Here is a 57,671-nt window from a genome sequence, read left to right as displayed (position 1 = left end):
TTTTTAATTTCCTATGTAACATATCATTCAATGGCAGCTGATACACATTTCGGAGGAGAAGGGATCATCCGTCCGATTTATTTCTTTATTTTGATTACACATATTGTGCTCTCAGCTATTATTGTACCGCTTGCACTGATTACACTATTTAGAGGCGCACAGATGCAGGTCGAGCGTCACCGTAAAATTGCCCGCTGGACGATGCCGCTTTGGCTCTATGTTAGTCTCACTGGCGTCATTGTCTATATCATGATTTCTCCATATTACAGCTAACGTATGTCCAACTGGACATACGTTCTTTTATTTACAAGATGAAGTGCTTTGGATAGAATGGAAATTGGATATCCGACTAGCACGGTATCTTCCCATCTATAGATTCACATCATTTCTGGCCGTTTGCTCGTTTGGAGATCAACAATTGGACGAAACGGGGGTTATATGATGACTGAACAATTGCAGTATAAACCGGGGCTTGAAGACATTGTGGCAAGCGAAACGTCCATATCATACTTAGATGTGGAGCAAGAGGAAATTGTGATTCGCGGGTACGACCTCATTGAGCTGGCACAAAACAAGACATATTTAGAAACAGCCTATCTGCTTATTTATGGAAGATTACCAGATCAGATGGAATATCACCAATTTCAGCAAGGTATATCCTCACAAACGAGCTTACATCCAACCATTCAAACTATATTAACGAAGCTGCCAAAAACCACTCATCCTATGGATGCGATGAGAACGTGTTTATCTGCTCTTGCAGGGTATGATGACGCATTACATGATCGATCTGAAGCGTGCCAAGAAAGGCGTGCAGTTCGATTACTAGGACAGCTGCCGGCCATTGTTGCTGGAAGCTATTATATTCTCACAAAAGACGCCGCTATTTCTCCAGATCAGACCAAATCCTACACTGAAAACTTTTTATCCATGCTAACTGGACGCACCCCGACACAAGACGAAATTACCGCTTTTGATCAAACACTCACATTATATAGCGAACATGAGCTGCCGAATTCAACGTTTGCGGCTAGAGTGATTGCATCCACGCATTCTGACATGTATGGTGCATTTACTGGAGCGATCTCTTCATTAAAAGGTGACCTCCACGGAGGAGCAAATGAAGCTGTCATGAACATGCTTCTTGAAGGAAAAACAAAAGAAGGATTTCTTGCGCTTATTGAACGAAAATTAGCCGCGAAAGAAAAAATGATGGGCTTTGGCCACAGAGTATACATGAGAAAAATGGACCCGCGAGCCGCTCTTTTAAAACGTTCATTGAAAACGCTTACTGAATCGAAGGGAGATACAACGCTATATGACATGTGTGTAGCAGGAGAGGCATATATGAAAGAGCAGAAAAACCTTTATCCAAATCTTGATTATTATGCTGCACCTATTTATTACGTGCTCGGAATCCCTATTTCACTTTATACACCCATTTTCTTTGCTGCAAGAGCTAGCGGATTAGCCGCACATGTGATTGAACAGCATTTGCATAATCGCATTTTTAGACCGAGAGTCCGGTATCTAGGGCCAAGAGGATTAAAGGTTTCAAATGATGATGGAAAAACGGGGGAATGAACATGAACAAAACAGCAGTCGCCAATCAAACAGATCAGCTATTAGAAGAAATCGCTGCCTATGCAGTAGACGGAGAAATTACGAGCAAAGAGGCCATTGAAACCGCGCGGTATGTGCTCATAGACACGCTCGGGTGCGGAATGCTTGCTCTTAATTTTCCAGAATGTACGAAGCACCTTGGACCCATCGTACCTGGAACAGTCGTGCCAAACGGAGCAAGAGTTCCCGGCACTTCGTTTGTGCTAGATCCTGTTCAAGCGGCTTTTGATATTGGCTGTATGATCCGCTGGTTAGATTATAATGACACGTGGCTTGCACAGGAGTGGGGGCATCCGTCAGATAACTTAGGCGGAATATTAGCTGTAAGTGATTATATCAGCAGAACACGCCTTGCAAACGGAGAAGAGCCGCTAACGATGAATGATGTACTGCATGCAATCGTCAAGGCACATGAAATTCAAGGTGTCCTTGCTTTAGAAAATTGTCTAAATCGAAATGGATTGGACCATGTGTTATTTGTCAAAGTGGCAACAAGTGCAGTTGTGTGTGCAATGCTTGGCGGAACAAAAGAAGAGGTCCAGCATGTTTTATCACAAGCGTTTGTTGATAATTCCCCTCTTAGGACGTATCGCCACGCCCCAAACACAGGATCTAGGAAATCATGGGCAGCAGGGGACGCAACAAGCCGCGGAGTGAGACTGGCAATGATGACACGTAAAGGGGAAATGGGTTATCAAACGCCCCTAAGTGCTGAGAAGTGGGGCTTTGAAGATGTTCTTATGAAAGGAAAACCACTTACGCTCGCCCAGCCCCTTGGATCATACGTCATAGAAAATGTTCTTTTCAAAATTGCTTATCCTGCTGAGTTTCATGCACAGACTGCTGCAGAGGCGGCTGTGATGCTGCATGACGCTGTAAAAGATCGTTTAGATGAAATTGACCGGGTAGAAATTACGACACATGAGTCAGCGATTCGGATTATTGATAAGAAAGGGCCGCTTTATAATCCAGCAGACCGTGATCATTGCTTGCAGTATATTACAGCCATTGGACTGATCTATGGTGAACTAACAGCTGACCATTATGAAGAAGAAACGGCGCAAAATCCAGCCATTGATCGTCTTCGTGATCGAATGATTGTGAAAGAGGATAAACGTTACACAGAGGATTATTTAGATCCGAAAAAGAGATCGATTGCAAACTGTGTACAAATTTTCTTTAAAGACGGGACGATGACAGACCGAATTGAAATTGAATACCCGCTCGGTCATCGCAGAAGAAGACAGGAAGGCATTCCGCTGCTTGAAAAGAAATGGGTCTATCATTTAAAGACAAGATTTCCACAAAAACAAGTGGATCAAATTGTGTCACTCTGCCAAAATCCAAATCAATTAAAAACAACAACAGTACCAGCATTTATGGACTTATTCGTCATATAAGGGGGAGCTAGCGTGTGGATCGTGAATGAAGAAAGAAGTCAGGCTGATTTAGCCGCAGTCTTTAAAGAACAAATGAACAAATCAGCTTTATTTCAAATTCCAGGCGTTCACGATGGAATGTCTGCGCTCTATGCGAAAAAAATGGGCTTTCAAGGGCTCTATTTATCAGGTGCCGCTTTTTGTGCCAGCAAAGGACTGCCAGACCTCGGCATGATCCATTCAACAGAAATGGCTGAAAAAGCGAAGGAGATGATTCGAGCTTCCCAGCTGCCGCTTTTGGTCGATATGGACACAGGTTATGGCGGTGTTTTAAATGCAGCAAGAGCGGCAAAAGAAATGGTTGAGAGCAAAGTGGCAGCTGTTCAAATTGAAGATCAGCAAATGCCGAAAAAATGCGGGCATTTAAACGGGAAATCACTCGTTCCAGTAGAAGAAATGGTCGCAAAAATCAAAGCCATCAAACAAGCGGCACCAACGCTTTTGGTGATTGCGAGAACCGATGCAAAGTCCGTAAATGGAATGGAGGATGTCATCCGCCGGGCCAATCTTTACGTAGAAGCAGGAGCTGATGCTATTTTTCCTGAGGCACTCATCACAGCAGAGGACTTCACGCATGCGTCAAGTAATATTAAAGGTCCGCTCCTTGCAAACATGACGGAGTTTGGCAAGACGCCTTATTATCATGCAGACGAATTTTCTGTATTTGGCTTTCAAATGGTCATTTATCCTGTGTCATCACTTAGAGTTGCTGCAAAAGCGTATGAGCGTTTATTTACAGAAATCATGGAAAAGGGAACGCAGCAGGGGATACTTGGGGATATGCAAACGAGAAAAGAGCTGTATGAAACGATTCATTATGATGAATATGAGGAAATGGACCAGCATTTAGCAAAAACGATCCTCCCGGAAATTGGGAAAGAGCAACGATAAAATGAAAAGCACTTCCTTGACGGAAGTGCCTCAGCGTGTAGACAAACCCTCGCATTCGTTGTCAGGTCTGTGCGCCAGTGCTCACGAATGTTAAATTCGCTCCGCTCTGGTGCTCGCCCTTCCTAGGGCTGCAAAGGTTTTCTATCACGCTTTAAAAGAAGACAAAGAGCTAAAATAAAGATCATTTTAGCCCTTTGTCAGCAATCTGAAACACTTCCTTTACGGAAGTGTTTTTTACGATGATGGTGTGGATGAAGAAGCCAATTTCATCTTTTCTTCAACTGTTTTCGTTTTTTCTTTTACTTTTTCAGCGTAAGTGAAGTCACCGTAGCAATACGGATAGCGGAAGTTATCTTTGTTGCCGCCGCACGTATAGACCTTGGGGTTTCGTTTCACTTGCTTTTTGGAGTATTGCTTTGCCAGTTTCTCGGAATGTTTTCCCCCGTTTTTTGCAACAAAATCAATATAGCCGATTCCCATGTTATAGCTTTGAATAATGGTTTCCAAATCAACGCCTTTTTTCTTCCCATGCTTGTACATAGTCGAAAAATGATGGACTCCTTGTTTAATGCTTTTCTCAGGGTCATTGATTTCATTTCGTTTCAAACCAAGAGATTCAGAGGCCTGCATTGGATCTCCGCCTCTGCCTTTTGATTCTTGATACATCATACCGAGGATTAACCCGGTATACTGATCTAAATCTTGATCTCTTAACTCTGTTTCTACAAGCGGTTTGTAATCATCCAATCTCGACAAAACAATTGATTCCGTATCAATCGGCAGCTTTTTTAACTCCTTTTGATTAAAGGAGATGGCAATGGCTGCTAATACGAAAACAAAGAGAAAAATCGTGAAACAGCCTGAAATGGCAAAACATCCTGTTTTTTTCTTTTTCAAGGTCAGTTCACCCCTGTTTTGCCCCGCTTTTAAAAGGGAAGTACAGCCTTTTCATTATGCCATATCCTGTGCAGGATACCAAGTGAAAACCTTATAATCAATCATATCCAAACGTAAATTCAGGTCTTGTTTTCAGCCTGAAGCAGAAATAAACAAAACCGATAATCAGCCAAATCATGCCAATGATTAATGCATTTGTACTGATGCTCGTTAACAGCCAAATGCAAAACGCCGTCCCGCATAGAGGGATCACGGCATATCTCAATGTATTCAGTACACCTCTTTGTTTTTGTCTGATGAAAAAGTACGCAAAAACAGACAAATTCACAAAGGTAAATCCAATTAACGCACCGAAGCTGATAAAGGAATAAATGACTTCAAGTTCGCCAACGACTGCCGTTAAGGAGAAAGCTCCGATTAACAAAATATTAAAAACAGGGGTTTTTAATCTCGGATGAATATACCCGAAGAAACGCTTTGGTAACGATTGATCTCTTCCCATTGCATATAAAAGCCTTGCTGCACTCGCATGTGACGATAAGGAGGAAGAAATGACAGCGACCATTGTGCCGGCTAAAAAGAACGAGTGGAGAAATGCGCCGCCCACAAATTCTGCAATTTCAAGTGAGGCTGCATCAGGATGTTTGAACTGCTGAAAATTTGGAAACACCTGCTGCAAAAAATAAGACGTCAACGTAAATAGTACGCCTCCAATCGCAACTGTTAAGAAAATGGCAAGCGGAATCGTCTTTTTTGGTTTAATGGTTTCCTCAGACATAGTGGAAATGGCATCAAATCCTAGAAAGGAGAAACATAAAATGGTCGCTCCTGAAAAAATAAGCGCTGGATCTAAGCTCGCTGAATAAAAAGGCCGGGCTGACAATAGCTCTCCACTGCCAGCGTTTTGCGTGAGCCCATAAATAACAAACCCAACAAAGGTGACGGCGACAATGACCTGAAACGTCACAAACAGCGCCGTAATGTTGGCTGTAAGCCGTATACCGATGACATTGACAGTCGTTATGGCGATAGCAAGTATGATGATCCAAATGTAATGAGGTACATCAGGAAAGGCTGCGGTTAAATAAGCACTTCCGATCGCAAAATTCACCATAGGCAGAAATAAATAATCCAGTAAAAGTGTCCAGCCCACAAGGAAGCCGACATGAGGATGAATACTTTTTTGCGCATATGTATAAGCAGATCCTGCTTTTGGAAAAGCCTTCACCATATTCCCATAGCTAAGCGCTGTCAATAGTAATGCAAGTAACGTAAATATATAAGCTGCAGCGACGTGTCCTTTCGTCAGCTGAGCAACAATGCCGTATGAATCAAATACGACAAGTGGATCCATATAAGCAAGCCCGATCACAACAAGTGGAAAGACAGTCAGGCTGCGTTTTAGTCTTGGCTCTTCAGTCAATTTGCCTATCAGCTCCTCTAAAAATGAATAAATAATGCTCATTTTAAAAAGAATGCTACCAAGTGTCAATGCTATTTGAATAAATCTTTTGTTTAAAGTGTGCCCGCTTTGCACGCCGGACGTTTTAGTATATGATGATACATAGAATAAGTCGTGATTTGACTAACAAGAAAGGTGAAGCGAAATGAAGGAAGAACTGAATACAAATCAAGAACAGGAACGGATGGAGCTGGATGAAGAAAGTTTATTTCTTGTCTCCCAAACGTTTAAAGCCTTATCTGATCCGACACGTATTCGTATTCTGCACCTGCTGTCTCAAGGTGAATACTCGGTAAATGATATCGCAGAAACGCTGAATCTCATGCAATCAACTGTTTCTCATCAGCTGCGTTTTTTAAAAAACCTTCGTCTCGTGAAATCTAGACGAGCAGGGACATCGATCTTTTACAGTCCTGAAGATCAGCATGTGATGGAAGTACTTGAACAAATGATTCATCATGCACAGCATGACTAATAAAAACCTTCCTACTCATATAGGAAGGTTTTTACGCATGATGCGTATGTGCTGCTCGTTTACCTGCTTTCATCATTTGATAAGAAAAAACGACATAGTAAGCAGCTAACAGAAAAAAGCTGAGCATGGTCATGGCATCATCACTCACAATATGCTGATACAGTTCAACGACACCAATTTTTGTGAGCGAATGGTTCGTCAGCTCACCCAGCTTAAAACTAAGTCGTGATAAAAATAAGCATAAAATGAAGCTTTCAATCCATTTACTCGTTTTCACATAAAGACGGCCATTTTCTTCTTTTATGCGGATCGTCTCATAGGCATGAACGGCCAGACTGCTTCCAAAGAGCATACCAATAGCGGCATAGATGAAAATGCTGTGATTTTGCCAGCCTTCTAATAAGAGAATAAGGGCAGTGAGTCCAAATACATACATTCTCATCAAAAGACTGATCGGGCGCACAAGCTGATAGCGTCTCATTCGATTCATTCGAAAGATGATGCAGATCAGCATAATGCTCCCAATGATGAATAACTGCCACACGTGATGTGTCATGATGCAACCTCCTCCTGCATGTGCAGGGATGTAAACGAATGCTGGCTGTTTCTTATCTTTACCATTCTTTCATTTTTTATCAAATCAAAACCTACATTTATGAAAAAGAGGAAAAGGCATGAAAATCGATCGTATTTTGTCTATTGTGATGCTGCTCATTAGCAAAAAGCAAGTACAAGCGAAAGACCTTGCTGAACTTCACGAAGTGAGCGTAAGGACGATTTATCGCGATATTGAGACCATCAATCAAGCCGGGATTCCTGTTGTGACAACACAAGGAGCAGGCGGAGGCATTTCACTTGTTGACGACTATCGTTTAGAGAAAAAATTATTTACCGATGATGACATTGAGCTTATTTTAACAGCCCTTGAAAGCATGACGAGTGCATACTCCTTTAAAGAAAGTGAACATGTACTGAAAAAAATCAAATCTCTCATTTCGCCACATACCGATGAAAGCGAGAAACAGCACCATGTCTTTATTGATTTAAGCTCATGGGGGAAAGACAGCCAGGCAGAAAAGAAGCTTCAGCTGATCCATACAGCTGCCTCCGCGCATCAATTCATTCAATTCACTTATCGCAACGCAAAAGGTGAAACACTTCCACGTAAAGTGGAGCCTTATACGCTTGTCTTAAAAGGAAGGCATTGGTACTTGTATGCGTTTTGTTGTGTGAAAAATGATTTTCGTCTATTCAAGCTGACCAGAATGACAGACCTCATCACCATTTCAGCATATTTCAGGCCGAAAAGAATCAAAAATGACGAGAAGCCTTGGAATGACTCTTGGCATGAAGAGCCTTCAGTCACAACGCTCACGCTCAGGCTAACGGAAGCATCAGTTGGCAAAGTGAAGGAATGGGTGGATGAGAACGAATTGATCGTATGTTCAGACGGAACCTATCTGGCAGCATTGACCGTGCCGCAAGATGATTGGCTGCACAGTTTTCTATTCCATTTAGGACCGGACGTCGACATTCTTTCACCGCAGCATATCAAGGAAGCATTTGATCTCCAATTAAAACAATTTATGAAGCGATTAGGAACTTGACACACAGTTGTCAGGTTTCTTTTTATATGATGGGAGAAAAGGAGATGAGAATGTATGTACGATATCGTCACATTAGAGAAACAATGGATTAAAGGGTTGTCTATTCGAACAACAAATGAAATAGAGAAAACAAAAGAGCGGAAGATTGCACCGCTTTGGCAGGATTTTTTTGCGCAGCAGCTATATGGGGGACAAGCTCCAGTCATAGGGCTGTATTCAGATTATGAAAAAGATGAACATGGTTCTTATTTATTTACAGCTGGAGAGTTCGCGGATCAGCAGATCGAACATGTAAAAGAGATCCCTGCGTCCACCTACGCAAGATTTCAAACGAGAAAAGGACCGATTGAAGAGGTCGTGCTTGAAACATGGCTCAAGATTTGGACGTGGGATCAGCGTCAATACCGCACTTATACAGGTGATTTTGAATGGTATGATGAAAGATCTATTGATCCAAAAGAAGCACAAATTGATATTTATATTGCGGTTGATGAAAAAATCATTGCTAAAACTAATACCATTAGTTAATATAAAACTAACGATATTAGTTTTAGGAGGGCAATCATGAGATTAACAACTTTTGACCGTCTGCACCAGCTTACATTGATGCCGCGATTATTTCCGGTAAATTGCTATGTATTTGAGGAAGAGGAAGGACTCATCTTAATTGATGCTGCTTTAAAAATGGCGGCGAACTCGATCATCGAATTTGCCCGTAAAAAGAACAAACCAATTCATAAGATTATTCTCACTCATAGCCATATGGATCATATCGGCGCATTAGATGAGGTGAAGAAGGCTTTTCCAGAGGCAGTTGTCTATTTATCAAAACGTGATGCACGCCTTTTTGAAGGTGACTTTTCCTTGCTCCCTGATGAACCTCAGCAAAAAATTAAAGGCAGTTTTATGAAAAATATTCATACAAAACCAGATGTACTAGTCGAAGAAGGAGATGAGATTGGGGCGCTCAAAGTGATTGCAACACCAGGGCATACACCTGGCAGCATTTCTTTATACGATGAAAGGTCAGGAGCTGTCATTGCAGGGGATGCACTTGTGACAAAAGGAGGCTTATCGGTTACGGGTGAGTTTCGGTGGAGCTTCCCGTTCCCGGCATTTGCCACATGGGATGCAGAAACCGCATTAAAAAGCGCTGAAAAATTACTAGCGCTGCGCATATCCTGTCTTGCTGCAGGACATGGTGACCTTATCATAGAGCCTCATGAAAAGCTTCAAGCTGCCGTTAAAAAAAGACAGCACCAGCTAATAAAAGGAGGGCAGTAAACCGTGTCGCCAAGAATGGGAATTACACAAGAAAAAATTATGGATACAGCGGCTGCATTTGTTGATGAAGAGGGCTTCTCCGCTTTGACTATTGCTACATTGTCTAAAAAGCTGAATATCAGGCCGCCTTCTCTTTATAATCACGTATCCGGCCTTCATGAGATTCAGGCAGCACTCGCAGTAAAGGGGCTCTCCATGCTTTGTGAGCAAGGGATGCAAGTCACAGAGGGGCTGGAAAAAGAAGAAGCTGTTTTAGCCTTTGCCAGACAATATGTGCAATTTGTCCGAACACACCCCGGTCTTTATGAAGCTGCCTTTTCACATATGAACGAAAAAGAAGTACGACTTGCAGCAGAGCGCCTTGTTCAGTTTGTTCAATCCATTATGTCACGCTTTGGTGTAAAAGAAGAAGAAATGACGCATGTCGTCAGAGGACTGAGAAGTTTACTGCACGGCTTTGGTGATATTTCTAATAAAAAGGGATTTCAACGAAAAGAACAGCTTGAAGAAAGTGTGAGCTATGCGGTTCGGCTCTATATCACAGGTGTATTGCAAAAAGAAGATCTGTCTATTTGACAGGTCTTTTTTTTACAGTGAACTGATATCATAGAAAAGCATTTCTTCTGGAACCATTTTTTTGCGAGAAAAACGAATAAAGATTTGACAGTTTTGTGAAACATGGTATGCTTATTATGTGAAATAATTCACATAGAGGAGTAGAGGCAGATGAAAAGAAAGCCTGTTTATGTGGAAACAACCATTCATGCACCTTTAGAGAAAGTATGGGAATATACGCAAAATCCAAAGCTTCATGAACAGTGGGATTTGCGCTTTTCAACCATTTCATTAAATGGACCTCAAGATGAACAGCCCCAAACCTTTTTGTATGAAAAGCATCTTGGATTTGGTGTAAGTGTCACAGGGACAGGAGCATATCGAACAAGAATGATGGATGAACGGAATGAACGGGCATCCTCGCTTAAATTCAAATCGTCACACCCGTTGTCTTTTATCAAAGAAGGCGGCGGCTATTGGAAATATGTGAAAACGAACGATCATATTGTGTTTCAAACGCAATTTGATTATGAACCGAAAGAAGGAAAAGGATGGGCGTGGGCAGATCGATTTCTTTTTCGCCCGATGATGGGGTTTATGACGGCCTTTAGTTTTGGCGCACTAAAGACGTGGCTTGAAAAGGGTACGCACCCTCGGTTGTTACTGGAGAGAACACTTGCCCATTATGGAATTTGTTTGCTGTTTGCCATCGTCTGGCTATGTCAAGCGATTATCCCTTTTTCACATTCTGCTTTTGATCATAGCACCGGATTTCGGTTGTTTTATGCCCTTATAGGCGTATCATGGCTGATACCTAAGCTATCAAAGAAATATTTGTTCATTCTTCAAAGTGTGTTTCTGCTGATGATGCTTTGTATCGGGATCCTATCCCCCCAAACGACACTCCATGAGCCGCTTGTGATGAGTGCATTTTTGATCCTATCCATTGCAGGAATGATTAATTTAAAAGATTGTATAGACGTATTTTCGATCAAACGAAAAAGGGGAGATAGACATGGTCGTTCATCGTCATCAAGTAAAGGAATACGATAAGCTTCATCCAAAATTAAAAGAGAGATACAACCGTGCGTTTACCGCTGAAGGCACTATGGAAGAAATAGGCGGCGGAACGAGGCTCATTCGATTTTTCTTCAAAATTGGTCCACTATTTCGCTGTTTTTTCCCTGAGAGAGGAAAAAACATTCCTTTCCGGATTGTGAATAAACCCTTTATGACAAATAAGGGAGAGGAAGGCATGCACTGGTTTCGTACGTTTTATTTCCCAAAGAAGGAACGGCACTTTGATGCAGATATGATCATTGATGAGAAGAGTCATAAAGTACTAGACTATTTTGGAAAGCCTAGACTTCTTATGTCAGAGCTTCATTTTACAGTAACAAAGCATGGGTTCCTTCACATTCAATCCGGCCGGCAGAAGCTGTTGATGTTAGGACGTGAGTGGCCGCTGCCTTCATGGCTTTACGGTGTGTCAGATGTCACAGAAGGCTATGAGGAGCACACGGGTGAGTATACCATTGATGTGCATGTGAAAAATCGACTGTTTGGGACCCTTTTTACATATAAAGGCCGGTTTACTGAAAGGGTGATGTCTCATGATGAATAAATGGCATTTGTTATCAAGCCTCGTCTTCATGTGCTGTTTTATCGCCACCCGTTTGATGACAGGTCCGGTAGCAGAGTTATTTGTACTGATAGCCATTCTGTTTTACCTTCCTGCAGTTTTAGCCTTTTTTGTAAAGGAAGAGAGTGAGAATAAGCCGGGGATACTGCTCGGCTTTTTAATGAAAGCCTTTCCATTAGCTGCTCTTTGTGCAACGGCTGCATTTATCTATCATTCTGCCTTGTTTGCATCGGGATGGTTTTTGTATACGATTCTTTTGGCGTTATATGGCTTTACTCGTTTGCTGAAAAGGGGAATCTTTCCGCTTCATGAATTGATGACGGATGGTGCATGGATGTATCTCGCTTTGGGCGGACTGTGGTTTTGGCTCTACACGGCAGATATACAGGTGATGACCTTTTCACCAATCATCGTGCTTTTGACCGCTATTCATTTTCATTACTCGGCTTTTTTTATCCCGCTTTTCTATGGATTATTAGGGAGACATCGAGAAAAAGAGACAGCTTTATACAAAGCGGCAGGCTGGGTGATTTTGCTGTCGCCTGTGATGATTGCTGTTGGGATTAGCTTCTCTCGTCTATTTGATACGTTCAGCGTCACGCTATATGTCATTGCACTCTACTTGTACGGTATTCTTTGTATGAAAACAAGGTTTCGATCGACTGTGGCAAAAGTGCTGATTGTGTTTTCTAGCTGCGTCTTAATGGGAACGATCGTGCTATCTCTTCTTTATTCCGCTGGGATGCTCATGCGCGTGACCTACATCAGCATTGATCAGATGATTTGGTTTCATGGCAGTATTAATGCCTTTTTTGTTATTTTACCAGGTCTGATTGGATGGCTGATCGAAGGGCCAAAGGATCAATTGAAGCAGAAGGACTTTCCGATATCAAAAGTGCATGGCCGTTTTCATTTGATCTCTTTTCAAAAGGAAAGAATGGGTGATCGAGAGAACCTCGGTTTAGTCGATTCACTTGATGATTTAAATGGAACGACATTTTCAGCTGATAGGGTGTCACCTGTGATTCGAAGGTTTTATGAGAATCCGATGGCGTTTACGTTAAAAGCAGCAGTCTGTTTTCATTGGTGGGTGAGGCCGTTTGTTTTTTTACTTCAGCCCATGTTTAAGAAAATAGGCCAGCTCTATTTGGGGGCACCTCGTATACCTTATAAAATGAAGGGGCGTCTGACTACATTTCAACATCCGAAAGAAGGGCGAAAGAATGTCAGGGCGTGGATTCGTTATAACGAAAAAGGAGAGCAGGTCTTTTTTGCACTTTATGCTCATCATCACGATGCAGCTGCGGGCTATATGAATATTGCGCTGCCGCTTCCATATTCTCAGCTGACCGCCATTTTAAAACCTTTTAATGAAAAGGAAGACTTTCTATTAAAAAGTGCATGTCCAAAAGGCAGTACCGGTGACGAAGGATTGTATTTGCATACGCCTTTTATCACCATGAAACTGCCAATGGAAGAAAGCTTTCATATGAAGCCGGAGACAGATAAAAGTCTCACAGCGGTTCATCAAATGAAGCTATTCGGTATTCCCTTTTTAACGATTCATTATCAAATTGACAGTGGGAAGCCATCCTGTTAATCAATGATGTCACATGGTTCACCGTGCCGAATGATGTTCACAATTGCTTGCCCATCACTCGGATGATGATCTGCATACTGGACTGGCAGCAGTGCAAAAAATACATAGTAGACTGAGAAGTAAGCAAATTGATAGAAAAATTGATGTTCTGGCAGGATATCATTGGCGATCATTGTATTCAGTATGAGAACACTGAGCAGGTTGCATAATGATCCGCCTAGGTAGACAAGAATGTGCGAGAATCGGTTATTTTTCCTCATTTCTTCATAATGGCAAAATGCATCTAGAAAATAGATTCGTCTAATTTCAACAACGCCTATTTTCAATACTTTTTTGCCTCTGCCAAGAGCAAAAGAAACCTTTGCGCCAAACATCCATGCGACCATAATATGGCCAAGCTGATGCAGGATGGCAACGATAGGAAGAATGACGAAAAACGACCAGCAAAATGTCCACATATCTGATAATGTAAACAAGTGTTAACCCCTCCCCAAAATATTTGGGAGGAAGCAGTAGGATTATTTGCCATTTTACTGAATTCATTTTCAGGATGCAAACATTTAATACACGACGATAAAAACATTATGTAAACTAAAGGGTGGTTTTTGCGGTGAATCGGCTTTTTGACTCACTTTTTTACGAAATGAATGTGCTACAATGAAAAAACAATAGATGAACCTAGTAAATGTACCTACCCTTGAATGAAAGGAGAGAATCAGATGGCAGATATTGAACAGTTTTTGGCGTTAGATATTCGTGTTGGGACGATCATTGAAGCAGAATTCTTTGCAGAGGCAAGAGTACCTGCATTGAAACTCAAGATTGATTTTGGTGAAGAGATTGGTCTAAAGCAATCCAGTGCTCAGCTGACAAAACGTTATACGGCTGAGAGTCTCACTGGCAGACAAATCGTAGCAGTCGTCAATTTTCCGCCTAGAAGAATTGCAGGGTTCAAATCAGAAGTGCTTGTCTTAGGGGGCATGCCGTCAAAAGAAGACGTGGTTTTACTAGCCACAGATGAGCCTGTTGAAAATGGGACAAAAATAGGATAATAAAAAAGACATCTTCCTGAGAAGATGTCTTTTGCGTATTGAGGCGGAATAACCACACGCCACATTCGTGTGTGTCTCAAGGAGACATGTTACCCGACTTACACAATTCAGCTCATCGCTTGATAAATATAGCATGGGATGAGCTGAATTGCAACCATTAAATGATTCATTTCAGTTTTTCACGTCATTTCAGCAGAAAAATGACAAGAAATCAATTATTTGGATTATTTTTTCAAAAAATATTGAAAAGTCAGATCAGATTTTATAAAATGAATTCATCTTAGTTTGTTTAGTCGATAAACTAAGATGAATTCCAAGTGATGAGCCGGCCATTAAAGGGGATGATTCCGTCATTCAAATCATTTGCTGTGTATGTGGGCTAAGCTGAAAGGATCAGATGTTCAGCTTCATTTTTACAACAAATTGAAAGCGCTTTATATTCTTTGCATTGACTGCTGCTGCCCTCCATCATCTGTTCGTTAGAAGAGGCTAAGAGAAGAAGGGAGAAAGCTCATGGTAAGTGAGAATTTAAAAAAGATTCGTATGTCTGAAAAAGTGGGATATGCTTCAGGAGATTTCGCATGTAACTTAATCTATGCAACTGTCTCTACGTATCTATTATTTTTTTATACAGATGTGTATGGTTTATCAGCGGCGGCAGCAGGGACGATGTTTTTAGTTGTCCGCGCCATTGATGCGCTTGCAGATCCGTTTATTGGTGCATTGGTGGATCGAACGAACAGCCGTTTTGGCAGGTTTAGACCTTACTTGTTATTCGGTGCGTTTCCTTTTGTGGTACTTGCTATCCTTTGCTTTACAACACCTGATCTTTCTGAAATGGGTAAACTCGTTTATGCCTACATCACGTATGTTGGTTTATCGCTTACATACACATTCATCAATGTTCCTTATGGTGCTTTAACATCCGCAATGACAAGAAATAACCAAGAGGTTGTCAGTATTACGTCTGTTCGTATGCTTTTTGCTAATCTCGGAGGTCTAGTTGTTGCTTTTTTTGTTCCTTTTCTTGCGACTTTTTTGAGCGATAAAACAGGAAATACAGCCCTCGGCTGGCAGATGACGATGGCTTTTCTCGGCGTTCTTGGCGGTGCATTACTTATTTTCTGTTTTAAAAGCACAAATGAACGTGTCACGCTTCAAAAGCCGGAGGAAAAAATTAAGTTCAGTGATATCTTTGTGCAGTTACGTGTCAATCGTCCGCTTGTTGTATTAAGCATTTTCTTTATTATTATTTTTGGCGTGAACTCGATCAGTAACTCTGTTGGGATCTATTATGTGACGTATAACCTCGGTAGAGAAGATTTAGTGAAATGGTACGGACTCATTGGCAGTCTGCCAGCATTAATGGTGCTGCCGTTTATTCCAAAACTGCACAAGCTGTTAGGAAAGAAAAAGCTGCTGAATTATTCATTATTGCTGAATATTGTAGGTCTTCTTGCATTACTTGTGATACCGCCGAGTCAAATCACTTTAATACTTGTTTTCAGGCTCGTCGCAGCTGCAGGGAGTATTACAGCCGGTGCTTACATGTGGGCGCTCATTCCTGAAACCGTTGAATATGGCGAATATAAAACAGGAAAAAGAATGGGCGGGCTCATCTATGCCATCATCGGATTTTTCTTTAAATTTGGGATGGCATTAGGCGGGATTGTGCCAGGGCTTGTACTCGATCGCTTTGGCTATGTTGCGAACCAATTGCAAACACCAGAAGCTTTACTGGGCATTTTAATCACGACAACGGTGATTCCTGTATGCTTACTGATTTTAGCGATGGTGGATATTAATTTTTATAACCTAGACGAAGAAAAACATAAAAAAGTCGTACGGGAGCTTGAGAATAGAGACAAAGTGTATATCGATCATATGGACGATTTTAAAATGTAGGTCTCTGAAAGAGGAGGAAGTTCAATGAAGATTACCAATCCAGTGCTCAAAGGGTTTAACCCTGATCCAAGTATTTGCCGTGTAGGAGAAGATTATTATATGGCTGTCTCTACATTTGAATGGTTTCCAGGGGTGCAAATTTATCATTCAAAGGATCTCGTCCATTGGCGCCTTGCTGCGCGTCCTTTGCAAAAAACGTCGCAGCTGGATATGAAGGGAAATCCTGACTCTGGCGGGGTATGGGCGCCGTGCTTAAGCTATGCTGATGGGCAGTTTTGGCTTATTTATTCAGATATCAAAGTAGTGGATGGCCCATTTAAAGACGGTCATAATTATTTGGTCACGGCAAGTGAGGTGGACGGCGATTGGAGTGAACCGATCCGGCTCAACAGCTCCGGCTTTGATCCATCTTTATTCCATGATCACAGCGGGAAGAAATACGTCTTAAATATGCTGTGGGATCATAGGGAAAAGCATCATTCGTTTGCAGGTATTGCCTTGCAGGAATATAGTGTGGCAGAAAAGAAGCTCATCGGTCAAAGGAAGGTCATTTTTAAAGGCACACCGATTAAACTGACAGAAGCGCCGCATCTGTATCATATTGGTGACTACTACTATTTATTAACGGCAGAAGGAGGTACCCGGTATGAGCATGCAGCAACGATTGCCCGGTCCTCGCATATTGAAGGGCCTTATGAGGTTCATCCTGATAACCCGATTTTAAGTGCCTTTCATATGCCTGAACATCCGCTTCAAAAATGCGGGCATGCTTCAATCGTTCAAACGCATACAAATGAATGGTATCTCGCTCATCTCACTGGCCGCCCGATTCAATCAAGCAAGGAATCTATTTTTCAACAGAGAGGGTGGTGCCCTTTAGGAAGAGAAACAGCGATACAAAAGCTTGAATGGAAGGATGGCTGGCCTTATGTTGTAGGCGGAAAAGAGGGGACGCTAGAGGTTGAAGCGCCAAAGATCGAAGAAAAGGTTTTTGCACCAACCTATCATACAGTCGATGAATTTAAAGAATCAACTCTAAATAGACACTTTCAAACATTAAGAATTCCGTTTACCGATCAGATTGGTTCGTTAACGGAGAAACCTCAGCATTTAAGGTTATTCGGCCACGAATCTTTAACGTCTAAGTTTACCCAAGCATTTGTTGCAAGACGCTGGCAAAGCTTTTATTTTGAAGCAGAGACAGCTGTTTCGTTCTTCCCAGAAAACTTTCAGCAATCAGCTGGTCTTGTGAATTATTATAATACGGAAAACTGGACAGCACTCCAGGTGACATATGATGAGGAACTTGGCCGCACGCTTGAACTATCTGTCTGTCAAAACCTTGCCTTTTCTCAGCCATTGACACATAAAATCATCATTCCTGACGAGGTCACTTATGTCTATTTAAAAGTGACCGTTCGAAAAGAGACATATAAATATTCTTATTCATTTGATCAAAAAGAGTGGAAGGAAATTGATGTACCGCTTGAATCCATCCATTTATCCGATGATTTCATTCGAGGTGGGGGGTTTTTTACAGGGGCATTTGTCGGTATGCAGTGCCAAGATACGAGCGGCGAGCGTCTTCCTGCTGATTTTCACTATTTTCGCTATGAGGAAACAGACGAATAAAAAAGACAACTCGCTACGAGCTGCCTCTTTTTGAAAAATATATAGATCAGGTTGTGAGGGTGGCATCTTGCAGAAAAGCTTCTATGACAAGAGATGTCATCCCCAATACTGGTGCATTGTGTCCTAATGATGAAGGGAGCAGCTCTACATGTGAGCTGAATTGCGTATCCATTCGCGAGGATACCTCCTCCTCAATTACATGTAGAACCGCCTGATGTGATTCAATCACTTTGTTTCTTAAAATAATGGCTTGCGGGTTAAAGGTATGCAGGACGTTTGTGAGACCGACCCCAAGGTAAAAACCAAAGTTGCGCAGGGCATTGAGCGTTTTCATATCATTTAATTTGGCCAGCTGTTCCAGGTCTTGATGGGAGATGTGCTGATCATCTGTTTGAAGAGACTGAAACAAGGCTTTCTCAGAAGCATACAATTCCCAGCATCCACGGTTCCCGCAGCTGCATGTCGGTCCGTTAAAATCGATTGTCATATGTCCCATTTCACCAGAAAAGCCGTACGCCCCTCTGTATAAATGATGATCGATGATGATTCCGATCCCGATGCCAGTGCCGATGCTTGCATAGATCAAATGGTCATAATGTTTAGCGGCACCAAAGATTTTTTCACCATATGCACCGGCATTTGCTTCATTTTCAATGAAGATCGGTACTTGGAATGTGTCTTGGAGCGTGGTTTTCAGATCAACGTTTTTCCATTTGGAATGAGGCGTAAACACGATTTGTTCACCTGCATCCACTAAACCATGTATGCATAGGCCAATGCCAATGAGCCCGTATGGGGAAGAGGGCATTTGTGTGATAAGCTGCTGTATTAATTCAATTAATTTACGTATTGTGACCTCAGGAGAGCTGGGTGGGAGCTTGATCTGCTCTTCGTAAAGAATAGACCCTTCAAGGTCAGTTAATATGCCATTGACGTAATCAACGCCGACATCGATTCCGATGGAACAGCCAGCACGTTTATTAAACATCAGTAAAACCGGTCTTCTCCCGCCGCTAGACTCACCTTGACCGATTTCATAGACAAGATGTTCTTTCATTAACGTACTTACTTGAGAGGAAACAGTCGATTTATTTAATCCAGTGCGTTCAGATAATTTTGCTCTCGAAATGGGCGCATGCTGGAGAATTTCTTTTAATAATAGTTTTTGATTTATTTTTTTTACAAAGTTCTGATCAGCGATATCCACTTTATCCACTCCATTTGTTTCGTCTTTAGATTAAGTTGAGAAGAGCTGCTTTTTTTCACATGTATTTAGTAAGAAAGATGATTTTAACTTTATTATAACGAAAATATTTCTAAAAAACTAAAAAATATGGAAAATTCAAAGTGAGTTTCTCATAGATTGATCATTAGTTTGTTGAATCAACTTACAAAGTGTACTCAGGAGGAATGAAGAATGACCAAATCAAATATGAAAACGTTATACAGCTTAGAAGGAATCGGCAAAATTCAATATGAAGGAAAACAATCAAAAAATCCACTCGCCTTTCAATACTATAATCCAAGCGAAGTGATTGGCGGAAAAACAATGAAAGACCACCTGCGTTTTTCAGTCGCTTATTGGCATACATTAACTGCTGATGGAACAGACATGTTTGGAACTGGCACGATGCAAAGAGCGTGGGACTCTTATAGCGGAATGGATTTAGCAAAAGCTAGATTGGAAGTCGCTTTTCAGCTTTTTGACCTATTGGATGTTCCGTATTTTTCATTCCATGACCGTGATATCGCGCCAGAGGGGGAGACGCTTCAAGAGACCAATCAACAATTAGACATTATTTTAGAAAGAATGAAAGAATACATGAAGCAAAGCGGAGTAAAGCTGCTGTGGAACACGGCCAATATGTTCAAGCATCCTAGATTTGTACACGGCGCTGCGACATCTTGTCATGCAGATGTCTTTGCCTATGCGGCCGCACAGGTCAAAAAAGGCATTGAAACCGCCAAAGAACTCGGTGCAGAAAATTATGTTTTCTGGGGTGGACGAGAAGGGTACGATACGCTGCTCAATACAGATATGAAAAGAGAGCTTGATCACATGGCGGCTTTCTTGCATATGGCTGTTGATTATGCAAAAGAAATTGGGTACACTGGCCAATTTTTAATCGAACCAAAGCCAAAGGAGCCAACCACTCATCAATACGACACAGATGCAGCGACATCCATCGCCTTTTTAAAACAATACGGATTAGATTCCCATTTTAAATTAAATATTGAGGCCAATCATGCGACACTGGCCGGCCATACGTTTGAGCATGAATTACGTGTCGCAAGAATACATGGGCTGCTCGGTTCTGTTGATGCAAACCAAGGCAATTCGCTTCTTGGATGGGACACAGATGAATTTCCAACCGATCTGTATGCCACAACTCTTGCCATGTATGAAATTCTGCAAAATGGCGGTCTAGGGTCTGGCGGTCTTAATTTTGATGCAAAAGTGAGAAGAGCTTCCTTTGAACTTGAAGATATTTTATATGCCCATATTGCCGGGATGGATGCATTCGCAAAAGGACTGCGCGTCGCTCATAGACTCATAGAAGACCGTGTGTTTGAGGATGTCATAAAGCACCGGTATCGCAGCTTTTCTGAAGGAATTGGACGTGATATTTCAGAAGGAAAGGCAAACTTTCATACGTTAGAAGAATATGCGCTGAAACATCCTTTGATCAGAAACGAATCGGGAAGAGAGGAACAGCTGAAAGCCCGTTTAAATCAATACTTGTTAGAAGATTAATTGAAGGGGCTGACCTGTTTTGAAGGAGTGAAAACATGAAATATGTGATGGGAATTGATCTTGGAACGAGCGGGGTCAAGGCGATATTAGTGGATGAGAGCGGGAAGGTGTGCTGCGAAGCCTCTAAGCCGTACCGCCTCATTCAAGAAAAGCCTGGATATTGTGAGCAGCACCCCGAGGATTGGGTAAACCAGACAATGGCTGTGATGAAAGAACTGATGGCAAAGCAGCCTGTTCATTCAAGACAAGTAGAAGGCATCAGCTTTTCCGGCCAGATGCATGGATTAGTTCTATTAAATGAATCTCGCGAAGTGCTCCGCCCTGCAATTTTATGGAATGATACACGAACGACAGCACAATGTGCACATATTACAAAAAAGCTGGGAGACCGGCTGCAAAAGATCACAAAAAACCAGGCGTTAGAAGGATTCACACTGCCAAAATTATTATGGGTAAAGGAACATGAACCACATATTGATCAGCAAATCGACATGTTTTTACTCCCAAAAGATTATGTCAGATTTCGTTTAACTGGCGCTGTCCATATTGATTATTCTGATGCGGCTGGCACTTTGCTGTTAAATATCGGTGAACAGACGTGGAGTGAGGAGATTTGTCAGGCATTTGATATTTCTCCTCATATTTGCCCGCCGCTTGTCACATCAGAGGCGGAGGTTGGTACACTTTTGCCGCACATTGCACGTGATGTTGGGATGAAAGAAGGCGCGAAGGTTTTTGCCGGCGGGGCAGATAATGCTTGCGGAGCAATTGGTGCTGGCATCTTGTCCTCTGACCGCACGTTATGCAGCATCGGCACATCTGGGGTGATTCTCTCCTACGAAGAGGATCATGAAAGGGAGCTTCAAGGGAATTTACATTTGTTTCATCATGCAAAAAAAGACGCTTTTTACACAATGGGTGTCACCCTTTCAGCAGGATATAGTCTTAACTGGGCAAAACACTTACTGGCTCCTGAGGAATCGTTCCAATCACTTTTAGAAGGTGCGGCTCATGTAGCGCCAGGAGCGAAAGGATTGCTCTTTACTCCCTATTTAGTCGGGGAAAGAACACCTCATGCGGATTCGATCATTCGCGCAAGCTTGATTGGATTAGACAGCAGGCATGAAAGGGCACATGTTGTCAGAGCTGTGTTAGAGGGGATTACCTTTTCGCTAAATGAATCTATCGCATTATTCCGGCAGGCAGGAAAAAACATAGATTCTATTGTGTCCATTGGCGGCGGTGCGAGAAGTCGGACTTGGCTTCAAATGCAAGCAGACATTTTTCAGGCTGAAGTCATCCAGTTAGACAATGAACAAGGGCCTGCTTTAGGTGCAGCGATGCTTGCCGCGGCTGGATGCGGATGGTATCCGTCACTTGAAGTATGTGCACATCAGTTGATCCATCAAGCCGCTGTTTATGAGCCAGAGCAGCAGCATGCAGAAGTATATGCCGATCTATTTCATTTGTATCAAAGGATTTATACACAAACAAAAGACATCCATGCCGGGTTAGAGCAGTATCGTTCCATCTAGCAGAAAGGGCTGCATGAAAGGAGGTGATGGGTTTTTCATCTTAGGGATGACAGAACAATACGGATGAAAAAAGGAGAGGGATGGAAAATGAATTTGAAAAGAATGAGGCTGTTGTTTGTGATGTGTATTGGATTTGTGCTGACACTGACGGCTGTGCCAGCTCATGCGGAAACGATTTATGATAATAGGATAGGGACACACAGCGGATACGATTTTGAATTATGGAAGGATTACGGAAATACCTCGATGACACTCAATAACGGCGGGGCATTTAGTGCAAGCTGGAACAATATCGGAAATGCTTTATTTCGAAAAGGAAAGAAGTTTGATTCCACTAAAACTCATCATCAACTTGGCAACATCTCCATCAACTACAACGCAGCCTTTAACCCGGGCGGGAATTCCTATTTATGTGTCTATGGCTGGACACAATCTCCATTAGCTGAATACTACATTGTTGAGTCATGGGGCACATATCGTCCAACAGGGACGTATAAAGGATCATTTTATGCCGATGGAGGCACATATGACATATATGAAACGCTCCGTGTCAATCAGCCTTCTATCATTGGAGACGCTACCTTCAAACAATATTGGAGTGTACGTCAAACAAAACGCACAAGCGGAACTGTCTCCGTCAGTGAGCATTTTAAAAAATGGGAAAGCTTAGGCATGCCAATGGGAAAAATGTATGAAACAGCATTAACTGTAGAAGGCTACCGAAGCAACGGAAGTGCGAATGTCATGACGAATCAGCTGATGATTCGATAAAAGCATATGAAAAAAGCCAGCAAAAAATGGCTGGCTTTTTTCTATGATAATTTTTCAACTTCCACTCTGCCAGAAAAGAACGTCGCGCCGCCGCCCATATCTGCCAATCGATCAGGTGTTAACCCATTCACTAAATGCTTTTTGCCTTTTTGATCTGCCCATAATCCTTGACTGACCACAACACCAGATAATACATTTTGACCGACTGACACGACAAGCTCACACTCTCCTCGGTCGTTTAGCACACGCACCATGTCACCATCTTCAATTTTTCTTTCCTTTGCATCCTGTTCATTCATGTGAAGCTTCGGAAATTTCTCAAGCTTTTGATGCTTTTCATGAAGTGAGAAGGTGGAATTCAGAAAATTATGGTTCGGTCCCGGTATAAAGGTAAGCGGATAATCGCTTTCCTGATAAAGGGGCACATAGGTTGGAAGTGCTGGATACCCGTCTTTTTTCATTTGTTCAGAATAAAGCTCAATTTTCCCGCTTGGGGTTTGAAGCTTTAATTCCTGGAAGGGTCCACGTTTTGCTTTGATCCATTTCTTTTCTTTTAATGCTTCGTATGAAATGTCCTCATAATGCGGATTTTCTGGATGATGAAGAGCTTGTTCCATCAGTTCAGCATCTGTCTCGCGGAAGGCTTCATCTTCAAAGCCCATCGCATGGGCAAGCAGGCGGAATACTTCAGTATTGGATTTGCTTTCTCCGTAGCGTTCAATTACGGGCTCCTGAATTTGAATATAATGATGCCAGTATGATGTATAGAAATCCTCGTTTTCAAAGGCTGATGTCGCCGGCAGGACAATGTCTGCATACGCCGCTGTTTCTGTTAGAAATAAATCATGAACCACTGTAAATAAGTCCTCTCTCAGCAAACCTTCTCTGACTTTATTCGCTTCAGGTGTTACAACCGCTGGGTTGCACGAGTAGATAAAGAGAGACTCAACGGAAGGCTCTGCGCTTGTCAGCACGCTGCCCAGCTGATTCATATTGAATGATCTAGGCGTGCGTTCTTTTAATAAATCCGGCCGCTGAAGGGCTGTTTCATTATAGCTGAGAAAAGAAGAGTTTGATTTCATCGCTCCGCCGCCTTTGTGCAGCCATTGACCAGTCAGGGCAGGGAGGCAGGAGATGGTTCTAATACTCATCCCGCCATTATCATGGTGCTGTAAACCATTCCCAATGCGAATGAGAGAGGGTGATGTCTCAGCGTACATTCTCGCAAGTGTAATGATGTCATCCCTCGGGACACCTGTGATGCGCTCAACTGTGTCTGGATCATACTGCTTTACATGCTCGCGCAGCTCTTTATGGCCGACCGTGTAAACCTCTAAAAAGGCTTCATCTGTACGTTCCTCTTTAAAAAGGACGTGCATGATGCCAAGGGCAAGCGCACTGTCAGTACCAGGCCGAAGCGGAATGAACCAATCTGCCATCCGGCCGGTTTGGTTCTTGTGAACATCAATTACAACAATCTTCGCTCCTTGCTTTCGTGCTTTTTGTGCCAAGGTGATTTGGTGCATATTGGTCGATACGGCATTGATGCCCCAAAAGATAAATAGTTTCGTATGAATGGTGTCTTCAGGATCTGTCCCAATGCTTGCACCCATTGTATATTTATAGCCAGTCGTTCCCGCAGACTGACAGATCGTTCGGTCTAACTGACTTGAACCAAGACGATAAAAAAAGCGGCGGTCCATTCCTTCTGCGTTGAGATTGCCCATGTTTCCATAGAAGCTGTAAGGCAGAATGCTTTCTGGTCCTTTTTCTTCGATCAGCTTTGTCCATTTTTGCCGAATGGTTTCAATGGCTTCTTCCCACGTAATTGGTGCAAACTGACCTTCGCCTTTTTGGCCAACACGTTTTAAAGGAGTGGTCAGTCTTTTTTCATCATATAAACGGGCTGTGACATTACGCACTTTGTTGCATATGTTTCCTTGTGTGACAGGGTGGTCCGGATCTCCCTGCACTTTCACGATCTTTCCATTTTCTTTATGTATTAAAAGACCGCACTGATCCGGGCAATCTAACGAACAAACTGATTTGAATATTCCGTCTTTCATCGCTGTATAATCGGTCATGAGTTTTCGGCTTCCTTTCTGCATTCCGTTATCACTTTGTATGGATTTTATTTTAGCATGTTCGGAGAAGGAAGGTAAGAAAGAGATGATGAATTGAAGAAAATGAAAAAAAGCCCCTGAAAAGGGACTTTTAATAACGGGTGACTTGTACAGGAAATTCTTTTACCCCAAAAACAAACGTACTTTGTATAGGTTTTAGCTGATCTGCCACGCAGGTGATGTCTTGAAACGTATGGAGTAAAACGTCAAGCGCAATGTTGCTTTCAAGCCGGGCAAGCGGTGCACCGAGACAAAAATGAATGCCAAACCCAAAGCTCATATGCGGATTTGATTTCCGGTCAAGCCGGAACGTGTCTGGATCTTCAAACTTCTGTTCATCCCGATTTGCTGAAGCAACCCAGCTGATGAGGTAGTCTCCTTTTTCAATGTGCGCGCCTGCAATTTCAACATCCTCTGCGGCGATTCGGCCAATGGCTTGAACAGGCGGATAATACCGCAGCGTTTCCTCAGTCAATTGAGGAATAAGAGAGGGGTCCTGCCGAACTGATTCAGCAATATGCGGCTGCTCTGTCAGTAGTCGTACGGCATTGGTTATTAAATTGGTCGTTGTCTCATTGCCTGCAACGAGTAATAGAATACAAAAGCCAAGCAGTTCATTCTCGGTTAAACGCTCTCCATCAATTTCTGCTTGAATGAGAAGCGAGATCAAGTCATTGGCAGGTGTTTCTTTTCTTTTTTTGATCAAATGAGCAAAATAAACGGACAGCTCCTCTTCAGCACGTTTCTGCATATCTACTACAGCCTGAATGGCTTCTTTTGATTCATCCTTAGCACCTGCCACAAGGGCATCAGAATGTTTTTTAATCAGCTCTCTGTCCTGCACCTCTGCACCGAGAAGCTCAGCAATGATCATCACTGGCAGAGGAGCTGCTAAATCTTGCACAATATCAAACGTACGTTGATCCTTGACTTGATTTAATAGATCATGTGTCAGGTCTTTGATCTTATCTTCTAATTGCTTGATCGCTTTTGGGGTGAATGCTTTATTCACAAGCGCTCTCATCTTTGTATGTTTTGGAGGATCCATCGTTAAAATACTTGTTTTAGACGTGCTTCTTCCTCGCTGTGAAGAGAACACTTTAGGCTGCTTTAGAACAGACTGGATATCCGCATATCGAAAGAGATCCCAGCACTTTCTTGTCTCATCATATCTAATATCACTCTCTGCACGCAGCTCATTGTAAATAGGGAATGGGAAAAGAAGGTCATCGGTAGAACGGATTTCTTTCATTGGAATCACATTGACATAGTTTTCTTTCACTTTCATTATGAACGCTCCTTTTTCACATGATTTCTCTTTCACGGTATCACCAGTAAAATATCATTTCAACGGACATGTTTTCTAAAATATGTCAATAGTCTAATCGAAAGATTCAAGCACATTCACCATATAGGAAAATAGAAAGTCATTAAAATGAGAGCGCTTTCTAAAAAATAGAATTGAAGTCACCGAAACCAAAAATAAAATGGTGAATCAAGTCGAACGAAAGGGTCCTATGATTCAAATGATCATAGTTCTTTTGATCTAAATCACTGTATTTGAAAAACACGGCTAACATACTTGCAGCAAGCTGCCGGCCATGCATTCGGGACTTTTGAAAAGCGCTGGCTCTTTCTTGACACGATTTCTCATCATGTTACGATTACTAACGTGCGAAAAACACGAACAAAAAGCGAACAAGGGAGAGGATCGATATCATTGATCAAAAGAAAGTTGCTTTCATTGGAGCAGGTTCTATGGCGGAAGGAATGATTGCAGGGATTGTGCGATCAGGACAGATGCCACTAGGCCAAATTTACGCAACAAACAGACAAAATCAACTTCGATTGAATGAACTAACGAAACGATACGGAATCCAAACAGCCGCAATGGATTCATTTCCTTTTGAAGAAATGGATATGTTGATCCTGGCCATGAAGCCAAAGGATGCTGAAGCAGCACTTGAATCATTAAAACCTCATATTCAGCCAGATCAGCTCATCATGTCTGTCCTTGCAGGTGTTAAGCTATCGTATATTGAAGACATGCTGCATGAAGGCCAGCCTGTTATGAGGGTTATGCCAAATACCTCAAGTACGATCGGGGCGTCAGCGACTGCTTTATCTGCTGGACGTTACGTGAAAAACGACCATATGAGTATAAGCCAGGCTCTTTTATCTGAAATGGGCGAAGTCTATACCATTCAGGAAGAGCAAATGGATATTTTCACTGGAATTGCTGGAAGCGGGCCCGCCTACTTTTATTTCTTAATGGAAAGAATCGAAGAAGCAGGAGAAGAGGCAGGTTTATCAAAGGAATTGTCTCGCCAAATTGGCGCGCAGACACTCCTCGGTGCGGCAAAAATGCTGCAAGAAACAGAGGAAAATCCTTCTGTCTTAAGAGAGAAAATTACGTCACCAAATGGAACAACTGCTGCAGGACTGAATGCATTAGATGATTTTGGCGGAGGAGAAGCGATCAAGCAGGCTGTCAAACATGCCGCCAATCGATCAAAAGAGATAAGCAATCAGCAAAAACAAAAAGTATCTATATAAATAGAGCCCAGGTACAGGAGTGATTAGGTGTACGCAGATAAAGAGAGAAAACGAATTGTTGTGAAAATCGGAAGCAGCTCTCTTACTAGCTTTCAAGGTGAGATTAGTTTGAAAAAACTAGAAAACCTCGTCAATCAAATTGTGAAACTCAAAGATGAAGGACACGAAGTCATTTTGGTTTCATCTGGTGCGGTTGCAGCTGGTTACCGAAAACTAGGATTTATTGATAGACCCAAAACACTGCCGGAAAAGCAGGCATCTGCCTCAATTGGGCAAGGGCTTTTAATGGAATCATATTCTACTTTATTTTTATCACACGGTTATATTGCCTCACAGCTCTTAATCACAAGAAGTGATTTTTCTGATGAAACGCGCTATCAAAATGTGCGTAACACAATGAACGTGTTATTGGATCGAGGCATCATCCCAATTATTAATGAGAATGATACAGTGACGATCAATCGGTTGAAGTTTGGAGACAACGATACATTGTCTGCAAAAGTAGCTGGACTCATTGATGCGGATTTCCTTGCCATTTTATCTGATATTGATGGCTTGTATGAAGATAATCCTCATACTAATCCAAATGCGAAGAGAATTCTCGAAGTGACAGACATCACAGAAGACATCGAAGCAGCTGCTGGAGACGCAGGGAGCAGCGTAGGTACAGGCGGAATGAAATCAAAGCTCGATGCCTTTAAAATATCAATGGCCGCAGGGATCAACGGCTTTTTAGGAAAAGCAGATACGCCTGGCATTTTAGACAAAGCGATCAATGGGACAGAGGACGGCACTTATTTTACCGCTGACGAAAATGTAGCGCCGCTCAACTATAAGAAGCAGTGGATTGCCTTTCATTCTGGACCAAAGGGTGAGATCGTGGTTCAAGAGAAAGCACAGGAATTCCTCATGCACCGAGAGGGAAGCCTTGATTCTGATGGGATTGTCAATGTGAAAGGTTCGTTTAAAAAAGGCGATGTGGTCCGTATTTTAGATCAAGATGGAAGAGAAATAGGGCTTGGTATTGTGAATTATGCGTCAGATGAACTCGCCCGTAAGAGTGACTTGTTACAAGATGAAATCGTGCATGTCGTCGATCTTGAAGCATTTGTTTGTCATTTAGATTTATCGATTCCAGTTTGTTAACCAAAAGGGAGGAATTCCATGACACTGACAGCTGAAGTTGTCACATCGGTCAAAGAAAAAGCGAAAAAAGCAAAGCATGTTTCAAAAAAACTAAGTTTACTTCAGACAGAGGAAAAAAATGACGCGCTTCTTAAAATGGCAGAAGCATTAGAGCAAAACAGCCGCTTCATTTTACAGGAGAATCAAAAAGATTTAAATGCTGGGAAAGAAAAAGGCTTCTCAGAGGCACTCTTGGATCGATTACTGTTAAACGAAGAAAGAATTCATGAGTTTGCTGAAAGTTTGCGGCTCGTGACGAGATTAACAGATCCTGTTGGAGAAATATTGGATGAATGGACTCTTGATAACGGCTTACACGTAAAAAGCCGAAGAGTACCGCTCGGCGTGATCGGGATGATCTATGAAGCGAGACCGAACGTCACTGTCGATGCAGCAGGCCTTGCCCTTAAGGCAGGCAACTCAGTGATTTTAAAAGGCGGTTCCTCCGCTATTTCTTCCAACAAAGCCATTGTCAGTGTGATCCATGAAGCATTGGATCAAACAAAGATTCCTCGTGATGCGGTGCAATTGATTGAACAAACAGACCGTTCATCGGTTCAGGCGATGTTTCAACTAAAAGAATGGATCGATGTTTTAATTCCGCGAGGCGGAGCTTCGTTAATCAAAACAGTGGTGGAAGAATCCACTATTCCAGTGCTTGAAACAGGGACAGGAAACTGTCATGTCTATATTGATCAAACCGCGAATGTGAAAAAAGCCATTGAAATTGTGATCAATGCAAAAACGAATCGTCCGGCCGTATGTAATGCACTTGAGACGCTGATTATTCATCGCGATTGGCTGAAAGAGAATGCAGCCTCATTAAATGAAGCTTTGCAGGAGCATCGTGTCACTGTACATGGCGACCAGGCAGCAGAGTCTTACTTTTCAAACGCGGTTCCTGCTGGAGAAGTGGATTGGACAGATGAGTATTTAAGTCTGGATCTTGCAGTAAAGGTAGTCGATTCAATTGAGGAAGCAATCAGCCATATCGATCAATACGGCACAAAACATTCAGAAGCCATCGTGACAGAAGATGAAAAAAATGCACTCACGTTTCTAAACGAAGTTGATGCGGCGGCTGTTTATCATAACGCATCGACTCGCTTTACAGACGGCGGTGCACTTGGCTATGGAGCTGAAATCGGCATCTCCACGCAAAAGCTGCACGCCAGAGGACCAATGGGACTTCCTGCACTCACGACAACTAAGCTGCTTCTGTGTGGTGACGGTCAGAGTAGAAGCTAGAAAGATTCAAGAAACACTACCTTTTTATGAGGTAGTGTTTTTAACATTATTTTAAAGAAATACATGTTATCCTACGTTTGCACAATTTTTCTTCATGACCTTCTCAAATTTAAAAAATTCAAATTCCTCAGGTGCTAAAGGTTCATTGCCTTGATCTGTTTCATGAGGTGCGTTTGGATCTGGGTGGTGTAAGTGATAAAATTCAACTATTTGAAAGCCGCACTTATTGACATAAAAATGAATGTTGCGTTTTTCAAAGTATGGAGTCACAACCTCCCATACAATCGTTTCTGGATATTGCGCCTCGATGGCTTTCCATGCTGCCTGACCAATGCCCCGGCCGTGAAAGGATGATGAAATGTATAGCAAATCAACCGAGTTGTGATGTGTCTCTTGGTTGATTTTGATCACAACGCCGCCTGCCTTTTCCCCATTTAGCATAATATGATAAACAATGTGTTCATTCGAATGAAAAGATTCATCAATCACTTCATCTGGAGGAATTGGTCCACCATACGCATCGCCAAATGCATCGATCACGCCAGCTGTAAAAGCTTTCTGAAGCTCTTTTTTCATTGAAGGGAAGTCCTCTTTATTTGCTTGTGCTAATGTTACTTCATGTTGAGTTATTTTGTTCATTTTTTTATCCTTTCCATGCGTAGTTTGTTTCTGCATGTTATGATAAAGGATGGAGTTACTCCATAGTCAAGAAAGGAGCCTTCATCATGATCAATGATGTGCAAAAAACGTTTTTCACTGGAGAATTTGCCAAGCTATTTGATGTCAAAAAAGATACGCTTCTGTATTATGATAAAATCGATTTATTTAAGCCGGCTGGTGTTCACGAAAATGGATACCGTTACTATACACTTGAGCAATTTGACCATTTTATTGCGATTCAATCGTTGCGGGCTGTTCAATTTCCGATCAAAGAGTTAAAACAATATTTCACAGAACCTTCCCGCGAAAGACTGCAAAGCCTAGCGGCCGACCAAATAGAAAAGGTCAAACAAGAGATTGAAAAACTTCAAGACATCCAGGCTTTTCTTATGCGGGTGATGGAGACGACACATGAATTAGCAACTGTGAAAATAGGGGAGGTCCTGTTTCAAGAGCTGCCAGAAGAACCCGTTGTACTAAGTGCATCAAACCCGATCGACTTCAATACACCTGTAGAAGAAATATCACGTATTGTAGGAGAATTTTTAAAGGGAGTTGGCATAAAAGGGGCTGCGGCAAATGGTTCTGTCTTAAAAAAGGAGCAGTTCCGTAAGCGGCACTATCATCAGTCAGATCAGCTGTTCTGCCGAATGGATGGCCCGGGGGCAGTTAAAAAACCTGGCGGGCTCTATGCGGTGATGTATAATCAAGGAACATTTGATGAGATCGAATCTGCTTATTCGCATTTGTTAGATGAAATCGAGAAAGAGGGCATGATGCTGGATGGAGATGTATTTGAGGAGTATTTACTTCATTCGCTCATGTCTAAAGATGAAGCAGAGTATATAACGAAGCTCAGTGTAAAAGTGAAGAAGCGAACAGATGACAATTGAAAAGAGGATAGACAGCATGTGACATGCGTGTGTCTATCCTCTTTTTTGATGTTATCCCACTTGATTTTCGGCAAATTGACTCATATATAAGTCTGCATAGAAGCCTTTTTGTTTTAAAAGTTCGCTGTGCGATCCTTTTTCAATGATGCTTCCATCCTTCATGACTAAAATAAGGTCTGCATCCTTAATCGTTGAAAGTCTGTGTGCAATCACGAAGCTCGTTCTGCCTTTCATCAATTCATTCATTGCTTTTTGAATATGCATCTCTGTCCTTGTATCCACACTGCTTGTTGCTTCATCTAATATCAAGATCTTTGGATCAGATAAAATGGCCCGGGCGATGGTTAACAGCTGGCGCTGACCTTGAGACAGGTTGCCTGCATCTTCTGTTAACAGTGTGTCATATCCATCTGGAAGCGTGCGGATGAAATCATCTGCATAGGCATGTTTGGCGGCTTTAATGACATCATCTTTGGAAACGTGCTGCCTGCCATAGGCAATGTTGTCGTAAATCGTTCCTTCAAAGAGCCACGTATCTTGAAGAACCATCGCAAATAAGTCTCGTACTTGCTGACGGCTGAGGTCAGTTGTTTTGACACCGCCAATGCGTATGGAGCCTTGATCTAATTCGTAAAAACGCATTAAAAGATTAATGATGGTCGTTTTTCCCGCGCCTGTTGGTCCGACAATGGCAACAGTCTGTCCTTCTTGCACATCTAAATTCAAATCTTTAATAATCGGATGATCTTTTTCATATCCGAATTGAACTTGTTCAAAGCTCACATCGCCTGAGAGTGATGCAAGATCAATTGCCGCATCTTCTTCGGTACTTTCTTCTTCTTCATCGAGGATTTCAAAGACCCTTTCAGCAGAAGCGATCGCCGATTGAACTAAGTTTGCGACACTTGATGCTTGCACAAGAGGCTGAGACATTTGCTGTGTGTATTGGATAAACGCCTGCACATCCCCGACACGAATATTCCCGTTAATGACTAGAATCCCGCCGGCTACACTGACTGCCACATAGCCAAGGTTCCCGATAAAGGTCATCATTGGCATCATTAAACCAGAAATGAACTGCGCTTTCCTTGAGGATTCATACAGCTTTTCGTTTAATTCATCAAATGTATCGATTGCTTTCTTTTCGTAGCCATACGCACGAACTGTCTGATGTCCTGTGAACATCTCATTAATATGTCCATTGATCGTGCCAAGCTCTTTTTGCTGCGCTTTAAAATGCTTTTGAGAAAATGACGTAATGCCGCGAATCGCAAACAGGCTGAGTGGCAGCGTCAAACAAACAAGCAACGTAAGCAGCGGACTGATGAAGAGCATCATGACGACAATCCCAATGACTGTAATCACAGAAGTAATCACTTGGGTGAGCGCCTGCTGAAGCGATGTATTAATATTATCGATATCATTCATCACACGGCTTAGTGTGTCCCCGTGGGTTGTTTTATCAAAATAACGAAGGGGGAGACGTGTGAGCTTGTCATTTGCTTCCTGCCGTAATTCAGCAATGGTCTGTTGAGAGACACCAGCCATGACATATTGCTGAACGAATGAAAAGAGGGAAGCAACGACGTACAGCACGACAAGCAGCAAAAGAATCCGTGAAATGACATCAAATTGAACGCCTGTTCCATTCGTAAAGCTGTCAAATAAGGAAGAGGTGGCATCCCCAAGCAGCTTTGGACTAATGACGTTAAAGACAGTTGAACCAATCGCTGCAATAAGGACGATGATCAGCTGAAATTTCCTTGGTTTTAAATAGCCTGTCAAACGAAGCAGTGTTTTCTTAAATTCCTTCGGTTTTGCGACTGGCCCTTTAGGGTGGCCGCCTTTATGGCCCATGCCGGAAGACATTTTCTTACTCATCCTCGCTCACCTCCTGACCTTCCTGAGATGCGACAATCTCTTGGTATACAAGATTGTCCTTTATTAATTGTTCATGTGTTCCGATACCTGCAATTTTTCCTTCATCAAGTACAATGATTTTATCACTATGCTTCACTGTGCTGATTCGTTGAGCCACAATGATGAGGGCTGCATGAGCTTTTTCTGCTTCTAATGATGCCCGCAGCTTCGCATCTGTTTTGTAATCAAGTGCTGAAAAGCTATCGTCAAACAGATAGAATGATGGTTTTCTCACTAGCGCCCTTGCAATGGAAAGCCGCTGCTTTTGGCCGCCGGATAGATTGGAACCACCTTGATCAATTTCTGCATCAATTCCGCCATCTTTTTGCAAAACAAATTCTTCGGCCTGCGCAGTTCGCAGCGCCTGCCAGACGTCTTCATCGCTTGCATCCTGCTTGCCAAAGCGTACATTCTCGGCAATGGTTCCGCTGAATAAAACAGCTTTTTGAGAGACATAGCCCATCTGGTTTCTCAGTTTCTCCTGAGGCAGCTCTCTAATGTCTACACCATCTAGTGTAATCCGGCCTTTTGTCACTTCATAAAAGCGCGTCATCAGCTGGAGAAGCGTTGTTTTCCCAGAACCCGTACTTCCGATGATGGCTGTCGTTTCACCAGTTTTGGCTTCAAACGTGATGCCTTGAACGGCCGGTTTCTCAGCATTTGAGTAATAAAATGACACATCCTCAAATCGAATGGATTGAGCGGGCTCGTGAAGCTCAGTCATAGACTCTTCTTTGTCTTTAATCTTTGGTTCCATGTTTAACACTTCATTCATGCGTTTAGCTGACGCTTGTGCTCTTGGGACCATAATAAAGCTCATCGACAGCATAATAAGTGCCATTAAAATCATCATCGCATATTGAATGAAGGCAATAAGATTCCCAACTTCCATTTCTCCGGCATCAATTCGGTTTGCACCAAGCCAGACAATACCAATATTCGTGAAGTTCATGATGATCAGCATAAATGGAAACAAGTAAGCCATTAATCGGTTGACTTTAAGACCAGTGTCCTTATAGGACGTGTTGGCTTCTTGGAATCGCTCCTTTTCATCATCCACACGGTTAAAGGCACGAATGACCCGGATGCCTGAAAGAGATTCCCGCATAATTAAATTCAGCCGGTCTGTTTTTTTCTGAAGCTGGCCAAATAGAGGGATGGCTTTTCTTGACACCAAATAGATAAATCCGCCAAGAAGGGGGAGGGCCGCTAAAAAGATAAGAGACAGGACAGCATCCCTGGAAACAGCCAAAATAATTCCGCCCACAAGCATGAGCGGGGCCCGCGTCATCATTTGTAAAATCATGATCGTCACATCTTGGACTTGTTTCACATCATTTGTTGATCTAGTAATAAAGGAAGATGTGCCGATCTTTTGAAATTCTTCTAATGAAAATTGTTCGACATGCACAAACAGCTGTCTTCTCATATCACGGCCGAAGCCAAGTGCTGTCTTTGATGACAAGTAAGACTTCCAAATGGTGAGCAAAATGGCGAGTAAAGAACAAGCCACCATCCAGCCGCCAACCTTCCATATGTAAGCAATATCTCCCTGGACGATACCGACATCAACGATATCTGCTGTTAACGTCGGTAAATACAGCTGGAGCATACTGCTTAAAAAGGTGAGAATGACAATGGACACAACGGACAGCCGATACGGCTTTAAAAACGATAAAATTGATTTCATACGAATACCTTTCTTCCATATAGTCTTTTGTTCTGTAACCCATCATATACAAAGAGGGATTATTTCTACAAATGAAATGTCTTGTTTTAGTGAATTATTTATATTGTTCAATTTTAGAAAAGAAATCCTTTACAAACACATAAAAATCATGGGCAGAAGGAGACATTTCGCGCGTTTTAGATGCAATAATTCCAACCGTTCGTCTCACTTGAGGAAAATCGATCGGAATTTTCACTGTAAATCGAGGTGTTGTTTCATAAAAGGCGCTTTCGGGTAATAAGGTAACACCCATACCTGCTGATACGAGACCTTTAATCGCATCCAAATCTTCTCCTTCAGATGAAATGGTAGGTTCATAGCCTGCCTGCTTGCAAGCATCAACCGCAATTTGTCTCAGCACATACCCTTCAGGAAATAACACGAAATGATCCCTTCTTAAATCACTTAAATGAATACTCCTTTGTCCGCTAAAGGGGTGGCTAACCGGTAAAAGGGCATAAATGCTTTCGGAAAACAAAATATTTCCTTCTATTTGAGAATCGTTTGTCGGTACGGGTCCTAAAAAGGCGAGATCGATATCTCGGTTTTTGACCGCTTCAATGAGAAATTTATAGGATCCTTGACGAAGTAAAAAATCGACCTCTGGATATTCCTGCTTAAAGGCGGAGATGACAGAAGGGAGTACTTGGCTTGCTAGACTTGTAGGAAAGCCAATATTCACTGTTCCTTTGTGCGGATCTAAGTATTCATCAATTTGCTCTTTCGCATAATCAATGGCTTTGAGTGCAGTTCTGACATGATCTAAAAATTGTCTGCCGATCTTCGTTAATTTGATATTTCGTCCCTCTCGTTCGAATAAGGCCACTCCAAGTTCTTCTTCTAAATTCGCAATCTGCCGGCTGATGGCAGATTGGGCAACATGTAAGTTTTCAGCCGCTTCTGACACGTGTTCACGGTCTGCGACTTCTACAAAATAACGTAACTGACGAAGCTCCATTTTTGCACTTCACACCCATCTATCTCAAAAAGAGATTGTTTTGATCTAAATTATATATTGTTTATATCAATTTGAAAACTTAAAATAAGTTACAGAGTTTGTGAGATTTTATTACTGTGAAAAAACGGATCTTTTAAACGGGGGAGAGAAACGATGACTTATAATCAACTACCACAACCACAAGGTCTCTACCGTCCTGAATTTGAACATGATGCATGTGGAATCGGACTGTACGCCCATTTAAAAGGGGAGGCGACACATAGCATCGTCAAAAAGGGATTACAAATGCTGTGCCAGCTTGATCATCGCGGCGGGCAAGGCAGTGATCCGTATACAGGTGATGGTGCCGGTTTAATGGTACAGCTGCCAGACGCTTTCTTTAGAAAGAACTGCAAAGAATTTGCACTTCCTGAAAAAGGCCGTTACGGGGTAGGAATGGTCTTCTTTTCAAAAGATGATGACGAAAAAACGCGTCAAGCCATCGAACAGAAAATCAATGGGTTCATTAAACAAGAAGGCCAAACATTAATTGGCTGGAGAACGGTTCCTGTCGATCCAGGAAAAATTGGTACTGTCGCAGCGAAGAGCTGTCCAGTTGTGAGACAGGTCTTTATCGGAGCAAACGACAACATCACAGATCGTTTGTCATTTGAACGAAAACTATATGTCATCCGTAAGCAGGCTGAGAACTGGGGAACAAGAGAGGAAAAGCAATTTTACTTTGTCAGCCTGTCGAGTCAAACCATCGTATACAAGGGGCTTTTAACATCAGATCAAGTCGATGCTTTTTATCTTGATCTACAGGATGAAACATTTGTTTCTGCATTTTCACTTGTTCATTCAAGATTTAGTACAAATACATTTCCTACATGGGAAAGAGCCCATCCAAACCGTTACTTAATTCACAACGGAGAAATCAACACATTAAGAGGAAACATCAATTGGATGAGAGCAAGAGAACAACAATTCGTATCTGAAGCCTTCGGAGACGATTTAGACAAGATTTTGCCAGTGCTGAATGCAGACGGAAGTGATTCATCCATTTTAGACAATGCCTTTGAATTCTTTGTGCTTGCAGGCCGTACACCTGCTCATACAGCAATGATGCTGATTCCTGAGCCTTGGACGGAAAACACGCACATGCCAAAAGAGAAACGGGCATTTTATGAATACCATAGTTCTCTCATGGAGCCGTGGGATGGACCAACAGCCATTTCCTTTACGGACGGCAAACAAATCGGGGCCATCTTAGACCGAAACGGATTGAGACCAGCAAGATATTATGTCACAAATGATGATCATATCATTTTCTCTTCTGAGGTTGGCGTAATTGACACAAATGAAGAAGATGTTAAGTATAAAGATCGTCTTGAGCCTGGTAAAATGCTGCTCATTGATCTAGAAGAAGGACGAATTATTTCTGACGAAGAAGTGAAATCGACCATTGCGAATGAACTGCCTTATCAAAAATGGCTCGATGAAGAAATGGTCCACGTCAATCGCTCGGAAGAAAATTCAGAAAATTCTAGTATAATGGATGATTTATTGACACGTCAGCGTGCTTTTCATTATACGTACGAAGACATTCAAAAGTATTTAATTCCTTTACTAGAGGAAGGCAAGGACCCAATCGGTTCAATGGGAAGTGACACACCGCTTGCTGTGTTATCAGATCGTGCGCAGTCTCTTTTTCATTATTTTAAGCAGCTGTTTGCACAAGTCACGAACCCGCCGATTGATGCCATTCGTGAGCAGCTCGTGACATCAACCATGACTTGGTTAGGTGCCGAAGGCGATATTTTACATCCAAATGAATATTCATGCCGAAGAATTAAACTTTATACACCAGTCTTAACGAGCGGACAATTCAACGGCTTGAAAACGATTGTTCATAATGCCTTTAAAAGCAAAACCATTCATACACTTTTCACCGATGATTTAAAGCGCGGACTGGATGCGATGTTTGAAGAGGCGGAAAAAGCGATCAGAGAAGGTGTCTCTTTATTAATCCTTTCAGATCGGGAAATGACAGAACAAAAAGTACCGATTCCACCACTTCTTGCGCTAAGTGCACTTCATCAGCATCTTGTGCGTCAAGGCCTGCGGACAAAGGTCAGTCTGATCGTTGAATCTGGAGAGGTGAGAGAGGTCCATCATTTTGCCGCACTAATTGGCTACGGCGCAGATGCGATTCACCCTTACCTTGTCTATGAAACGTACAAACAGCTGATTGCAGACGAAGCGATTTCGATCAGCTTTGATGAAGCTGTTACAAAGTTTGGTAAAAGCGTGACAGAAGGTGTCGTCAAAGTCATGTCCAAAGTGGGGATTTCCACTGTGCAAAGCTATAGAGGCGCGCAAATCTTTGAAGCAGTCGGGATTAGTGAAGACGTCATTCAAGCGTATTTCACAGGAACAGCTTCTCAGCTTGGCGGGATTGATCTTGACACCATTGCTCATGAGGCAAAACTCCGCCATGAAGCAGGGTATCAAGCAGCAACTGACCAGACACTTGAATCAGGCAGTGAATTCCAGTGGAGAAAAAATGGAGAGCATCATGCTTTTAACCCAAAAACGATCCATACGCTCCAGTGGGCATGCCGTAATGAAGATTACGATTTATTTAAACAATATACAAAAGCAGCGGATGAAGAAAGAATCGGCTTCCTCAGAAACTTGTTTGCATTTCAGCCAAAACAAAAGCCGGTTCGTCTGGAAGAGGTTGAATCTGCTGAATCCATCGTGCGCCGCTTTAAGACAGGTGCCATGTCATTTGGATCTTTAAGTAAAGAAGCGCATGAGGCACTTGCGATTGCGATGAACCGAATTGGCGGTAAAAGTAACAGCGGAGAAGGCGGAGAAGATCCTGCCCGCTTTACAGTAGATGAACACGGTGATGACCGCAGAAGTGCAATTAAACAAATCGCTTCTGGCCGATTTGGTGTGAAAAGTCATTACTTGGTCAATGCAGATGAACTGCAAATTAAAATGGCGCAAGGAGCAAAACCTGGAGAAGGCGGACAGCTGCCAGGAAATAAAGTGTATCCTTGGGTGGCCGATGTACGTGGTTCTACGCCAGGTGTCGGATTGATTTCACCACCGCCGCATCATGATATTTATTCCATTGAGGATTTGGCACAGCTGATTCATGATTTGAAAAACGCGAACCGTGATGCACGCATCAGTGTCAAGCTTGTATCTAAAGCCGGCGTTGGCACGATTGCAGCAGGTGTAGCAAAAGGAACTGCGGACGTCATTGTCATCAGTGGTTATGATGGCGGTACAGGAGCTTCACCGAAAACGAGTATTAAACACACAGGGCTTCCTTGGGAGCTTGGATTGGCAGAGGCGCATCAAACCCTTGTGTTAAATGGTCTTCGCGAGAGAGTCGTTCTTGAAACGGACGGAAAGTTAATGACTGGCCGCGACGTTGTGATGGCTGCGATTTTAGGAGCAGAAGAGTATGGCTTTGCGACAGCTCCACTTGTCGTGCTGGGCTGCGTGATGATGAGAGCATGTCATTTAGATACTTGCCCAGTCGGTGTTGCCACACAAAACCCAGAGCTTCGCAAAAAATTCATGGGGAACCCTGATCATATTGTGAACTTCATGATGTTTATTGCAGAGGAAGTAAGAGAAATCTTAGCAGAACTTGGCTTTACATCAATGGATGAATTAATCGGACGTACGGATGTCCTTGCGGTCAGTGAACGAGCAAAAGCTCACTGGAAAGCAGGGCAGCTAAACCTTGAAACACTGCTTTATCAGCCAGAAGGAGCGCGGACATTCAGAACACCGCAAAATCATAAAATTGATGAATCGCTGGATATGAATGAAATCCTTCCTTATGTGCAAGAAGCGCTGAATCATCAAACACCGGTTGATCTATCATTGAACATTCGCAATATCAACCGTGTGGCCGGAACCATTACTGGCAGTGAAGTGTCTAAGCGCTACGGGGAAGAGGGCTTGCCAGAGGATACGATCACACTCAGATTCACTGGTTCAGCTGGACAAAGCTTTGGCGCATTTGTGCCAAAGGGCATGTCTCTCTATTTAACAGGTGATTCAAATGACTATATCGGCAAAGGACTCTCAGGAGGCAAAATTGCTGTTAAAACTTCTGATCATTTTGTACAAAATGGACATGAAAACGTCATTGTAGGAAACGTTGCATTTTACGGCGCAACTAGCGGAAAAGCTTATATTAACGGGCGTGCTGGTGAACGATTTGCTGTTCGTAATTCAGGTGTACATGTGGTTGTTGAAGGAATCGGAGATCACGGCTGTGAATACATGACTGGCGGACGTGTCGTCATTTTAGGAGACGTTGGGAAAAACTTTGGTGCAGGTATGTCTGGTGGTGTGGCTTACATCCATACATCGGATGCAAAACAGTTCAAAAGAATGTGCAACATGGAAATGATCATGTTTGAAAAGCTCACAGATCATGAAGAAGAACTAGAAGTGAAGCAAATGATTAAGGAGCACCTTGATTATACAAACAGCTCAAAAGCAGTAGCACTTCTTGAAAACTGGGAGCAAGAAAAGGATCAATTCATCAAGGTCATTCCGAGAAATTACAAAATGATGCTTCAAAGTATTGAAGAACAAAAACAAGCGGGCCTCAGTCATGAAGAAGCGGTGATGTATGCCTTTGAAGCAAACACAAAACCGAAAAATCAAGAAACGGCAAACGGGCAAAAAGCAGCCCTCGCTCATTAAGAAAGGGGAGAGGACAATGGGCAAAGCAACAGGTTTTATGGATTATAAAAGAGAAAAGCCAAATGAACGTGACCCTCTCACTCGTCAAAATGACTGGAAAGAATATTCAGCTCCTTATACAGATGACGTATTGAAAAAGCAGGGCGCTAGATGTATGGATTGCGGAACACCGTTTTGTCAAATTGGGATGGAGATCAGGGGCGGCGTGTCTGGCTGCCCGATCTACAATTTAATTCCAGAGTGGAATGATCTTGTCTATCGCGGGAGATGGAAGGAAGCACTCGAAAGACTGCAAAAAACAAATAATTTCCCAGAGTTTACTGGGAGAGTATGTCCGGCACCTTGTGAAGGGTCATGTACAGTCGCTATCAATGATCCGGCTGTTTCGATTAAAAATATCGAACGCACGATCATTGATAAAGGTTTTGAAAATGGATGGATCACACCAAGAATCCCTTCAAGCCGTACAGGGAAGAAAATTGCCATTGTCGGCTCAGGACCAGCAGGACTTGCAAGTGCTGATCAATTAAACCAAGCAGGGCACGCTGTCACAGTGTTCGAGCGTTCTGACCGCCTTGGCGGACTGCTGACATACGGGATTCCGAATATGAAGCTCGACAAAGAAGTGGTCGAGCGAAGAGTCAAACTTCTAAGACAAGAAGGCATTGACTTTGTGACAAACACAGAAATCGGCGTGGATATTACTGCTGATGAACTGAAAGAGCAGTTTGATGCAGTTATCCTTTGTACAGGTGCACAAAAGCAGCGTGATCTATTGATTGAAGGCCGGGAAGCAAAAGGGATTCATCTTGCGATGGATTATTTAACCCTCGCAACGAAAAGCATGCTTGATTCAGGATTTAAAGACAAAAACTTCATTGATGCAAAAGGAAAAGACGTGATTGTGATTGGCGGAGGAGATACAGGTGCGGACTGCGTTGCAACTGCACTTCGCCAAAAAGCAAAAAGTGTTGTTCAATTCGGGAAGCATCCAAAGCTTCCGGATACACGTGTAGGGGATAACATGTGGCCAGAACAGCCTTATGTCTTCTCACTGGATTATGCTTATGAAGAAGCACAAGCAAAATTCGGAGAAGATCCGCGTCAATATTCAATTCAAACCACAAAAATTGTGGCAGATAAAAATGGGAAATTAAAAGAGCTTCATACCATTCAAATGGAAAAGGTGAAAAACGAACAAGGGAAGTTTGAATTTCATGAGATTCCAGGGACAGAGAAGGTATGGCCTGCTCAGCTCGTCTTTATTGCAATTGGTTTTGAGGGAACTGAACAGCCGCTTGTGAAACACTTTGGCGTGGACAGCAAAAACAATCGCATTGACGCAAAATATGGGGAATATACAACAAATGTAGAAGGCGTATTTGCAGCGGGAGATGCAAGACGCGGGCAAAGCTTGATTGTCTGGGCAATTAATGAAGGTAGACAAGTGGCGCACGAGGTAGACCGTTATTTAATGGGGAGTTCGGTTCTGCCAAAATAGGTTAAACAAAGGGTGTTACAATATAAAGAAAAGCCATGACCAACGTGTGGTCATGGCTTTTTATGATTCAGAAATGGTATGGTTGATCAACACTTTTTTACGTTTAAGCTGCGATACGACTAAACAGAGGAAAACAATAAGAACAAAAAGGGAAATGGTCAAAAAGCCAAACGTATATGAGCCAGTCAATTCTTTTAAACTGCCAAGAATATTAGGTAAAAAGAATCCGCCAATGCCTCCAGCAGCCCCAACAATTCCGGTCACAATCCCAATTTCTTTATGAAATACTTGAGGCACCAGCTGAAAAACAGCGCCATTCCCCATCCCAAGGCACATCATCCCCACAAATAAAAGCGCAATGACCACAGGTAAAGCTGGAAGACTGCTCACTCCTCCTAAGCAGATGCCGATGATTCCGAATAATCCAAGCAGTACTTTCATTCCGCCTATTTTATCGGCAATGAGACCGCCCACAGGCCGAAAGAAGCTGCCTGCCGCCACACAAATGGTCACAAAATCACCAGCATGAATCTTCGAAACCCCATATTGATCTACAAAGAAAATACTGAGGAAACTGGAAAGCCCGACAAACCCTCCGAATGTGATTGCATAAAGCAGACAGAAAAACCATGTCGATTTCACTTGAAATACTGAAAAGTACGACCGAATCGGTTGAGGAGCGGGCTGATTTGGTGCATCTTTTGCAGTGAAAATAAAAAACAAAAAGACAAGACTTAACGGAATCAGAGCGAGCCCCATTACGGCATGCCACCCGTAAATCTCCGCAAGCCTTGGACCAAATAAGGTGGAGATTAGTGTTCCACTATTCCCGGCGCCTGCAATCCCCATGGCTACTCCTTGTAAGTGAGGAGGATACCAGCGGCTTGCCATTGGCAAAGCAACAGCAAAACTTGCTCCTGCTACTCCAAGCAAAATTCCAATCAGTACGAGCTCCGAAAGGGTTGTACCAGCGATAAACCCCCAAATGAGCGGAATGGTCGTTAAAAGCATTCCCATCACTGCAGTCTTTTTAGGTCCTATTCGATCGGTGAATAAACCGAGCACAATCCGAAAAAAAGATCCAGATAGAATTGGAATGGCCACAATCATGCCCTTCTCTACGGTTGATAAAGCAAAATCTTGCGCAATAAAAGCACCCAGCGCTCCTAACAAAACCCAGATCATAAAGCTCACATCGAAATATAAAAAGGAACCAAACAATGTCTTAGGATGACCACTTGATTTTAATTCTGAGAGTTTCATAAAACGCCTCCTCTATTGAATTTTCTGACTTAAAGATAACGAGTTCACTTATGTAATGAAAGTATTATGTGAGAAAAATTGACATGAATAAACACTTTTTTACAAGTGTGTGCCATAATCAATCCATACAATGTGCTCGAGCAAGAGGCTTAGAAAGGTTGATTTCAGATGGCAAAACGCAAACTTGTGTTTATCGGAAACGGCATGGCGAGTATGAAATGTATCGAAGAGATCATTCAAAAGCAGCCAGAACATTACGCCATAACAGTCATTGGAAAAGAGAAGCACTCTGCCTACAATCGAATAAAACTTTCGTCGATTTTACAAAAAAGCGAATCATTAGCTCAAATTGAACTAAAGGATAAAGAATGGTACACCGCGCATGACATCACATTGTACAAAGGAGAATCAGTTGTACATATCGATACAAATCGAAAGTGTGTCATGACAGATGCACGCCGGGAAATTCCCTATGACAAGCTCGTCATTGCAACAGGTTCATCGCCGAATTTTCTTCCTATTCAGGGTTTGTCCAAAAAAGGGATATACGCTTTTCGGACAATTGATGATTATGAGGCCATTTGTGCGGATGCGGTGCATTATCAACAAGCAGCAGTGATCGGAGGCGGCGTGCTTGGTGTGGAGGTAGCAGCTGGTCTGCAGATGGCGGGGCTGGAAACCACCATTATTCATCATACGGAGCGGCTCATGCAGCGACAATTAGATGAAACAGCCGCCGGATTATTACAGCGACAATTCACGCGAAAAGGCATTCAGGTGAAAACGAATGCCCATACCATTGCATGCTTAGGCGGTGAGAGGGTAGAAGGCGTTCTATTGAAAAACGGCGACATCGTGGATGCTGATCTTGTAGTTTTTACAACAGGTATCCGTCCGAATATACAGCTTGCAGAGAATCATGGCATACACACGAGAAAAGCCATTGTTGTCAATGACGTGATGGAGACAAATACCTCGAATATTTATGCGATTGGAGAATGTGCAGAGCACCAAGGGATGGTGCATGGCCTTGTTCAGCCCATTTATGAACAAGCAAGCGTGCTCGCTAAGCATCTTTTAGGGGAAAAAATTACACATACACCAAAGCCCATTTACTCAACAAAATTAAAAGTACCTGATTTGCCGATTTATTCTGCTGGATGTATTGAACATCATTCTCCGTTTATGTCAGCTGTGACTTATTTAGATGAAGAGCAAGAGGTATATAAAAAATTCGTCTTTGAACGTGAGGCGCTGGCAGGTATTTTATTTGTCGGAGAGCTGGAGAATGCCGATCAGCTTTTGCAAGATGTGAAAGTGGGACGTGATAAAAGTGTGGTCATGCAATCCCTTCATGAAAAGCAAGCATCCCCAATAGATTCATTAAAAATGGAAGACCTCGTCTGCCAATGTCAAACCGTTACAAAAGGGACGATTTTAAAAAGCATTTCGGTTCATCAGCTCACAAACTTAGAAGAGGTGAAAAAACAGACAGGGGCAGCAACCGGGTGCGGCGGGTGTCAAGAGCTCGTCCGTGCTTGCTGCCAGTTATCATCACATGAACAAACGGAACCGCAGGCCTTTTTTTGTCCATGTACAGAAGTAGATGAGCAGACTATTTTTTCGTTTATTAAAAAGCAGCAGCCGGTGAATGCTGAAGAAATAAGAAGACATTTTCAATGGAAAACGAATCACGGCTGCGGCATCTGCCGGCCGGCCATTCAATACTATCTCGAGCAATTTCAAGGATCGGTGGAAAAAATCGGCGCTGCTGAACAGGAAGACATGTTGATTCCTCAATTATATGGAGGCCGGCTTGATCTGGATTTTTTGAAAATCATTACGTCTTTGTTAGAGAACAGGCTGATTGAGCAGGCAGAGCTGACAAAGCATAAACGAATACGGCTCATCGGTGTGTCAAAACACGCAGCACAAATCGTCAAAAATCATTGGCCAATTATGCCCAATGAGAAAAAAAGACTATCTCATATCCTTTCATGCGACTGCAGTGATCCAGCTGTCACGTCACTTGTGATGGAGCTGGAAAGACAAGTGGAAGATACACTTTTACCAGCTGTCACCTCCATTCATATCACCGGTGCTTCCTGCACGTGTAAACTTGCTCCAATTAATGACATCTGTCTGAAAAAGCAGCTGGGTGAATGGAACATTTATATAGGAGGCCAGCTTTTTTACACCTTGGCTCATTCAAGTGAGCTTATTCCTTTTTTAAAAGCGCTGCTTGAAGAGTATAGAAAAAATGCTTACTTTCAAGAATCCATTGGTGATTGGCTGTCACGGCAAGGAAACATTTCTATTCGAGAAAAGTTGCTTGATGAGGAAATAAGAGAAGAGCTCTGTGCGCAATTTGACCAAAGCAGACAAGAAAATGTAAGTCATAAGGATGTGAAGGTATGAGTCAATCTTTTTTACAATATGCCCAGCAAAAATCAAAGCAGGAAGAACAAAAGCGAGTGTTCCCAGCCCAATGTCCTTTTTGCAGTATGCAGTGCAAAATGCAGTTAATCGAGCAGCATGTGGAAGGACGAACACGCTACCAAACGATTGGTGTACACAATCCAACTACGCACGGAAGACTTTGCATGAAAGGACAGCATGCACACCAGCACGCGCTTCATAAAGATCGCCTGAATCACCCGCTGATCAAAAGAAACGGACAATTTGTAAAAGCGACATGGCAGGAGGCTCTCGAAGAAATCAAAACAAACATAGAAACCCTTCAGCTGTCGCATGGCCATGATGTGATCAGTGTGTACGGAAGCGCATCAATTACAAATGAGGAAGCGTACTTACTCGGGAAATTTGCAAGAGTGGCGCTGAAAACGAAATACATCGATTATAACGGCAGACTATGTATGTCTTCGGCAGCAACTGCCGCAAATCAAACATTCGGACTTGACCGTGGCCTGACCTTTCCTCTAAGCGACATCAAGCATGCGCGGGTGTTGATATTGGTTGGAACGAATATAGCGGAATGTCAGCCAACCTTCCTGCCCTACATTGAAGAGGCAAAAAACAATGGCGCATTTCTCATCGTCATTGATCCGCGCAAAACTCCGACAGCCCAATTAGCCGATTTACATGTCAGCCTAAAACCAGGGTCAGATGCCGCACTGGCAAACGGCATATTGCACATCATGCTGCATGAGCATTTAATCGATGAGTCATTTATTCATCAACGAACATCAGGTTTCCAAGAACTAAAGGAGCATATCTCACGTATCTCCCTCCCAGACGTTGCTGAGCAAACTGGCGTGACGATTGATGTGATGCAGAAAATAGCAAAGAAATTTGCACAAGAAAAGACAGGCATGATTTTTACAGCAAGAGGCATTGAGCAGCAAATAGACGGTACAGCCTCTGTGCGTAATTTCCTGAATATTCTGCTTGTTACCGGGAAGATCGGCCGCTTTGGATGCGGCTATGGCGCAATAACCGGCCAGGGAAATGGCCAGGGAGCAAGAGAGCATGGGCAAAAAGCAGATCAGCTTCCAGGATATCGAGATATCTCAAATTCTGCTCACAGAAAAGAAATGGCTGAACGATGGAACATTGATGAAAAAGAACTCCCAGGAAAGGGCGTGTCTGCTTTTGAGATGTTTGAAAAAATGGAGGCAGGTGAGATCAAAGCGCTCTTTTTAATGTGCTCAAATCCTGTCCAATCAGGGCCGAACGCGCACTTGGTTCAGCAAGCCATCAAGAACTTGTCCTTTTTTGTTGCCGTTGATTTATTTATGTCTGAGACAGCTGCGCTGGCAGATGTAATTTTACCTGCTTCGTCATATTTAGAGGATGAAGGTACCGTGACAAACGTAGAGGGGCGCGTTACGCTTAGAGAAGCAACATATCCACTTAAACACCAAAGAAAGCACGATTGGCAAATCATTTGTGAAATAGCAGCTGTATTAGGCAAAGGCAGCCATTTTTCCTTTTCATCCGCAGAAGAGATCTTTGAGGAAATAAGAGCCGTAACGAAAGGTGCAAAGGCTGATTATTCAGGCATAACCTATGAAAGGCTGAGGAAGGAACAAGGCATAAGGTGGCCTTGTACTCATTTAGAAGATCCGGGAACTGAAAGATTATTTGAACATGCATTCTCACATTCTGACAGTTTAGCGAAGTTTGCCGTCGTCACACATGGAAAAAAGGCTGCAAAGGAACCCGTCAGTCAAGAATACCCTCTTTATTTAACGACCGGCAGGGTGATGGCTCATTACCAAACAGGCGTTCAAACAAGAAGGAGCACCTCTCTTGTTGCCAGACAGTTTGAAGCATATGCAGAGCTTCATCCTGACACAGCGAAAACGTATGGACTTCAGCATGGTGAGCTCGTGACCATCAAGTCAAAAAGAGGAAGTGTCATCATCAGATGCCGCATATCAGACACCATTCGAAAAGATACCGTATTTGTTCCATTTCACTGGAGCAAACATCAATCAATTAATCAATTAATTGATGATCAACTAGATCCGCAAAGTAAAATGCCAGGCTTTAAATATTGTCCTGTACAGCTGTCAGCCGGCGTGAATGAAAAACTATGTGAGAAATTTTAACATGTATTTTCCATCTATGTTTAGATTATGGTACTTTCTAAAAAATGATCACATGAGGGGTGTTTTATCATGAAAGAAAAACTCGTATTAGTGGGGAACGGTATGGCCGGCATTCGAAGCCTTGAAAACATTTTAAAAACAGACGGCGAACGTTTCGACATGACGGTATTTGGGACTGAACCGTATCCTAACTATAACCGAATTCTTTTATCGAAAGTGCTTCAAGGGGATACGAAGGTCGAAGATATTACGTTAAACGATTGGAACTGGTATCAAAAGCATGATATTCAACTGTTTACAAACGAGACCATAGTGAAGATCGATACAGAGAACCAAACAGTCACCAGTGATCAAGGACGGACCGTGCATTATGACCGATTGATTTTAGCAACAGGGTCACTTCCATTCATCCTGCCAATTCCAGGGAGTGATAAAAAAGGCGTGACGGCTTTTCGTACATTGCAAGACACTGAGGAAATGGTCAATGCCTCTACTATGTACAAAAAAGCAGCAGTCATCGGAGGCGGACTCCTTGGGCTTGAAGCAGCACGCGGTCTATTAAACTTAGGCATGGAAGTGAATGTCATCCACCTCGGCTCTCATTTAATGGAACGCCAGCTTGACCCTATTGCAGGCCAGCTTCTTCAAAAAGCATTAGAGGAACAGGGGATGAAATTCCTGCTTGGAAAACAGACAAATGAGATTTTAGGAGATACAAGAGTAGAAGGATTATCATTTTCAGACGGCACTACACTTGAGACAGACCTAGTCGTCATGGCTGCGGGAATTAAACCAAGTAAAATGCTTGCAGAAATAAGCGGGCTTGAAGTGAACCGTGGGATTATCGTCAATGATTTTATGGAAACAAGTGTCCCGGGCATTTATGCCGTCGGAGAATGTGTGGAACACAGGGGACAAACGTACGGATTAGTTGCTCCTTTATACGATCAAGCGACTGTACTTGCCAAGCATGTATGCGGCTTGAACCCTGCTCCATATGAAGGCTCTGTTCTGTCAACACAGCTGAAAGTATCAGGAGTTGATGTATTTTCAGCTGGTGATTTTATTGAAAACGATGAGAAAAAAGCGATTAAGATTTTTGACGAACAAAAAGGCATCTATCAAAAACTCGTCTTCCAGCAAAACCGATTAGTAGGCGCCGTCATGTTTGGAGAAACAAGCGACGGACCTCGTTTATTCTCGTACATTAAAGAAGGAATAGATATGTCGGATATGGAGAAGGTATCTGTCTTAACCTCCAATGATCCCGCGCAAGAAAGCACAATTGACAGCATGGCAAACGACCATATTGTTTGCGGCTGTAATGGCGTGTCAAAAGGGCAGATTGTGGAAGCCATTCAGAAAGAAGGCTTAACAACGTTTCAGGAAGTCAAGCAATGTACAAGTGCCTCACGATCTTGCGGAGGCTGTCAGCCTGTTGTTGAAGAGATTCTTTGGCATACGCTAGGTGAGGATGCAAGCCGGACAGCCCAAAAAGAAACCATCTGCGCCTGCACTACTCTTTCACGAGATGAAGTCATTCATGAAATCAAAGAAAAAGGCTTGCAGCATGTCAAAGAAGTGATGAATGTACTTGACTGGAATACAGAAGAGGGCTGTTCAAAATGCCGCCCTGCACTGAATTATTATTTAGGCATGCTTCATCCACTTGAATACAAAGATGAAAAGAGCTCACGCTTTGTAAATGAACGCATGCATGCCAATATTCAAAACGATGGCACCTATTCAGTTGTTCCGCGAATGTACGGCGGCGTCACCAATGCAAATGACTTGAGGAAAATAGCCGATGTCGTCGACAAATATGAAATACCGCTTGTGAAAATGACTGGCGGTCAGCGTATTGACCTTCTAGGTGTCAAAAAAGAAGATTTACCAAAAGTGTGGGCGGATCTAGATATGCCATCGGGTTATGCATATGGAAAATCTTTAAGAACAGTTAAAACATGTGTTGGAGAACAATTTTGCAGGTTCGGCACGCAGGACTCCATGGCTCTAGGAATTGCACTGGAAAAGAAATTTGAAGGTCTTGCGACACCGCATAAAGTAAAAATGGCCGTCTCTGCTTGTCCGAGAAACTGTGCAGAGTCCGGAATTAAAGACCTCGGTATTGTGGGGATAGATGGAGGGTTTGAATTGTACGCCGGCGGTAATGGCGGCACACACCTGCGGGCTGGAGATTTATTAATGAAGGTCAGTACAGCAGAAGAAGTAGAGCAAATGGCCGCAGCATACCTGCAATATTACAGAGAAACGGCAAATTATTTAGAAAGAACCTCTGCTTGGGTTGAGCGACTTGGGTTAGATCATATTCAATCAGTACTCCTGGATGATGAAAAACGAGCAGCCTTAATCGAAAGAATGGACATTGCGCTTTCAACATATGAAGAGCCTTGGCAGGAGCTTCGCGAGAGCCAAAAAGACACGAGACAATTATTTCAAAAAGCGACGGCTTCCGTATAAATCAATTGAAGGGATGAGATCATATGACAGTTTCAGTTGTTAAAGTTCACATTGGCACCCTATCAGATTTTCCGCTCCAGCTAGGAAAAACAGTTGAAGCTGGTCCACTTGAATTAGCTGTTTTTCAAACCTCTAATAAGCAGTTCAAAGCCATTGAAAACCGCTGTCCACATAAAGGCGGCGTTCTGGCTGAAGGCATGGTCAGCGGCAATCACGTTTTCTGTCCAATGCATGATTGGAAAATTGATCTTTCATCAGGAAACGTGCAAGCACCAGATCACGGATGCGTTAAAACATATGAAACATTCGTTGAAGGGGACAATGTCTTTATTTTATTGCCTTCATAAATGGTTTAGATCCTTCCTTTCATGTACATGCTGTATATAATTGCAGCAAGAAAGGAAGGAATTTTTGTGCCGTTCGTTAATATTTTGATTGAACTATTAATCGGATTTTTCGCTTTATTTTTTATTACAAAATTATTAGGGAAAACACAATTTGCACAAATCACACCGTTTGATTTTATTTCTGCATTAATTTTAGGCGAAATGGTCGGAAACGCCATTTTTGACCCAGAAGTCACGGTTCAGCACATTTTATTTGCTGTTGCAGTATGGGGCGTACTTATTTATACAGTTGAATGGCTTTCACAGCGCTTTAAATCCATTCGTGCTTTTTTAGAAGGAAGACCTACTCTTGTAATTGATAAGGGGAAGATTCACTACAACCGATTGAAGAAAAATATGCTTGATATCAATCAGCTGCAGACACTGGTTCGCGCAAAAGGCCATTTTGCTCTGAATGAAATTGAATATGCCATTTTGGAAACGGACGGTTCTATCAGTGTTCTTCCGAAAATGAAATACGCACCAGCCACAGCAGAAGATGTGAACGTGAAGGGAAAAGAAGTGAAATTGCCTAGAACATTTATTATTGACGGCGAAATTTTAAAGGATGATTTACAAGAAGCCGGCTTTGATGAATCCTGGCTGAATAAGCAATTAAAAAAGCAGCATATTTCCTCTTATCGAGATGTTCTCTTTTGTGAATGGATTGAAAATGAAGGGATTTATGCGATGCAATATGAAAAGTCTAAAAAAACATCCACAACATAAAAACGTGGGTGTTTTTTTGTGCGTGTATGGAATAGGATCAAAAAGAATGTTTGATGAAAACGTTCACAAAATGAGGAGGAGATATGTGATGAAATTTAGAAACGTATGGATGGTCATGGTCTTGTCTTTCTTTCTTTTTGACCCAGCTTCACTTCAAGCATCAGAAGCCGGGCATAACCGCGTTCTTGTCGTTGATCAAAAGGGAAGCGGGACATACCGCACCGTTCAGTCTGCCATTAATGCGATTCCAGCAGACAATCAACAACCGGCAACGATCTATATTAAAAATGGCGTATATAAAGAAAAAATTCTGCTTCCGCAAAATAAACCACACGTATCGTTTATTGGCGAAAACCAGCACAAGACGATCCTTACGTATGATGATACAAATGCAAGCACTGGCAGTACAACAAACAGCTCAAGCACAATGATTCGTGCAAACGATTTTTATGCAGAAAATATCACCTTTCAAAATACAGCTGGCAGACATGCGGGTCAGGCAGTTGCACTGTATGTGTCTGGTGACCGGGCTGTGTTCAAACAAATACGTGTGTTAGGCTATCAAGATACACTTTATGCAACAGGCACAGGGCGGCAATATTATGAAAACTGTTATATTGAAGGCACGGTCGATTTTATTTTTGGATCAGCCACAGCTGTGTTTAAAAGAGCTGAAATAAAAAGTCTTGGAAATGGGTATATTACTGCAGCATCCACAACAGAAGCGCAAAGGTACGGCTATGTATTCATGGACTCTACGCTGAAAAAGGGGACGGCAACTGCGCAATCGGTTTATTTAGGACGTCCGTGGAGACCTCATTCGGCTGTAACATTCCTCCATACAAAAATGGATGATCATGTGAAAGCAGAGGGATGGCATAACTGGGATAACCGTGACAACGAAAGAACGGCCAGGTACAAAGAATTTGGATCGACAGGAGCGGGAAGCAGTCCAGCAAACCGTGTAAAATGGTCGACCATTTTAACCCAAAATGAAGCAAGTCAAATGACGGTTCAGGCTGTTCTTGGCGGAGCCGATGGCTGGAATCCAGAAAAGAGGTAAAGGGCTTGTCAGTTTTCGTCAAAGAAAGCTGACTTTTCTGTTTAAAAAACCTTTGAGAACAAACGTTCTTTTGTGTATAATGAACATATTCTTCTAAAATTGGCTGCAACAATAAAGGAGGGATTGCGTGAAGCGTTTTTCACAGCGCATGTTTTTACAACTATGTATCCTGTCGATTTTATTTCTTCCTTTTTCAGCGAAAGATGATCAGCTCACAGCTCGTGACGATTCACTGACTTGGATGACCGCTTTAGACGAATTCATACGAACAGCACCTGATTTAGAGGGCGCGATCTCTGGCATCAGCGTCCGCGATACTTCTGACACCTCTCTTCTTTATGAACATCAAGCCGATATTCGTCTTACTCCTGCTTCTAATATGAAACTGCTCACATCAGCCATCGCACTTGATATACTTGGAGAAACACACACATTCCCTACAGACATCTGGATGGATGGTTCCATTCATAAGAAAACGCTACATGGCAGCCTTTATCTTCGTGGCACCGGCGATCCAACTTTATTAAAGGAGGATTTTGCAACACTTGCCAAACAAGTCAAAAAGGCCGGAATACATACCATTCGCGGACAGCTTGCGGCAGATGACACTTGGTTTGATGACACGAGATACTCCATTGATCTGCCTTGGAGTGATGAGGATCAATATTACGGGGCACAAATTTCTGCTCTCACGGCTTCACCGAATCAAGATTATGATGCAGGGACTGTGATTCTCGAAGTAAAACCAGGAAAAAAAGCAGGACAGAAAGCCGCATATGATATGATCCCGAAGACGGATGTCGCTCAAGTCATCAATCAAGTGAAAACAGTTCCAGAAGGCGGAAAAAAGAAAATTTCTTTTGAGCGCTCTCACGGAACCAACAAAATTACGTTGACTGGGACTATTCCGATTAAAGCAAGCTCATCTAAACAATGGGTAGCTCTATGGGATCCGTCCGCTTATGCTTTAGACTTAATGAAACGAGCGTTAAAGGCGGAAGGGATTCAAGTAAAGGGACCGCTGAAATCAAAACAAGTTCCTAAAAAAGCCAAAAAAATTGCCTCCCATACATCGATGCCATTATCAGAGCTGCTTGTTCCTATGATGAAATTAAGCAACAATACCCATGTAGAAATTTTGCTAAAGGAACTAGGGAAAAAAGTGAAGAACAAAGGGAGCTTTGAAGCTGGTCTGGAGGTCATGAATGAACGGCTTCCTGCGTTTGGCGTTGATCCTTCGCTTGCAGTGCTGCGTGACGGATCAGGGATATCACCTATTAACCTTGTCTCTGCTAACCAGTTCACTTTATTTTTGACAAACATTCAAAAGGAAAAATGGTTTAAAACCTATGAACATGCGCTCCCTTTAGCAGGGGCAAGTGAACGAATGGTGGGGGGCACGTTAAGGAACAGATTGAAGGAACCAGCTACACTAGAAAAAGTACGTGCAAAAACAGGGTCGTTAACAACGGTCAGCACACTATCTGGATATATTGACACGCAGGGCGGAAAAACGCTCGCTTTTTCCATCTTGTTAAATCACCTTGTTGATGACGAAAAAGGGAAAGAGATAGAAGACCGTATTGTCAGCATATTAGCTGAGAATCTTTAGATTTAGAGAGAGAAGGAGAACCATCATGACGTTAGATAACAATCAATCTTTAGTAAAAACCATGTCCATTTTTCTCATCCCGCTTTTGCTAAGCAATATTTTGCAATCGATCGGACAGTTAGTGTCCATTGTTCTTGTCGGAAGATGGATTGGAGAGGATGCAGTAGCTGCCATTTCTGCATTCTTTCCACTTTTCTTTTTACTCGTTTCTTTTTCCATTGGCATTGGATCGGGAAGCTCGATCCTTATTGGACAAGCGTATGGGGCAAAAAATGAACAGAAATTAAAAGAAATCATTGGCACAACGCTTTCATTCACTTTTTTGATCGGCGTATCTTTAGCGATCATTGGAGGGTTTTTCGCAACAGACATCTTAAACCTCATGGGAACACCCGCTAATATCGTGAAGGAAAGTGCGGCATATGCCAGAATTCTATTCATCTCAATGCCGATCTTATTTCTTTATTTTGTTTATACGACCTTCTTGAGGGGAACAGGGGATTCGAAAACACCTTTTTATTTCTTAATGATTAGTACGGCAACGAATATTTTGATGCTGCCCATTTTATTATTTGGCTGGCTGGGACTGCCGGCGTTCGGCTTATATGGCGCTGCGTATGCTTCTGTGATTTCAACAATTGTGACGTTTATCATTCTACATATCTACTTATATAAGACAAAGCACCCGCTTCGCATTGATTCATCGGTGAGAAAGCATTTATTGATGAAAGGGGATCTATTAAAAACGTTATTAAAGCTCAGTATCCCATCAAGCATTAATATGATCCTCATTTCTTTATCAGAAATTGCCGTTATTTCTTTCGTCAACGATTATGGATCACAGGCGACAGCTGCCTATGGTGTTGTCAATCAAGTCGTAAGTTATGTGCAGATGCCGGCAGTGAGTCTTGGTATTGCGGTCTCGATCTTTGCAGCACAATTCATTGGTGCAGGAAATATGAATCGACTGAAAGATGTCATTAAAATTGGGTTAGGTCTTAACTTTGCCATAGGCGGATGTATCATTATTTTCGTTTATATTTTTGCACCGCAGATTTTATCTATCTTTTTAACAGATCCTAAGACGATAGACATTGCCTATAGTTTGGTCGTCATTACACTATGGAGCTATCTCATTTTTGGAACGGCCCAAATTGTTGCAGCCACAATGAGAGCAAGCGGGACGGTTCTTTGGCCGACGATCTTTAGTATTTGTTCCATTTGGCTTGTAGAAGTACCAGTCGCTTATGTGCTATCACACTATACATCTCTTGGCATTAAAGGAATATGGATTGGCTACCCAGCTGCTTTCTTTGTGAACTTACTCCTTCAATACAGCTACTATCAGCTCGTATGGAAGAAAAAACAAATTGTCTCGCTTGTTCAATCATAATGTGAAGGCGTAAAGCAGCATATACATACGAAGATCTCTCACTTTTAAGGAGGCCGGATCTTCTATGTTTTTGAATCAAAGAAATGAACTGAGCGCGCACAATATCGGTGACTTTTCTTATGCCGGGCCAGATTTCCAAGTGCTGACGTGGGGGGAAGGAACGACATTACATATTGGGAAGTTTTGTTCTATCGCAAACGAAGTGAAAATTTTTCTAGGCGGGGAACACCGTACTGATTGGGTCACAACGTATCCGTTTAATCAAATTTTTAAAGAAGCTGCCCATATTAAAGGACATCCCAAATCGAAAGGGGATGTTCATATTGGACATGACGTATGGATTGGATATGGTGCGACGATTATGTCAGGAGTATGTATAGGAAACGGGGCCGTGATCGGGGCAAATAGTGTGATCACAAAAGATGTGCCGCCATATGCAATTGTCGCAGGAAATCCCCAGCAGCTCATGAAATATCGATTTTCATCCGAAATAATCGAAAAACTGCAGTTATTAGAATGGTGGAATTTAGAGTTTTCAATCATCCAATCTATTTTTCAACTTTTACAATCTCATGATATCGAACGTTGTATAACTGTAATAGAAGATATAAAAAAGAAAGGCTGAGAAAGCCTTTCTTTTTTCGTTTAACTTAGCCGTATGATGGTCAAGGCTGCTCCAGCAGCACCACCTCCGCCAACTAAAATAGCTGTGACAACCGCCCCAAAAAACTGCAGTGAGATGGTATTACCAGCTGTTAAATTAACAATAACAGTGTTGTTGATTAATGAAGTTGAGATAACAGGTGATTGAACAGAACCTGAAATAGTAGTTGTTCCATTTAAAAGCAAACGTGTATTAATCAAAAGAGCTGTAGTGGTGTTGATTTGATACGTAATATAATATTTACCAGTTTGCAGAACGGTAAAAACAGTACTTGTGCCGTTTGCTGTAAAACCAGTAATGTTTTGAAAGTTTGGCAAAGGAATATTCGTTCCTCCTGCTACAGTAACGATGGTAGGGCCAGAACTATTAGCAGCATAAAGTGCTGTATCTGTAAAACCACCTGTTCCAGTAGCCCCAGTGACACCAGTGACACCTGTCACGCCAGTAGGACCGGTAGCTCCAGTGATACCCGTTGCCCCGGTAGGACCTGTAGCTCCAGTGATACCTGTAGCTCCAGTAATACCCGTGACACCAGTAGGTCCGGTAGCTCCGGTAATACCCGTGGCGCCAGTAGGTCCAGTAGCTCCTGTGATGCCCGTTGCGCCAGTAGGTCCAGTAGCTCCAGTAATACCCGTGACACCAGTAGGTCCGGTAGCTCCGGTAATACCCGTGGCGCCAGTAGGTCCAGTAGCTCCTGTGATGCCCGTTGCGCCAGTAGGTCCAGTAGCCCCAGTGATACCCGTTGCGCCAGTAGGTCCAGTAGCTCCGGTAATACCCGTGGCGCCGGTAGAGCCAGTAGCTCCGGTAATACCCGTCACACCAGTAGGACCTGTTGGTCCAGTAATACCCGTTGCCCCCGTAGTTCCAGTTGAACCGGTGATAC

The 57,671-nt window shown here is 42.6% G+C and carries 46 protein-coding genes (1 of these 46 running past the window's edge); 33 read left to right on the top strand and 13 right to left on the bottom strand.

Features of this window, described 5'->3' with window-relative positions; all coding sequences use genetic code 11:
* The 4 genes from AAZR19_RS13150 to prpB all read left to right on the top strand — a co-directional run.
* A protein-coding gene (locus AAZR19_RS13150; RefSeq protein WP_041109468.1) for a DUF420 domain-containing protein crosses the window boundary here: on the top strand, positions 1 to 273 show its 3' portion. 267 nt of this gene lie to the left of the window's left edge; the window shows 273 of its 540 coding nt (coding positions 268–540); its start codon lies beyond the left edge, outside the window; it ends in the stop codon at positions 271 to 273.
* 168 nt (positions 274 to 441) lie between these two features.
* The gene (gene mmgD, locus AAZR19_RS13145) at positions 442 to 1,584 is read left to right on the top strand and encodes a citrate synthase (protein ID WP_434703454.1); all 1,143 of its coding nucleotides are present in this window, start codon (positions 442 to 444) and stop codon (positions 1,582 to 1,584) included.
* A 2-nt stretch (positions 1,585 to 1,586) separates the two neighbouring features.
* Positions 1,587 to 3,023: a bifunctional 2-methylcitrate dehydratase/aconitate hydratase gene (locus AAZR19_RS13140; protein WP_024422674.1), complete on the top strand. Its 1,437-nt coding sequence runs from the start codon at positions 1,587 to 1,589 to the stop codon at positions 3,021 to 3,023.
* Between the two features lie 12 nt (positions 3,024 to 3,035).
* Complete coding sequence (gene prpB, locus AAZR19_RS13135) at positions 3,036 to 3,953, top strand: methylisocitrate lyase (protein WP_218677199.1); 918 nt, start codon at positions 3,036 to 3,038, stop codon at positions 3,951 to 3,953.
* A gap of 234 nt (positions 3,954 to 4,187) precedes the next feature.
* Here prpB and AAZR19_RS13130 read toward each other — a convergent pair whose 3' ends face one another.
* Positions 4,188 to 4,850, bottom strand: coding sequence for a lysozyme family protein (locus tag AAZR19_RS13130; protein WP_041109460.1), 663 nt, complete (start codon positions 4,848 to 4,850; stop codon positions 4,188 to 4,190).
* A 97-nt stretch (positions 4,851 to 4,947) separates the two neighbouring features.
* Entirely contained in the window at positions 4,948 to 6,273 is a 1,326-nt protein-coding gene (locus tag AAZR19_RS13125) for an APC family permease (RefSeq protein WP_076841097.1), read from the bottom strand.
* Positions 6,274 to 6,457: 184 nt separating this feature from the next.
* Between AAZR19_RS13125 and czrA the strand changes: the two genes are divergently transcribed.
* Positions 6,458 to 6,787, top strand: a complete 330-nt coding sequence (czrA, locus tag AAZR19_RS13120; RefSeq protein ID WP_024422670.1) for a Zn(II)-responsive metalloregulatory transcriptional repressor CzrA — start codon at positions 6,458 to 6,460, stop codon at positions 6,785 to 6,787.
* Positions 6,788 to 6,818: 31 nt separating this feature from the next.
* Here the strand turns inward: czrA and AAZR19_RS13115 are convergent, their stop codons facing one another.
* On the bottom strand, positions 6,819 to 7,343 hold the full coding sequence (locus AAZR19_RS13115; RefSeq protein ID WP_076841066.1) for a mother cell-specific membrane sporulation protein: 525 nt from the start codon (positions 7,341 to 7,343) through the stop codon (positions 6,819 to 6,821).
* Between the two features lie 118 nt (positions 7,344 to 7,461).
* Here AAZR19_RS13115 and AAZR19_RS13110 point away from each other — a divergent pair, with 118 nt between their 5' ends.
* The 7 genes from AAZR19_RS13110 to AAZR19_RS13080 all read left to right on the top strand — a co-directional run bounded on the left by AAZR19_RS13110 (position 7,462) and on the right by AAZR19_RS13080 (position 13,475).
* On the top strand, positions 7,462 to 8,394 hold the full coding sequence (locus tag AAZR19_RS13110) for a helix-turn-helix transcriptional regulator (protein ID WP_434703450.1): 933 nt from the start codon (positions 7,462 to 7,464) through the stop codon (positions 8,392 to 8,394).
* A 54-nt stretch (positions 8,395 to 8,448) separates the two neighbouring features.
* Complete coding sequence (locus AAZR19_RS13105; protein ID WP_434703448.1) at positions 8,449 to 8,922, top strand: GyrI-like domain-containing protein; 474 nt, start codon at positions 8,449 to 8,451, stop codon at positions 8,920 to 8,922.
* A 36-nt stretch (positions 8,923 to 8,958) separates the two neighbouring features.
* Positions 8,959 to 9,678 carry an MBL fold metallo-hydrolase gene (locus tag AAZR19_RS13100; protein ID WP_434703446.1) on the top strand — a complete coding sequence of 240 codons (720 nt, stop codon included), beginning with the start codon at positions 8,959 to 8,961 and terminating at the stop codon, positions 9,676 to 9,678.
* Positions 9,679 to 9,681: 3 nt separating this feature from the next.
* A complete protein-coding gene (locus AAZR19_RS13095) occupies positions 9,682 to 10,254 on the top strand; it encodes a TetR/AcrR family transcriptional regulator (RefSeq protein ID WP_076841062.1) in 573 nt (190 codons plus the stop codon).
* Between the two features lie 150 nt (positions 10,255 to 10,404).
* On the top strand, positions 10,405 to 11,286 hold the full coding sequence (locus tag AAZR19_RS13090; RefSeq protein WP_434703444.1) for a hypothetical protein: 882 nt from the start codon (positions 10,405 to 10,407) through the stop codon (positions 11,284 to 11,286).
* A complete protein-coding gene (locus AAZR19_RS13085) occupies positions 11,249 to 11,857 on the top strand; it encodes a DUF4166 domain-containing protein (protein WP_087975911.1) in 609 nt (202 codons plus the stop codon). Before AAZR19_RS13090 ends, AAZR19_RS13085 begins: the two co-directional genes overlap by 38 nt.
* A complete protein-coding gene (locus tag AAZR19_RS13080) occupies positions 11,850 to 13,475 on the top strand; it encodes a YndJ family protein (protein WP_434703571.1) in 1,626 nt (541 codons plus the stop codon). The genes AAZR19_RS13085 and AAZR19_RS13080 overlap by 8 nt, the downstream gene beginning before the upstream one ends.
* Here the strand turns inward: AAZR19_RS13080 and AAZR19_RS13075 are convergent.
* On the bottom strand, positions 13,472 to 13,951 hold the full coding sequence (locus AAZR19_RS13075; protein ID WP_024422662.1) for a hypothetical protein: 480 nt from the start codon (positions 13,949 to 13,951) through the stop codon (positions 13,472 to 13,474). The two genes, AAZR19_RS13080 and AAZR19_RS13075, sit on opposite strands and share 4 nt — an antisense overlap.
* Positions 13,952 to 14,194: 243 nt before the next feature.
* On the opposite strand from AAZR19_RS13075, the gene csaA reads away from it, so the two are divergent.
* The 3 genes from csaA (at position 14,195) to AAZR19_RS13060 (ending at position 18,064) form a co-directional block, all read left to right on the top strand.
* A complete protein-coding gene (gene csaA / locus AAZR19_RS13070; RefSeq protein WP_041109443.1) occupies positions 14,195 to 14,527 on the top strand; it encodes a chaperone CsaA in 333 nt (110 codons plus the stop codon).
* A 513-nt stretch (positions 14,528 to 15,040) separates the two neighbouring features.
* Positions 15,041 to 16,432: an MFS transporter gene (locus tag AAZR19_RS13065; protein WP_326349581.1), complete on the top strand. Its 1,392-nt coding sequence runs from the start codon at positions 15,041 to 15,043 to the stop codon at positions 16,430 to 16,432.
* A 24-nt stretch (positions 16,433 to 16,456) separates the two neighbouring features.
* Positions 16,457 to 18,064 (top strand): glycoside hydrolase family 43 protein, encoded by a 1,608-nt coding sequence (locus AAZR19_RS13060; protein ID WP_434703441.1) that lies wholly within the window; start codon positions 16,457 to 16,459, stop codon positions 18,062 to 18,064.
* 46 nt (positions 18,065 to 18,110) lie between these two features.
* Here AAZR19_RS13060 and xylR read toward each other — a convergent pair whose 3' ends face one another.
* The gene (gene xylR, locus AAZR19_RS13055; RefSeq protein ID WP_024428358.1) at positions 18,111 to 19,271 is read right to left on the bottom strand and encodes a transcriptional repressor XylR; all 1,161 of its coding nucleotides are present in this window, start codon (positions 19,269 to 19,271) and stop codon (positions 18,111 to 18,113) included.
* Positions 19,272 to 19,481: 210 nt separating this feature from the next.
* On the opposite strand from xylR, the gene xylA reads away from it, so the two are divergent.
* The 3 genes from xylA to AAZR19_RS13040 all read left to right on the top strand — a co-directional run bounded on the left by xylA (position 19,482) and on the right by AAZR19_RS13040 (position 23,125).
* Positions 19,482 to 20,819: a xylose isomerase gene (gene xylA, locus AAZR19_RS13050; RefSeq protein ID WP_024428359.1), complete on the top strand. Its 1,338-nt coding sequence runs from the start codon at positions 19,482 to 19,484 to the stop codon at positions 20,817 to 20,819.
* Positions 20,820 to 20,854: 35 nt separating this feature from the next.
* Positions 20,855 to 22,354, top strand: a complete 1,500-nt coding sequence (gene xylB, locus AAZR19_RS13045; RefSeq protein ID WP_226014554.1) for a xylulokinase — start codon at positions 20,855 to 20,857, stop codon at positions 22,352 to 22,354.
* A gap of 87 nt (positions 22,355 to 22,441) precedes the next feature.
* A complete protein-coding gene (locus AAZR19_RS13040; RefSeq protein ID WP_041109430.1) occupies positions 22,442 to 23,125 on the top strand; it encodes a glycoside hydrolase family 11 protein in 684 nt (227 codons plus the stop codon).
* 41 nt (positions 23,126 to 23,166) lie between these two features.
* Here AAZR19_RS13040 and AAZR19_RS13035 read toward each other — a convergent pair whose 3' ends face one another.
* Complete coding sequence (locus tag AAZR19_RS13035) at positions 23,167 to 25,209, bottom strand: molybdopterin oxidoreductase family protein (RefSeq protein WP_434703438.1); 2,043 nt, start codon at positions 25,207 to 25,209, stop codon at positions 23,167 to 23,169.
* A gap of 130 nt (positions 25,210 to 25,339) precedes the next feature.
* Positions 25,340 to 26,536, bottom strand: coding sequence for a cytochrome P450 (locus AAZR19_RS13030; protein WP_218677514.1), 1,197 nt, complete (start codon positions 26,534 to 26,536; stop codon positions 25,340 to 25,342).
* 470 nt (positions 26,537 to 27,006) lie between these two features.
* Between AAZR19_RS13030 and proC the strand changes: the two genes are divergently transcribed.
* The 3 genes from proC to AAZR19_RS13015 are packed head-to-tail and all read left to right on the top strand — an operon-like array spanning position 27,007 to position 30,237.
* Positions 27,007 to 27,804 carry a pyrroline-5-carboxylate reductase gene (gene proC, locus AAZR19_RS13025; protein ID WP_229137052.1) on the top strand — a complete coding sequence of 266 codons (798 nt, stop codon included), beginning with the start codon at positions 27,007 to 27,009 and terminating at the stop codon, positions 27,802 to 27,804.
* A gap of 27 nt (positions 27,805 to 27,831) precedes the next feature.
* The gene (gene proB / locus AAZR19_RS13020; protein WP_434703435.1) at positions 27,832 to 28,950 is read left to right on the top strand and encodes a glutamate 5-kinase; all 1,119 of its coding nucleotides are present in this window, start codon (positions 27,832 to 27,834) and stop codon (positions 28,948 to 28,950) included.
* Between the two features lie 18 nt (positions 28,951 to 28,968).
* The gene (locus AAZR19_RS13015) at positions 28,969 to 30,237 is read left to right on the top strand and encodes a glutamate-5-semialdehyde dehydrogenase (RefSeq protein WP_434703433.1); all 1,269 of its coding nucleotides are present in this window, start codon (positions 28,969 to 28,971) and stop codon (positions 30,235 to 30,237) included.
* A 66-nt stretch (positions 30,238 to 30,303) separates the two neighbouring features.
* On the opposite strand, the gene AAZR19_RS13010 is transcribed toward AAZR19_RS13015, so the two are convergent.
* The gene (locus AAZR19_RS13010; protein ID WP_434703431.1) at positions 30,304 to 30,876 is read right to left on the bottom strand and encodes a GNAT family N-acetyltransferase; all 573 of its coding nucleotides are present in this window, start codon (positions 30,874 to 30,876) and stop codon (positions 30,304 to 30,306) included.
* Between the two features lie 86 nt (positions 30,877 to 30,962).
* On the opposite strand from AAZR19_RS13010, the gene AAZR19_RS13005 reads away from it, so the two are divergent.
* A complete protein-coding gene (locus tag AAZR19_RS13005) occupies positions 30,963 to 31,790 on the top strand; it encodes a MerR family transcriptional regulator (protein WP_224426449.1) in 828 nt (275 codons plus the stop codon).
* Positions 31,791 to 31,841: 51 nt separating this feature from the next.
* Here AAZR19_RS13005 and AAZR19_RS13000 read toward each other — a convergent pair whose 3' ends face one another.
* From AAZR19_RS13000 to AAZR19_RS12990, 3 genes are all read right to left on the bottom strand, one after another.
* Complete coding sequence (locus AAZR19_RS13000) at positions 31,842 to 33,671, bottom strand: ABC transporter ATP-binding protein (RefSeq protein ID WP_345831698.1); 1,830 nt, start codon at positions 33,669 to 33,671, stop codon at positions 31,842 to 31,844.
* Positions 33,664 to 35,400 (bottom strand): ABC transporter ATP-binding protein, encoded by a 1,737-nt coding sequence (locus AAZR19_RS12995; protein WP_434703428.1) that lies wholly within the window; start codon positions 35,398 to 35,400, stop codon positions 33,664 to 33,666. Before AAZR19_RS12995 ends, AAZR19_RS13000 begins: the two co-directional genes overlap by 8 nt.
* A gap of 94 nt (positions 35,401 to 35,494) precedes the next feature.
* Positions 35,495 to 36,397 (bottom strand): LysR family transcriptional regulator, encoded by a 903-nt coding sequence (locus AAZR19_RS12990; RefSeq protein WP_024422648.1) that lies wholly within the window; start codon positions 36,395 to 36,397, stop codon positions 35,495 to 35,497.
* A 153-nt stretch (positions 36,398 to 36,550) separates the two neighbouring features.
* Between AAZR19_RS12990 and gltB the strand changes: the two genes are divergently transcribed.
* Together gltB and gltD are read left to right on the top strand one after the other, a co-directional pair.
* Positions 36,551 to 41,122, top strand: a complete 4,572-nt coding sequence (gene gltB / locus AAZR19_RS12985; RefSeq protein WP_326149480.1) for a glutamate synthase large subunit — start codon at positions 36,551 to 36,553, stop codon at positions 41,120 to 41,122.
* 16 nt (positions 41,123 to 41,138) lie between these two features.
* The gene (gene gltD, locus AAZR19_RS12980) at positions 41,139 to 42,623 is read left to right on the top strand and encodes a glutamate synthase small subunit (protein WP_024428371.1); all 1,485 of its coding nucleotides are present in this window, start codon (positions 41,139 to 41,141) and stop codon (positions 42,621 to 42,623) included.
* Between the two features lie 60 nt (positions 42,624 to 42,683).
* On the opposite strand, the gene AAZR19_RS12975 is transcribed toward gltD, so the two are convergent.
* Complete coding sequence (locus AAZR19_RS12975; RefSeq protein WP_434703425.1) at positions 42,684 to 43,886, bottom strand: MFS transporter; 1,203 nt, start codon at positions 43,884 to 43,886, stop codon at positions 42,684 to 42,686.
* A gap of 168 nt (positions 43,887 to 44,054) precedes the next feature.
* On the opposite strand from AAZR19_RS12975, the gene AAZR19_RS12970 reads away from it, so the two are divergent.
* The 9 genes from AAZR19_RS12970 to AAZR19_RS12930 all read left to right on the top strand — a co-directional run bounded on the left by AAZR19_RS12970 (position 44,055) and on the right by AAZR19_RS12930 (position 56,749).
* On the top strand, positions 44,055 to 46,304 hold the full coding sequence (locus AAZR19_RS12970; protein WP_434703423.1) for an FAD-dependent oxidoreductase: 2,250 nt from the start codon (positions 44,055 to 44,057) through the stop codon (positions 46,302 to 46,304).
* Complete coding sequence (gene nasC, locus AAZR19_RS12965; RefSeq protein ID WP_434703421.1) at positions 46,301 to 48,460, top strand: assimilatory nitrate reductase catalytic subunit NasC; 2,160 nt, start codon at positions 46,301 to 46,303, stop codon at positions 48,458 to 48,460. The genes AAZR19_RS12970 and nasC overlap by 4 nt, the downstream gene beginning before the upstream one ends.
* A 69-nt stretch (positions 48,461 to 48,529) precedes the next feature.
* Entirely contained in the window at positions 48,530 to 50,941 is a 2,412-nt protein-coding gene (gene nirB, locus AAZR19_RS12960) for a nitrite reductase large subunit NirB (protein WP_321161008.1), read from the top strand.
* Positions 50,942 to 50,964: 23 nt separating this feature from the next.
* Positions 50,965 to 51,288 carry a nitrite reductase small subunit NirD gene (gene nirD, locus AAZR19_RS12955; RefSeq protein ID WP_056767019.1) on the top strand — a complete coding sequence of 108 codons (324 nt, stop codon included), beginning with the start codon at positions 50,965 to 50,967 and terminating at the stop codon, positions 51,286 to 51,288.
* A gap of 66 nt (positions 51,289 to 51,354) precedes the next feature.
* Positions 51,355 to 52,056 carry a DUF421 domain-containing protein gene (locus AAZR19_RS12950; protein ID WP_434703419.1) on the top strand — a complete coding sequence of 234 codons (702 nt, stop codon included), beginning with the start codon at positions 51,355 to 51,357 and terminating at the stop codon, positions 52,054 to 52,056.
* 88 nt (positions 52,057 to 52,144) lie between these two features.
* Entirely contained in the window at positions 52,145 to 53,119 is a 975-nt protein-coding gene (locus AAZR19_RS12945) for a pectinesterase family protein (protein ID WP_434703418.1), read from the top strand.
* A gap of 127 nt (positions 53,120 to 53,246) precedes the next feature.
* Positions 53,247 to 54,731 carry a D-alanyl-D-alanine carboxypeptidase/D-alanyl-D-alanine endopeptidase gene (gene dacB, locus AAZR19_RS12940; RefSeq protein ID WP_434703416.1) on the top strand — a complete coding sequence of 495 codons (1,485 nt, stop codon included), beginning with the start codon at positions 53,247 to 53,249 and terminating at the stop codon, positions 54,729 to 54,731.
* 25 nt (positions 54,732 to 54,756) lie between these two features.
* Positions 54,757 to 56,124, top strand: a complete 1,368-nt coding sequence (locus AAZR19_RS12935) for an MATE family efflux transporter (RefSeq protein ID WP_434703414.1) — start codon at positions 54,757 to 54,759, stop codon at positions 56,122 to 56,124.
* 64 nt (positions 56,125 to 56,188) lie between these two features.
* Positions 56,189 to 56,749: a CatB-related O-acetyltransferase gene (locus AAZR19_RS12930; protein ID WP_226014540.1), complete on the top strand. Its 561-nt coding sequence runs from the start codon at positions 56,189 to 56,191 to the stop codon at positions 56,747 to 56,749.
* A 20-nt stretch (positions 56,750 to 56,769) separates the two neighbouring features.
* On the opposite strand, the gene AAZR19_RS12925 is transcribed toward AAZR19_RS12930, so the two are convergent.
* A complete protein-coding gene (locus AAZR19_RS12925; RefSeq protein WP_434703411.1) occupies positions 56,770 to 57,669 on the bottom strand; it encodes a BclA C-terminal domain-containing protein in 900 nt (299 codons plus the stop codon).
* Positions 57,670 to 57,671 lie beyond the last annotated feature (2 nt).

Origin of the sequence: Bacillus sp. Je.9.29.b, assembly GCF_051129925.1 — a bacterium.
Lineage (GTDB): Bacteria > Bacillota > Bacilli > Bacillales > Bacillaceae > Bacillus > Bacillus safensis.
The sequence above is the reverse complement of the archived record's forward strand: the minus strand, read 5'-3'. Positions and strand labels throughout refer to the sequence as shown.

What these genes read in the sequence shown, in the direction of transcription:
- mmgD (WP_434703454.1), top strand. Translation starts at nt 442, where the DNA reads ATGACTGAACAATTGCAGTATAAACCGGGGCTTGAAGACATTGTGGCA.
- AAZR19_RS13140 (WP_024422674.1), top strand. Translation starts at nt 1,587, where the DNA reads ATGAACAAAACAGCAGTCGCCAATCAAACAGATCAGCTATTAGAAGAA.
- czrA (WP_024422670.1), top strand. Translation starts at nt 6,458, where the DNA reads ATGAAGGAAGAACTGAATACAAATCAAGAACAGGAACGGATGGAGCTG.
- AAZR19_RS13115 (WP_076841066.1), bottom strand. Translation starts at nt 7,343, where the DNA reads ATGACACATCACGTGTGGCAGTTATTCATCATTGGGAGCATTATGCTG.
- AAZR19_RS13110 (WP_434703450.1), top strand. Translation starts at nt 7,462, where the DNA reads ATGAAAATCGATCGTATTTTGTCTATTGTGATGCTGCTCATTAGCAAA.
- AAZR19_RS13105 (WP_434703448.1), top strand. Translation starts at nt 8,449, where the DNA reads ATGTACGATATCGTCACATTAGAGAAACAATGGATTAAAGGGTTGTCT.
- AAZR19_RS13100 (WP_434703446.1), top strand. Translation starts at nt 8,959, where the DNA reads ATGAGATTAACAACTTTTGACCGTCTGCACCAGCTTACATTGATGCCG.
- AAZR19_RS13090 (WP_434703444.1), top strand. Translation starts at nt 10,405, where the DNA reads ATGAAAAGAAAGCCTGTTTATGTGGAAACAACCATTCATGCACCTTTA.
- AAZR19_RS13085 (WP_087975911.1), top strand. Translation starts at nt 11,249, where the DNA reads ATGGTCGTTCATCGTCATCAAGTAAAGGAATACGATAAGCTTCATCCA.
- AAZR19_RS13080 (WP_434703571.1), top strand. Translation starts at nt 11,850, where the DNA reads ATGAATAAATGGCATTTGTTATCAAGCCTCGTCTTCATGTGCTGTTTT.
- csaA (WP_041109443.1), top strand. Translation starts at nt 14,195, where the DNA reads ATGGCAGATATTGAACAGTTTTTGGCGTTAGATATTCGTGTTGGGACG.
- AAZR19_RS13065 (WP_326349581.1), top strand. Translation starts at nt 15,041, where the DNA reads ATGGTAAGTGAGAATTTAAAAAAGATTCGTATGTCTGAAAAAGTGGGA.
- AAZR19_RS13060 (WP_434703441.1), top strand. Translation starts at nt 16,457, where the DNA reads ATGAAGATTACCAATCCAGTGCTCAAAGGGTTTAACCCTGATCCAAGT.
- xylA (WP_024428359.1), top strand. Translation starts at nt 19,482, where the DNA reads ATGACCAAATCAAATATGAAAACGTTATACAGCTTAGAAGGAATCGGC.
- xylB (WP_226014554.1), top strand. Translation starts at nt 20,855, where the DNA reads ATGAAATATGTGATGGGAATTGATCTTGGAACGAGCGGGGTCAAGGCG.
- AAZR19_RS13040 (WP_041109430.1), top strand. Translation starts at nt 22,442, where the DNA reads ATGAATTTGAAAAGAATGAGGCTGTTGTTTGTGATGTGTATTGGATTT.
- AAZR19_RS13035 (WP_434703438.1), bottom strand. Translation starts at nt 25,209, where the DNA reads ATGACCGATTATACAGCGATGAAAGACGGAATATTCAAATCAGTTTGT.
- AAZR19_RS13030 (WP_218677514.1), bottom strand. Translation starts at nt 26,536, where the DNA reads ATGAAAGTGAAAGAAAACTATGTCAATGTGATTCCAATGAAAGAAATC.
- proC (WP_229137052.1), top strand. Translation starts at nt 27,007, where the DNA reads ATGGCGGAAGGAATGATTGCAGGGATTGTGCGATCAGGACAGATGCCA.
- AAZR19_RS13015 (WP_434703433.1), top strand. Translation starts at nt 28,969, where the DNA reads ATGACACTGACAGCTGAAGTTGTCACATCGGTCAAAGAAAAAGCGAAA.
- AAZR19_RS13010 (WP_434703431.1), bottom strand. Translation starts at nt 30,876, where the DNA reads ATGAACAAAATAACTCAACATGAAGTAACATTAGCACAAGCAAATAAA.
- AAZR19_RS13005 (WP_224426449.1), top strand. Translation starts at nt 30,963, where the DNA reads ATGATCAATGATGTGCAAAAAACGTTTTTCACTGGAGAATTTGCCAAG.
- AAZR19_RS13000 (WP_345831698.1), bottom strand. Translation starts at nt 33,671, where the DNA reads ATGAGTAAGAAAATGTCTTCCGGCATGGGCCATAAAGGCGGCCACCCT.
- AAZR19_RS12995 (WP_434703428.1), bottom strand. Translation starts at nt 35,400, where the DNA reads ATGAAATCAATTTTATCGTTTTTAAAGCCGTATCGGCTGTCCGTTGTG.
- AAZR19_RS12990 (WP_024422648.1), bottom strand. Translation starts at nt 36,397, where the DNA reads ATGGAGCTTCGTCAGTTACGTTATTTTGTAGAAGTCGCAGACCGTGAA.
- gltB (WP_326149480.1), top strand. Translation starts at nt 36,551, where the DNA reads ATGACTTATAATCAACTACCACAACCACAAGGTCTCTACCGTCCTGAA.
- gltD (WP_024428371.1), top strand. Translation starts at nt 41,139, where the DNA reads ATGGGCAAAGCAACAGGTTTTATGGATTATAAAAGAGAAAAGCCAAAT.
- AAZR19_RS12975 (WP_434703425.1), bottom strand. Translation starts at nt 43,886, where the DNA reads ATGAAACTCTCAGAATTAAAATCAAGTGGTCATCCTAAGACATTGTTT.
- AAZR19_RS12970 (WP_434703423.1), top strand. Translation starts at nt 44,055, where the DNA reads ATGGCAAAACGCAAACTTGTGTTTATCGGAAACGGCATGGCGAGTATG.
- nasC (WP_434703421.1), top strand. Translation starts at nt 46,301, where the DNA reads ATGAGTCAATCTTTTTTACAATATGCCCAGCAAAAATCAAAGCAGGAA.
- nirB (WP_321161008.1), top strand. Translation starts at nt 48,530, where the DNA reads ATGAAAGAAAAACTCGTATTAGTGGGGAACGGTATGGCCGGCATTCGA.
- nirD (WP_056767019.1), top strand. Translation starts at nt 50,965, where the DNA reads ATGACAGTTTCAGTTGTTAAAGTTCACATTGGCACCCTATCAGATTTT.
- AAZR19_RS12945 (WP_434703418.1), top strand. Translation starts at nt 52,145, where the DNA reads ATGAAATTTAGAAACGTATGGATGGTCATGGTCTTGTCTTTCTTTCTT.
- AAZR19_RS12935 (WP_434703414.1), top strand. Translation starts at nt 54,757, where the DNA reads ATGACGTTAGATAACAATCAATCTTTAGTAAAAACCATGTCCATTTTT.
- AAZR19_RS12930 (WP_226014540.1), top strand. Translation starts at nt 56,189, where the DNA reads ATGTTTTTGAATCAAAGAAATGAACTGAGCGCGCACAATATCGGTGAC.